Consider the following 43,017-nt stretch of genomic DNA (forward strand, 5'->3'; position numbering starts at 1 on the left):
CGCTGCCTGCGGATTGGTCACCCGGAACGCAGCACCGCCCAGCGATTCGATGAAATCGACCTCGCTGCCGCGCACCAGATCGAGACTGACCGAGTCGACCACCAGCGTCACGCCATCGGTTTCGGCGACGCTGTCATCGGCTTCCACCGTATCGGCCAATCCGAAGCGATACTGGAAGCCCGAACAGCCACCTCCTTCGACCGAGAGACGAAGGATGGCGGGCTTGGCCTGCTTGGCTGCGATCGCCGCGACGCGGTGGGCGGCGGTGGCGGACAGGGAAATATCGGTGCTGATCGTCATCCCGTTCAGATAAGCCCGGCGCGGTCGATCGGCAACGGGTCAGTCGGCGACCGGGCCACCCATCGCCACCCGCTGACGCTGTGCACGGTCCGCCGCCATCGCCAGTTCGCCCGCCTGCAGATAGGGGGCCGGATTGACCGCGGAACCGTCGATACGGACTTCGTAGTGCAGGTGGCTGCCGGTCGAACGGCCGGTCGACCCCATTAGTCCGATCAACTGGCCGCGCCGTACGCGCTGGCTGTCATGGACGATGATCTTCGACAAATGGCCATAGCGGGTCGCGATGCCCTTGCCATGGTTCACTTCAATCAGATTGCCATAGCCGCCGGCGCGTTCGGCGCGGGCGATGATGCCGTCGGCGGTGGCATAGACCGGGGTCCCGATCGGGCCGGGGATATCGACCCCGGCATGCATCGCGGCGGTGCCACGGAACGGGTCGGAACGGACGCCGAAATTGCTGGTGAAGGACAGCCGCTCGACCGGCTGATAGGACGGGATCGAGATCGCCGCCTGCTCCAGCGTATCCAGCTTCTTCCAGCTGAGGAACAAGGCGCGGAACTGGGCGTCGGCCTGTGCATCAGCGGTGGCGGAAGCGGCAGTCGCCGCAGCGGCGGTCGCGGCATCGACCGGCTCATACGGGCCACCCATCGCCGGCAATACGCGGCGCGGGTTCAGACCCAGCTTGCGGATGGTCCGGGTGGCATCGGTATAGCGTGCGTCAGCGATCGCCTTGGCCTGCGACGCCATCGTTGCCTGCTGACGGGCGACGCGTTCGAACGGGCGGGTGACGAAGTTCGCACCGGTGGCGGGTTCCTGATCGAGCGCGGCCAACGCCAGCGCGTCGGCATCCTCGTCACCGGTCAGCACCGCGGCCAATGCCGCCTGCCGCTTGTCGAGCCGCGCGGCGTGAGCACGGGCATCGGCGTGAAGGCGGGCAACGTCGGCGCGCATCGCGTCAACCTGCTGCTGCATCGCCATAACCTTTTCGTCCGACGTCGCCACCGCGCCGGTCGCCGCCTGGCTCATGCCGAATGCCGAGAAGGCGATCGTGACGGCGGCAAGGCCAGCGGCCGCAACCTGGTTACGGCCGGTGATGGTGTGGCGACGAAGCTGGCCACCGTCATGGACCAGAAATTGCCGCGTGCGGAAAATGGAACGGAACCCTGCGAACGGAGCGTCGTTATTTTTGAATACCGAAGTAATCGACATTATGTCCCGCTACCCGAGCAATATGCGCATGCCGGAAGCGCCGACACGAACGATGAACTCCCATGTCCCGACGGTTTTGCCCCACCGCGCGTCGACGGAATGAGGAAGTGCCGGATAGCAGTACCATTGTGCAAGCGTCCGGCCCCGAGCACGCGGTAAAGCGTCGTACTGGCGCGGTCAGCCGTTTAACCATCTGATCGGACCAGCCGCGTTCAGGGTGGACGGTGCGTTTGGTACCCATGCAATCGATTCGCCGGGATTACGATCGAACGGCGGAAAGGACGTCCGCGGCGTGGCCGGCGACCTTCACCTTCCGCCATTCGCGGATCAGGCGACCGTCCGCGTCGAACAGGAATGTCGTCCGCTCGATGCCCATATAGGTCCGGCCGTACATCTGCTTTTCGCCCCATACCCCGAACGCTTCGCAAACGCTGCCGTCCTCGTCGCTGGCGAGGGTCAGCGTCAGACCATGTTTCTCGGCAAAACGTGTCAGCTTGGCCGGCGTATCGCGCGAGATGGCCACGACACCCGCTCCAGCCTGTTCGAATTCGTCGGCAAGTGCCGAGAAATCCTGCGCTTCGCGCGTACAGCCGGTCGTGTCCGCTTTCGGGTAGAAGTACACGATTAAGGGACGTCCGAGCCGTTCCCGCAACGACAGCGACGTGCCATCCGCCAGCGTCAGCTTTCCGTCGGGCAGCGTTTCACCGATCGCCAGTGCCATTCACAATCTCCTGCCAGGTCTGATGGACCACCTGCCGTGCGGCATCGAGTCTGACAAGCAGCGCGGGCCAGTCGCTGCAGCCCAGTGCTGCTGCCAGAATAGGCTGCGTCGTTTCGGGCGGGACCTGCGCGTCGGGCGCGACCAGCCGCATCGTGACGATCAGGCGGGTGAGAAAATCATGGGCGTCGTGCAGCCCGGCGGGCAACCGCCCGATCGCGACCAGTGCATCGATCGCCTCGCCGAGACGCGGCGACAGCCCCTGCCCGCTCAGCAACTGGGTGACATGCACCGCAAATTCGAGATCGACCAGACCGCCGGGCGACAGCTTGGCATCGAGCGGCCCCGCCGGCGGCTTGTGTCGTGCCATGTCGGCACGCATCGCGACCGCTTCCGCCACGATGTCGCGATCGGGCCGGTCGCCGGCGAGCACGCGGGCGATAATCGCCGCCGCCGCCGCGCGTCCATCAGGTGATCCCATGATCGGTCGCGCGCGGGCGAGCGCCATATGCTCCCATGTCCACGCATCCTCACGCTGATAGCGTTCGAAGCCGGCGAGCGAGACGACCAGCGGCCCCTGTGCCCCCGATGGCCGCAACCGCGTATCGACTTCGTACAATGGTCCCGACGCGGTCTGTACCGACAGGGCTGCGGTCAGACGCTGCGCCAGCCGGTTGTAGTAGAGCACCGCCCCCAATGGCTTCGTGCCATCCGATTCGGCCGAGAAATCGCCGGTGAAGCAATAGACCAGATCGAGGTCGGAGGCGTGGGTCAGCGCCCCGCCGCCCAGCCGCCCCAGGGCCAGCACGATCAATTCGCTGCCAGGCACCCGGCCATGCCGTTGCGCGAATTCGTCGACCGTCGCCGCCGCCAGCACCTGTACCGCCGCCTCCGCCACCCGCGCATAGCCGTCGGCCACCGCCAGCGGATCGCCGGTCCCGGCCACCACCTGCACCCCCAGCATGAACCGCTTTTCATTGACGACGTCACGAACGTGGTCGAGCAGCCGTTCATAGCCTTCCTGCCGGGCCGACATCTCGGCGGCCAGTTCGGCGACCGATCCGACCGGCTCGAGTGCGCGGGCGTCGATCAGCCCGTCGAGCAGCGTCGCCCGGCGCGCCAAGGCCTCCGCCAGGGTCGGCGCATGGCACAGGATCGTACTGAGCAACCGCGCGAGGGCGGGCTGCGCCTCCAGAAGGCGGAACAGATTGATCGCACTCGGCAGCCGCGCCAGCATCGCGTCGAGCCGAAGCAACGCCGCATGCGAATCCGATGCGGTCGCCAGCCCGGCAATCAGGCCGGGCAGGCTGTCTTCCAGCGCCGCGCGCGCCGCCGGGCTGCGCAGTGCCGGATAGGCCCCGCTGCGCCAGTCGGCGATCCGCCGCGCCACCTGCTCGCCCGATGCGAAACCAAGCGTTTCGAGCCGGTCCGCAAGCGTATGTGGATCGACAGGCAGGCCAGGTGTCGATGCGCCATCCAGCCGATCGTAGACAGCCCCTACCGCGGTGACGTGCGGCGCCATCAGGTCCAGCAATACCTGCCCGTCGTCCATCCCATGCAGCCGCGCGACCCGGTCGAGTGCGTCGATCTGGTCGGGCAGGCCGTGGGTCTGTCGATCGTCGACCATCTGCAATCGGTGCTCGATCGTGCGGAACAGCGTGTAGCCACCGACCATTACCTGCGCCTCATACCCGGAAATCCGCCCTCCGGCCGCCAGCGCGGACAAGGCGTCGAGCGTCGCCGGCGCCCGCAGCGCCGGATCGCGCCCGCCATGCACGAGCTGATGAACCTGCGCGAAAAATTCCGCCTCCCGGATGCCGCCGCGCCCGCGCTTCAGGTCATAGCCGGGTCCGAATGCCTGACCCTGCGCATAATGATCGCGGATACGGCGCGTGATGTCGCGGATCTCCCCGATCGCACCGTAGTCGAGCGCACGCCGCCAGACGAACGGCCGGATCGCGTCGAGAAAGCGATTGCCGAGCACAGCATCGCCCGCCACCGCCCGTGCACGGATGAACGCCGCGCGTTCCCATGGCAGTGCCGACGATTCGTAATAGGAGACCGCCGCATCGATCGGCAGTGCGATCGGCGTCGCTTCGGGCGAGGGCCGCAACCGCAGATCGACGCGCAGGACATATCCGTCGCCGTCGCGCGCCTGCAGCAGTTCGACGACACGCTTGCCGATCCGCACCGCCGCTTCGACCGGATCGTCGCGCTCGCGCCGCGGCAAGATCGCCGGGTCGTAGAGCAGGATCGGATCGATATCGGACGAATAGTTCAGTTCATGGCTGCCCTGTTTGCCCAGCCCGATCGCGGCGAACCCGACCGGCTCGGCCCCCGGGGTTCGCTCCTCGATCGCCGCCACGATCGCCCGGTGCAACGCGCTGTCGGCAAAGTCGCTCAGCGTCCGCGTCACGCGCCGCAGATCATAGGCACCGGACAGGTCGCCCAGCGCCACCAGCAGCGCGATCCGCCGCCGTTCGATCCGCAAGCGTTGCGCCAGCGGGATATCGGAATCGGCGGTGACCACCGTCAGCGCATCGACCTCGAACCCCGGCAACCGATCGAGAAACGCCGCTTCGCGATCGAGCAGGACCGACAGAAAAGGTGAACCGTAGCGGATGCGATCGGTCAGGTCGGATGGCAGGTGCATCGCTGGATCGTGCTCCACGGACGGGAAAACTTAACCCAAGCTATCGCCGCACGCTTTGAAACGAAACACGTATGCGCACGTTGGAAACATTATGGCAACACGACCGACCCCTGGCGCTTCAGCATCCGATGCCGGGCAGGTCGTGCGCGGTCCGTTTCCCACGGATGGCATCGGACGCGCATTGCGGCAGGTGTTCGACCGCGATAGCCAACTGCCGGCGCGGTGGGTCGAGTGTCTCCGGCGTCTGGAATAGGCAAGCCGTTAAGGAAACTGGACTGGCCGGCGTCAGGAAGTCGCACGCATCCTTATCGCCGCGCGATTTGGTATTGGGGTACCAGAAACTACCGCCTTACTTTCGAACATATCGATAATCTGTTGATCGCTGTCGAAACGCTGGCGAGAATATACAGGTGATGTCGGCACCGATCGATATTCAATGACGGCGATACAGAAATTGGCCGGTATCATCTCGATGAAGCAACGCATGCCGCTGCGCTCAGATGCAACCGTAGGCAAGCATCTTCAGCGATCGCGACTCAAATCGTCGACCTCACCCATGATCGTATCCAGCACCGTCTGCCCACCATTGTCCGGCTGTTCAGCGCGTGACGGCAGCTTGCCCTCGGTCATCAGGGCTTCAAGCGCAACGCGACCACGCGCCACCCGGCTCTTGATCGTGCCGACAGCGACATTGCAGATTTCGGCTGCCTCTTCATAGGCGAACCCACCTGCGCCAACGAGGATCAACGCCTCCCGCTGCGGCTGCGGCAGATGGAGCAACGCCCGCTGCATATCCGCCAGCTCGACATGGCGATCCTGACTAGCCGGCGCGGCAAGAATGCGGTCGGCAACCAGATCGTCCCACTCGCCCTTGAAGCGTGCGCGACGCATTTGCGACAAATACAGGTTGCGCAGGATGATGAAGGTCCAGGCGCGCATGTTGGTGCCAGCCTGGAACCGCTGCCGTGCCGCCCACGCCTTCAACAGCGTTTCCTGCACCAGATCATCGGCCAGATCGCGGCTGCCCGATAGCGAACGGCCGAACGCCCGCAGATGCGGAATTACCTGTGCCAGTTGCTTCTTGAACTCGGGATCGGAAAGGGCGACGTGCTCCTGCACCTCGCCTGCCGCGTCCTCGGTCATGTCGGATTCAGTCATTCTTATCCGTTCGATACGCAGTCGGCCCGATGTCGGGCGAAGCCGAACATAGGAAGCGCGTGAGACGATTGCCAGCGGAACCGGGACGAACCGTTTCGCCCCGGACCGCGCGAGCGGCATCAGGCCAGCAGGATATACGCCATGACCGCGATCACGGCGACCAGCGATACGCCCAAAACGTAGCGGGTGACGCCGGGCGTCGAACCGGCTCGCGCGTCGGTTGCGCTGACATGGATGCGTTCTTGATCGTCTGCCATCGCGTATCAATCCCCGAAAAACGTTTTGGGTCCGTACCGTTATTCCGCTGCTTCCGGCACGGTCGCTTCATCGAAGAACAGCGCTTGGCTGATCGCCGCCTTCACCGTCGACCGCTGGAACGGCTTTGTGATCAGGAAGGTTGGCTCGGGGCGTTCGCCGGTCAGCAGACGCTCGGGGAATGCCGTGATGAAGATCACGGGCACGTTGAATTCGGACAGGATATCCTTGACCGCATCGATGCCCGAGCTGTCGTCGGCCAGCTGAATGTCGGCAAGGACAAGGCCCGGCCGATCCTGCATCGCGAGCGCAACCGCTTCGTCACGCGTAACCGCGACGCCGGTGACTTCATGCCCCAGATCGCGAACGATCTGTTCGAGGTCCATGGCGATCAACGGCTCATCCTCGATGATCATCACGCGCGACCGGGTCTGTTGCTCGATCTCGCGCAATGCCTCGGCGACCAGTTCCTCGACTTCGTCCGGCGTCGCTTCGATCAGATAGGCGGCATCTTCCGTCGTAAAGCCTTCCATCGCCGTCAACAACAACGCCTGCCGCGACAGCGGGGCGATACGGGAAAGCCGCGCCTGCGCGATCGCCTCTATCTCGGTACCCGATGCGCTGGCGGCGCCAAATGCTTCGGGCTGCGACGACGCCCAGATCGCTTGGAAAGTGCGATAGAGGCCGAGACGAGGATCGACGTCCCGCGGAAATTCTTCCGGTGCCGCTACGATCGCTTCCAGCGTGGCGCGAACATATTGATCGCCCTCGCTCTGGCTACCCGTGAGTGCTCGGCCATAGCGCCGGAGGAAAGGAAGATGCGGCGCAAGCTGCTGTCCGAGCGACATGGTCAGATAGGTCTCCTTCATCACGATCCGGCAGGAAAGCCGGTTCGCGCACTGCGTTCTAGAACGATACGGCGCGGGAAAGACGGCTCCCCCGAGTTCGCGTCGTGGCATGGAACCAACGAGCACGTCTTTTGTTTCCTGTCCGCCCGACATGTTGAATCAAGCCAGTCTTGATGCCGGTCGGCAATCAGATTTTCGTGCCGGCGTATGTCCGGGCGTCGGGGGAAGGCACAGGTTCGTGAAGGATGGCGAAAAGTCGGTTCAGCGGTCGGCCGCAAAATCCGCGGTGACGACGCAACCGGACAAGAAGGACACGTCCAGCCTGGGGAACGCGTTGCGTGCCGTATATCAGGATGCGGCCGGTGAATCGGTTCCCGACGAGATGCTCGATCTGCTGAACAAGTTAAAATAGCCTCCGCAGTGTGAACACCCCCGTACCAGTCAAGCGGAAGTCGCCCAGCGCGGCGGCCGCGCTTCGTCGAGTTCCGACGGGAGCGAAGCTGATGCTTGTCCTCAGCGCAGCGCTGCTCCCGCTCGCGCTGATAGCGCTCTTCGCTACCTTGCAGACGTCGCGGATCGCAGATGTCGACTTGCGCGCAAGGCTTCGGGTAGCGGCGACCGAGGCGTCGCGTGGCATCGCCATCGAACTTGGCGGTGACATGACCGCATTGCGCGTTGCAATGACGGCACTGTCATCCGATCCCGCCAATTCGCCCAGTTGCGCCCGGGTCGAGGGGGTGTTCGCAGAACAGGCTTCCGCCGGTGCGCGCTTCGGCATCTATTCCAGAGACGGTCGGCTGGTTTGCGGGATCGCTATTCCGATCCGGATGGTCGGTGCGCCAGACGCCGGTGGTGTGCGCGCCCAGGTTGTGCCCGACACGGGGGTCGTCCTAGACATCCGTGGCACCAATGAGTCGCGCGCCGTCGCGTTCTTCCCGGTTGCACTCCTGCGCGACAAATCACAGCCGAGCGGCTTCGCCTTGCCGTTCGAAAGCGGCGTCGCGCACGGCAGCGAAGCCGAACTCAGTCTGTCGGCACTGCCGCCCGAGACGGGGATAGACCGGCTGGAGCAGGTCCGTATTCCGCTCAGCATCGACGACCTTGCCTTCACGATGGCCGTGCGTCGCGCACCGATTACATCGTCCATCATTGTCGCGATGCTACTGCCGTTGGTGATGTGGTTCGCGGCGACCGGCATTGGCTGGTTCGTGGTCGATCGGCTGCTGATCCGGCCGCTACGGCAGCTGCGCGACGATATCGAGCGGTATCGTCCGGGCCATCCGATGGCCGACGTCAACCTGGGCGCGATTCCGGCGCAGGAGATCGCGGAGCTTGGCGAGACGTTTCAGGAGCTTACCCACACCGTCGAACGCCACGAGCAATCGATGGCCGACGGCCTGGTACGCCAGACCAAATTGACGCGTGAGGTGCATCACCGCGTTAAGAACAACCTGCAAGTCATTGCCAGCCTCATCAATTTCCATGCCCGCAGTGCGCACGGTGCGGCCGCGTCCGATGCCTATGCCACCATCCAGCGACGGGTCGATGCGCTCGCCGTCGTCCATCGGCATCATTATGCCGAGATGGAGGAAAATCGCGGGCTGGAACTGAAATCGGTCATCGGCGAGCTAGCGTCGAACATCCGCGCAACCTCCTCGACCGACGCGGCCAAGATCGGCATCACGCTGAACGTCGAGCAGGTGCTGGTGACGCAGGATGTGGCGGTCGCGGTATCGTTCCTGCTGACCGAGCTGATCGAGTTGGCGGCGTCGGTGAACCCGCAGGCGCAGATCGGCATCTCGCTGCGTCCGGTCGGCGGAAGCGACACCGCGGTGCTGCGTGCCAGTTCGCCGGCGCTGGTCGAGGGCGAGCAACTCGATGCGCTGGTCGCCACCCGCTATGGGCGGATCATCCTCGGTCTATCACGACAGTTGCGCGCACCATTGCACCACGATCCGCTGATCGGCGCTTACGAAATTACGATCGCGGCAAAGGCGGCGTAAAACGGTCCCCCATCGCTGGCCCGGATCGAAACCGAAGCGGCGATCGGTTCAGCGCAATCCCAATAGCTTGTGGGTTTGCAGCGACAGTCGCCAGCGCGGGCGAGCCATGGCAAAGGCGACGGCTTCGTCGCGGTTGAAGGCTTCCTGTCCGATCGCGTCCATCGGCTGGACGAGATGATGGGTGAAATCCCACTGCTCGATCGCATCGACATCGATACCGGCTTGCGGCCAGACCAGCTTCAGTTCGTCGCCGTTACACTGCACGACGTCGCTGCCCGCCTTCGGACTGATACAGACCCAGTCGATGCCGGGATGGGTGACGATCGTGCCGTTGCTCTCGATCGCAATCTCGAAACCCTCGGCATGCAGGGCGTCGACCAGCGCATCGTCGATCTGCAACATCGGCTCGCCACCGGTCAGCACCACGAAACGCCGCGCCGGCTCCGGTCCCCAATGACTGGCGACTGCTGCCGCCAATGCCATTGCACCGGGAAACTTTCCGCCGCCAACCCCGTCGGTGCCGACGAAATCGGTATCGCAGAACCGGCAGATCGCACTGTGCCGATCGACCTCCCGACCCGTCCACAGATTGCAACCGGCAAAGCGGACGAACACCGCGCGTCTCCCGGCATGCACCCCCTCCCCCTGCAAGGTGAGGAACATTTCCTTCACCGAATAGGTCATCGGCTGGTGTCGGGGGTTTCCGCGTAGCGGGTGGGATCGGGCAAACCTGCCTCGACAAAGCCACGCGCGCGCAGGCGGCAGCTGTCGCAGCGGCCGCAATGCAGATCGCCGACCGGATCGTAGCAGGTCCAGCTCATCGCGGCGTCGAGACCCAGTCGATCCGCTTCGCGCGCGATGTCGGCCTTGGTCATGTGTTGCAGCGGAGCATGGATACGGAAGCGGGCACCGTCGCTGCCGGCGCGGGTCGCCAGCTCGGCCAGCGCCTCGAACCCAGCAATGAAGTCGGGGCGGCAATCGGGATAGCCCGAATAATCGAGCGCATTGACCCCGATCCACAAATCGCGCGCGCCCGCCGCTTCCGCCCATCCGAGCGCGAGGCTGAGGAAGATGGTGTTGCGCGCCGGGACGTACGTGACCGGAATATCGTTACCCACGCCGTCCTTGGGCACGTCGATCGACAGGTCGGTCAGCGCCGATCCACCGAATGCCGACAGGTCGAGCGGCAGGATGACATGGCGTTCGACCCCCAGCGACTCGGCGATGCGCTTGGCCGCGGCCAGTTCGATCTGATGGCGCTGGTTGTAATCGATCGATAGGGCCAGCAGCCGGTGACCCGCCTCGCGTGCCAGCGCCGCCGACACCATCGAGTCGAGTCCGCCCGACACCAGCACCACGCTGAAGGGAGAATTCGTCATGCTGCGCTCGCTAAGACTTTCGGGAGGTCAGGGCAACCGCCCGAAAAAGAGCGGGCCGCGATGACGCGGCCCGGAGGGTTCCATGCTTTAGGGGAAACATGCGTGCCCAACCGGACACGTAATTCGTATAACGCGCTTGGCCTAAACATAGGGTTAACGCGAACGGCGGGCGCAACTGCCGACCCGCCGCGCTTCATAGGCATCCGCAAACGGCATGCCGTCGGCGATGCCCTCGCTCTCGATCCGTAGCGAGCGCGGCGTATCGACATGGACCGTCGTGCGGATGTGGCCGATGCCGGGGCAGGTATAATGGACGGTCGATACGCGGGCCGTATCCTCGATCACGAACCGGCTGCATTGCGCACTGCGCAACCGCAGCCGCAGGAAAGCCGCCGGATCGGCAAAGCAACTTGTCCGTGCAACCTCGGGCGATCCGGCCTCGCGCAGCGACCAGTCGCCCGGCGCGACCGCGCGCATCGCCGCCAGCGTCGGTGCGGCGGCAGGCTGCGCCATCGCCGCACCCGATGCCAACACCAGCGCCGCCACGACCCGGTATATCGACCTACTCGCCATCACGTCCCCCTTACCGCTCGCGTCAGGATGCGATGTCGGCCACCGCCAGCGGAAATTTCGTCGCGCAGAAGGCGCAGTCGACGGTGATGATGCCGTTCTCATCCGCCATCGCCGCGCGTTCCTCTTCGGGAAAGCGCGAGATGACTCCCGCGATATAGTCGCGGTCGCAGCGACACCCGCGCGACAGGTCGGTGGTCGCAAGGATGCGGACCTCGCGTTCTTCATTGAACAGCCGCCAGACCAGCGTTTCCAACGGCACCATCGGATCGGCGAGTTCGTCAGGTCCCATCGTCGAACCCAGCGCCTCGACATGATGCCATTCGGGATGGTCGAGGCGAACGTGCAGCCGTTCGCGACCTTCCTCACCCTCAGGCAGATGTTGCAGGAAGATACCGCCCGCAATGCGCTGCCCGTTATCGTCAACGCCGATGCCGAGGCGAACCAGCGACGGAATCTGTTCGGATTGCAGGAAATAGCTTTCCGCCGCCGCCGCGATCGAGTCACCGTCGAGGGGAACGATACCCTGATAGCGCTCACCCGACGTCACCTGGTCGAACGTGATCGCCAGATAGCCCTGACCGAACATGGCGAACAGTGACGGGTCTTCGCCCAACTCCGCCAGCCGATCTGCATCGAAATCGACATAGCCGCGCAGTTCGCCATGCTTGTAGTCGCAGACCATCAGGCGGATGATCCCGCCCTGCGTCTGCGCCTGGAGCGTCAACTGCCCCTCGGCCTCCTTCAACGTCGTGCCGAGCAACGCCGTCAGCGCCAGCGTTTCGGCCAGCAACTTTTCGATCGGCGCGGGATAGGCGTGCGCGGCGAGGATCGACTGCGCCACCGGCCCCAGCCGCACGACGCGACCGCGCGCGTGATGATCGGGCAGCGTGAACCCGATCGCACGATCGAGGTCAGGCAGACGGACGGTATCGGACAAAATCAAGCTCCCCATGGCCCGACATTCGGGCAAACTGTGATCGATCACTCACATGGTAGCCCGTCGGCGATTCCGCAAGCGCTTTGCGCTATGTTGCGACTGCGAAATAAACAGGTTGGGACGCTTCGATTTGTGCCCTGATAGCTGACCGCACCGCCCTGCCGCTGGTGAGCGGACACGACGGGATTCTCGGCTGCTGCGGCGGACGTGAATAGTGGCTTCCGCCCGAAGCCGGACGAATTACCGAATAGAGTTCTATCACAAACCGCGCTGGCGGTCGGCTTAGCCTACCAGACCGAAACACCAGCGCAGGATCGCCTTCTGGGCATGCAGCCGGTTCTCGGCCTCCGGCCAGATCAACGACTGCCGCCCGTCGATGACGTCGGGCGCAACCTCCTCGCCACGATGCGCGGGAAGGCAGTGGAGGAACACCGCATCGGCCTTGGCATGCGCCATCAGTGCCGCGTCGACCTGATACGGGGCCATTGCCGCCAGCTTCTGCTCGGCGTGCGCCTGTCCCATCGATATCCAGGTGTCGGTAACGACGACATCCGCGTCCCGCACCGCCGCGACGGGGTCGCGGGTGACGGTCGCGCGACCGCCTGCCGACGACACGACGTCCGCCGAGGGATCATAGCCTTCGGGACAGGCGGCGACGACATCGAACCCCATCAGTGCGCCGGCCTCGACGATCGAATGCAGCACGTTGTTGCCGTCGCCCAACCATGCCCATTTGGTGCCCGGCAATGCCTTCCCGTCTTCGATTACCGTCAACAGGTCGGCGACGATCTGGCACGGATGCGAATGGTCGGTCAGGCCGTTGATGACCGGTACCGAGGCATAGCGAACCATCTCGTCCAGCTTGGCGGGATCGTCGGTGCGAACCATGATCGCGTCGCAATATCCCGACAGCACGCGCGCGGTGTCGGCGATGGTCTCGCCGCGGCCCAATTGGGTGGTGCCGGCGTCAAGCACCAGCGCCGACCCGCCCAGTTGCCGCATCGCCATGTCGAACGACACGCGGGTACGGGTGGACGATTTTTCGAACACGCAGGCGAGCGTATGCCCGGCGAGCGACGCATAGGCATCGGCGCGGCCCTTCGGCCAGCCCTTGCGCGCGGCCTTCGCATCGAGCGCGTCGTTGAGAATGGCGGCGATGCCATCGGCTCCGGCCGAGGCGAGATCGAGGAAATGGCGCATCGTGGGTAAATCCTCCCCGGCACAGGGAGGAGGACCGTCCGCAGGACGGTGAAGGGGGTGCTCCACCAACGCTGCGCTTCGGGGCGGTCCCCCTCCACCATGCTTCGCATGGTCCCCCTCCCCGTGCCGGGGAGGAGGGTTCAATCAATCGTCGGCGACGGGCACATAGACCCGGGCGGCGGCGGACAGCTTTTCGACGGCTTCCGCGATATGGCGCTCTTCGATCACCAGCGGCGGCAGGACGCGCACGACATTGTCGCCGGCCGCGACGGTCAACAACTGGTGCTGATCGCGCAGATGGGCGACGAAGCGGCGGCTGTCGGACTTCAGCTTGATGCCGAGCATCAGCCCCTTGCCGCGAATCTCCTGAAACAGGTGATCGTGGTTCGGGATCATCTGTTCGAGACTGGCGCGCAACCGGTCACCCATCGCCTTCACATGATCGAAGAAGCCGGGTTCGAGCATGACGTCGAGCACCGCCTGCCCCGCCGCCATCGCCAGCGGATTGCCGCCATAGGTCGAGCCGTGCGTGCCGAACACCATGCCCTTGGCCGCTTCCTCGGTCGCAAGACACGCGCCGAACGGAAAGCCGCCCCCGATCCCTTTGGCCGACGAAACGATGTCCGGCGTCACACCATATTGTTCGTGCGCAAACAACGTACCGGTCCGGCCATAGCCGCACTGAACCTCATCCAGCACCAGCAACAGGCCGTGGTCGTCGCACGCCTTGCGCAGACCCGCAAGGAACTCGGGCGTCGCGGTACGCAGGCCGCCCTCGCCCTGAATCGGCTCGACGAGGAACCCTGCCGTGTTGTCGTCGATCAGCGCCAGCGCGCCTTCGAGATCGTTGAACTCGGCATAGTTGAAACCCGGCAGCAGCGGTTCGAACCCGTCGCGCATCTTCGCCTGATTGGTCGCCGAGATGGTGCCGAGCGTCCGGCCGTGAAACGCCTGATTGAAGGTGATCAGCGTGTGCCGCTGCGGATTTCCGTTGGCAAAGTGGAAACGGCGCGCGGTCTTGATCGCGCACTCGACCGCCTCGGCTCCCGAATTGGTGAAGAACACCGTGTCGGCAAAGCTGTTGTCGACGATCCGCTGCGCCAGTGCCTCGCCCTGCGGGCTGCCGTACAGGTTGCTGACATGGATCAGCGTCGCGGCCTGTTCCTGGATCGCCTTGGTCAGGTGCGGATGGCCATGGCCGAGCGCGTTGACGGCGATGCCGGCGGCGAAATCGAGATACTCGGTGCCGTCCTCGCCGTACAGGTAGCAGCCCTCGCCTCGGACCGGACGCACGCCGCACCGTGGATAGACGGGCATCAGTGCGGGGGTCGTCATCGAACTGCTCCTTTGAGAAATATCGGCGCTTAAAACGCAAAAAGGGCGGTCAACCGGACCGCCCGGAGCGGCGCTGTACCGCCCTCAAGGGGCTTTCGTCAATTCTTGAGCTTCCACCCCGACCGCAGCAGCGCATAGCAACCGATCGCCATCGCGATATCGACCGCCAGGATCACCGCACCGCCCAGCAGCACCGGCGAATCGGCGCGCTCCAGAAAGCCGTAGCGGAAGCCCGAGATGATATAGAAGAACGGGTTCAGGTGGCTGATCGTCCGGAAATGCGGCGCCAGCGCCCCGACCGAATAGAAAGTGCCCGACAACAGGGTCAGCGGCCCAATCACGAAATTGGTGATCGCCGCCGCATGGTCGAACTTCTCCGCCCAGATCGAGGTCATCACCCCGGCGAGCGCGAGGAAGGTCGATCCGAACAGCCCGAACCACAGCACTGCGCCGGGATGCCGCGGCATGACATGCACGCCCGGATAGAGCAACATCGCGAACCACAGCACGATCCCGACGAGGAACGCGCGCGTCACCGCGCCGCCGACCAGCGCCGCCAGCAATTCACCGGTGGACAGGGGCGGCATCAAATAATCGACCACCGTTCCCTGAATCTTGCCGACCAGCAGCGCGAAGCTCGAATTGGCGAAGGCGTTGTTGAGCATCGCCATGGCGATCAGCCCCGGCGCGACGAAATCCGGGAACGGCACACCCAAAACCGACCGCCCGGCCCCACCCATCGCCACCGAAAAGATGACGAGGAACAACAGCGTCGTGACCGCCGGTGCCCAGATGGTCTGAAGCTGCACCTTGAAGAAGCGGCGCACCTCCTTGATATAGAGCGTGCGCAGGCCGCCCCAGTTGACGTTCCGGATGACCGGCACGCCGGGGTCGGCAAGGACGATTTTTGCGCGCAACGGGGATTGTTCCTGCATGGCTGTGTCGCCTAATCGCTGGCGAGGGCGGCGGCAAGGATCAAGGTCGTCCGGGCGCCACTGGAATATGAAGGACAAGGACGGGCATGAGCTGGACCGAAGAACGCATCGCGACACTGGCCAAGATGTGGAAATCGGGGATGACCGCCAGCCAGATCGCCGAGGAGCTCGGCGGGATCAGCCGGAACGCGGTGATCGGCAAGGCGCATCGTCTCGGGCTGCAATCACGCCCGTCGCCGGTGCGGTCGAACGACGCGTCGAAGGCCGCCGCCGCTGCGCCCAAGCCCGCCCCGGTCGAGCCGGCTCCGGTGGTCGAGGCTGCCCCGCCCCCGCCCAAGCCCGCACCGGAGCCAAAACCCGCGCCCGAACCCAAGCCCGCGCCGGTGGTTGCTGCCGAACCGGTTGCGCCCAAGCCGGTCGCCCCGAAACCTCCGGTCGAGGACGATCCGTTCACGCCCCTTCCTGTTAGCGCCGATGACGCGGACGAGGAGGATGAGGAAGAAGCGGAAGACGACGCCCCCGCTGCCCCGAAGCAGCGCGACATGCCGGTCATGCGCTCGGTCGGTCCCGGCGGCTTCCTGCGGCAGAATCCGGGTGAGCAGACCGCGCCGCTGACCCCTGCCCCACCGCGCCGTCTGGTTCCCGCCCGTCCGAGCGACGCGATCGCGGGCAAGACGACGTTGCTCGATCTGAACGACCGGATCTGCAAATGGCCGATCGGCCATCCGGGCGAACCCGATTTCCATTTCTGCGGTGACAAGGTCAATCCGGGCTTCCCGTACTGCGTCGCGCATTGCGGCCACGCCTATCAGGCGCAGCTGCCCCGCCGCGACCGCCGCCCGCCGCCGCCGCTGCCGTACGGTGGGCCACGGGTTCGCTGATGCCGAGCGCTCAAGTCCGGGCTTGAGCCCGGACGCGCACCGGCGCTCGGCCGGCGGGCGTGGCCAAAGCCGCGACCGACGGCATGGGCTTCGCCCATGCCCGCCCGAACTCCCGACGCCACCCCCGCTTTGCGGATGACCCCGTTTCGTTCTATACGTCGCACATGGCCGAAAATCTGTTCGAAGCGAACGTCCCCTCCCAGCCCGCCTATGACGCGTCGTCGATCGAGGTGCTGGAGGGGCTGGAGCCGGTCCGCCGTCGGCCGGGCATGTATATCGGCGGCACCGACGAACGCGCGCTGCATCATCTGGCCGCCGAAGTCCTCGACAACGCGATGGACGAAGCGGTCGCCGGCCATGCCAACCGGATCGAAGTGCAGCTGGATGTCGGCAACCGGCTGACGATCATCGACAATGGCCGCGGCATCCCGGTCGATCCGCACCCGAAATTCCCCGACAAATCGGCGCTCGAAGTCATTCTGTCGACGCTGCACTCGGGCGGCAAGTTCGCCGGCAAGGCGTATGCGACGTCGGGCGGCCTGCACGGCGTCGGCATCTCGGTCGTCAACGCGCTGTCGATCGATACGGTGGTCGAGGTCGCGCGCGACCGGCAGCTGTATCGCCAGCGTTTCTCGCAGGGGCAGACGCTCGGCGCGCTCGAACATGTCGGTGCGGCCCCCAACCGGCGCGGCACGCTGGTCGCGTTCACGCCCGATGCCGAAATCTTCGCCGATCTGCAGTTCAAGCCCGCACGGCTACACAAGCTGGTACGGTCCAAGGCCTATCTGTTCGCCGGCGTCGAAATCCGCTGGAAATGTGCGCCCGAGCTGGTCGCCGGCACGGACGTACCCGCCGAAGCCGTCTTCCAGTTCCCCGGCGGCCTTGCCGACCATCTGCGCGAACAGATTGGCGGCCGCGAATGTGCGACCGCCGATTTCTTCACCGGTCGACAGGATTTTCCGGGCGAACAGGGCCGGGTCGAATGGGCAGTCGCATGGCCGCTATGGAGCGACGGCAGCTATAGCTATTATTGCAACACCATTCCGACGCCCGATGGCGGCACCCATGAACAGGGGTTGCGGCAGGCGCTGGTCCGGGGCCTGCGCGGGTTCGCCGATCTGGTGGGGAACAAGCGCGCCAAGGACATGACCGCCGACGACGTGACGGTCGGCTGCGAACTGATGCTGTCGGTGTTCATTCGCGAACCGCAGTTCCAGAGCCAGACCAAGGACCGCCTGACCAGTGTCGAGGCGGCAAGCCTCGTCGAAAAGGCGGTGCGCGACCATTTCGACCATTTCCTCAGCCACAATATGGACCGTGGCAAGGCGCTGCTCGGCCTCGTGCTCGACCGGATGGACGAACGCCTGCGCCGCAAGGCCGAACGCGAGGTCAAGCGCAAGACCGCGACGTCGTCGCGCAAGCTGCGCCTGCCCGGCAAGCTGACCGATTGTGCTTCCGACGATCCCGCCGGCACCGAGTTGTTCATCGTCGAGGGTGATTCGGCGGGAGGTTCGGCCAAGCAGGCGCGCGACCGCAAGACGCAGGCGATCCTGCCGATCCGCGGCAAGATCCTGAACGTCGCTTCGGCGACCAGTGCCAAGATTCTCGCCAATCAGGAAATTGCTGATCTGGTCCTCGCCATGGGGTGCGGCACGCGCAAGGACTGTCAGCCCGATGCGCTGCGCTACGAACGCATCGTCATCATGACCGATGCCGACGTCGACGGCGCGCATATCGCGACGCTGTTGATGACCTTTTTTTTCCAGGAAATGCCGGAGGTCGTGCGGCGGGGGCATCTCTATCTGGCGCAGCCGCCGCTGTATCGGCTGACGGTGGGCGCCAAGTCGCTCTATGCCCGCGACGATGCGCACCGCGCCGAACTGGAACGCACCGCGTTTCGCGGCAAGAAGGTCGAGGTCGGCCGGTTCAAGGGGCTGGGCGAGATGAACCCCGGCCAGCTTCGCGAAACGACGATGGACCCGAAGACCCGCAGCATGATCCGCATTACCCTGCCGCAGGAATATGAGGAGCGTGCGGCGGTAAAGGATCTGGTCGACCGGTTGATGGGCACCAATCCCGCGCACCGCTTCGCCTTTATTCAGGAAAATGCCGCTCGGCTCGACGACGAGGTGATCGACGCCTGAGGCTTGGTTGACGGCCCCGACCGCATCCGCCACCCTTCAACGACGAGGGATGAGGGGGAAACCGGATGCTGGCGGCAGCAACGTTCTTGATGGCAGCGGCAGCACAGACGGCACCCGCGCCGACACCGGCTGCAAATGCCGAGGTCGAGCGCCGGGCGCGCGACGTCGTGTCGATCCTGTCGGGCCAGGGCGACTATGATGCGATCTTCGCGCCGTCCTTCCGCACCGCCGTGCCGCGCGCGCAATTCGATGCGATCGGCGCGCAATTGTCGCAGGCACTCGGCAAACCGACCGGTGTCGAGGCCGTGCAGCCGACCGGGCCATGGTCGGCGCGCATCCGCATCGGCTATGATCGCGGCATCCTGAACGCCGACCTTGCGATCGACCCGAACGGGGCGCACCCGATCACCGGCCTGCTGACGCGCGGCGTCGATGCGCGCGGGCCCGTCGCCGCCACGACCGATGCGGTCGTCGAACAGGTCGCAGCCCTGCCCGGCCATAGCGGCCTCGCGCTGGCAAAACTCGGCAGCGGCGCGCCGCAACTGGTCAAAAGTCATGACGCATCGACCCCGTTGGCGATCGGTTCGGCCTTCAAGCTGGTAGTCCTCGCCGAACTGGTCCGGTCGATCGAAGCAGGGGAACGCAAATGGAGCGATGTCGTGACGCTCGACGGTTCCGCCCTGCCCGGCGGCGGCTATGCGCAGCAGCCAAAGGGAACGCGCGTTCCGTTCCGCGAACTGGCCGAACGCATGATCTCGGTCAGCGACAACAGCGCGACCGATATCCTGCTGTTCCATCTCGGCCGGCAGAAGGTCGAGGCGATGCTGCCGGTCGTCGGGATGACCGATGCGGCTCCACGCAACGTCCCGTTCCTCGGCACCCTCGAAATGTTCAAGCTGAAGGGCGTCGAGGGCGGCGCGCTGGGGTCGAAGTATCTGGCGCTGCCGATCGCGCAACGTCGCGCGTTTCTCGACGGACCGGTGCGTGACACGACGATCGCGGCAATTCCCAAGACCTTGTTCCAGGACGGCAAGCCGTTGCGCGTCGAGCAGATCGAATGGTTTGCCAGTCCGAACGATCTGGTCCGCACGATGGACTGGCTGCGACGCCATTTCGATGGGCCGGCGGGGGCGGACCTGCGCGCGGTCCTGTCGAAAAACCCCGGTCTGCCCGAACCTGCCACCAACTGGCGCTATGTCGGGTACAAGGGCGGGTCGGAGCCCGGCGTACTGACCATGACGTTCCTGCTCCAGGGCAAGGACGGCAACTGGTACGTACTGTCGAGTGGCGTCAACGATCCGACAAAGGATGTCGATACGCTGCGCTTCACCGGTTTGATGGGTCGCGCGCTGGAACTTGCCGCGCCGCGTTAAAGGTGGGAGCCGGACGACCCGCTGCGAAATCGTTGCGGCTGCTTCCTTCCGGACCTGACCGGGTTGGCGACGGCATCGTCCGCCCGACTCCCGCGCGCCATATGGGCGAAGCGCCGCGCCAACGCAAGAGCGTCAGTTCGCCTTGCGCGGCAGCCGCGAATAGGGAACGAAATCGTTGAGCGACAGCGATCCGCTGAACATCTGCGAATTGCGGTCGACCAGTGTAACGATATCGATCCGGCACAATCGCGTCCCGATCGTCCGGGTGACCAGAATGTCGTCGCGGTCGGCGATCGTGCCGCCCTCCGGTCGATTGACCATCAATGTGCCGTTGTTCATCCGATACACGACACCGACATCCGGCACGATCTCGGTCGACCGAATGTCGCGCAGGTTGATGCAATCAACCGGCTTGCCCATGGTCCGCCCCTCGACGATCCGCGCCAACGCTGCCTCTCCGGCAGCGACGCGATCCTGCGCGACGACAGGGGTGGCGATCAGGGCGGAAGCGAGCATCAGGATCGGCAGGCGCATGGCGAAAATCCCGGATAGAGTGATGGACACGTTCATTAGCCATCGGCAGCTGAACGCGCGCTGACGAACGGTCAACGCAGTCGACCATCCATCCGCTCCATCCGCCCCTTACAGCGCGGCGGCGGCTTCGATGATCGGCACGAACTTCGCCGCGGTCAGGCTGGCACCACCGACCAGCGCCCCGTCAACGTCCTCGATCGACAGGATCGATCCGGCATTGGCGCCGGTGACCGAACCGCCATAGAGGATGCGGATGCCGTCGGCGGCATCGCCGACCATCTGGCGCAGCTTGGCACGGGCGATCGCATGGACCTGCGCGATTTCGTCCGCCGACGGCGTGCGGCCGGTGCCGATCGCCCAGCGCGGTTCGTAGGCGAGCGTGAACCAGTCGCCGCTGGCACCTTCGGGGACCGACTTTTCGATTTGCGCCTGCACCACACGTTCGGCGCGGCCGGCGTCGCGTTCCGCTTCGGTCTCGCCGCAGCACAGGATTACGGCCAGCCCCTGCCGCCGGGCGGCGGCGGCCTTCGCCCATGCGTCGTGGCTGGTTTCGTTCTGATCGGTACGGCGCTCGCTATGGCCGACGATCACGACCTGTGCCCCGACCTCCCGCAACATCTCGGCCGACAGACAACCGGTATGCGCGCCGCGTTCATTGGCATGCACGTCCTGTCCGCCGATCTGTACCGACTTGGCGATCTCGGCCGCGTGGTGGACCAGCGTGGCCGGCACGCACAGCGCGACATCGACGCCCGGCGCGGCGGCGGCGGCGGCATCGATCGCCTCGATCTCGGCCAGCTGAGCCCGCAGCCCGTGCATCTTCCAGTTCCCCGCGACCAGCTTGCGACGACTCATCGTTCCGGCTCCCAGCCCGTTTTACATGTTCTACAGCCGATAGCGTGTCTGGCGGTCCGCGCAACCTTGAAGCGGCGGCGGCCCGTCTCTAAAGCAGCCTCCTTTCATTCCTCGCGATCGGTTGTACGGATGCTCGGTTTCTTCAGGCGCATGACCAAGTCGAAGGTCGGCATCTTCATCGGCCTGCTGCTGCTGGTGACCATCGCCATCGGGTTCGCGATGGCGGATATCCAGAGCCTGCGCCCCGCATCGATGGGCGGTGGCGGTGCGGCAGTGGCGAAGGTCGGCGATCAGGAAATCGGCGACGTCGCACTGCGCGAGCGGATCCAGAACGACGTCCAGAACGCGGCGCAGCGTCAGCCCGGACTGACTGCCGCGCAGTATATCGCGGCCGGCGGGTTCGAAGGATCGCTGGAGCGGGCGATTTCGGATTCGGCGCTGATGCAGTTCGCCAAGGATCACGGACTCGCCGTCAGCGACCGCTATATCGACGGACAGATCGCCAGCCTGCCGGCGTTTCAGGGCCTGGACGGCAAGTTCAGCCAACAGGCGTTCGATCAGGCGCTGGCCCGCGCCCGGATCACCCCGCAACAGTTGCGCGACGATTTCCGCCGGACGGTGCTGACCCGGCTGATGCTGGCCCGCACGGTCGAGAACAGCTTCATGCCGCAGCAGCTGGCGCTGCCCTATGCCTCGCTGTCGAAGGAATCGCGTACCGGACAGGTGGCGATCGTGCCAACCGCGGCGCTGCCCGCACCGGCCGCGCCGACCGAACAGCAGTTGCAGGCGTATTACAACGCCAATCGCGGCCGCTACACGATCCCGGAACGGCGGGTGATCCGCTATGCGATCGTCAGCCCGGCGAGCGTCGCGGCGCAGTCCGCACCGACCGATGCCGAGGTGCAGAACGCGTATCGCACCAACGCCGCACGATTCGCACCGTCGCAGACCCGCGCCATATCGCAGGTGGTCATCGCCGATCAGGCGGCGGCGAACCGCGTCGCGCAGGCGGTTCGCAGCGGCCAGAGCGTGTCGGCCGCCGCCGCGCCGCTCGGGCTGGAAGCGACCACGCTGACCGGCCAGACCCAGGGTCAGTTCGCCGCGCGGACCTCTGCCGAGATCGCCGCCGCTGCCTTCGCCGCGCAACAGGGTGCGGTGGTCGGCCCGGTCCGCTCGCCGCTGGGCTTCGTGGTGCTGAAGGTCGATACGATCACGCAGGTGCCCGGCAAAACGATCGAGCAGGCCCGCCCCGAACTCGTTGCCGAACTCACAAAGACCAAGAGCGCGACGGCGCTGGGCGCCGTGCAGGAGAAGATTGACGGCGGCATCACCGATGGCGCGACCTTTGACGAGATCGTTGCCGATGCCAAGCTGACCGCACAGGCAACCGCGCCGGTCACCGCGCAGGGTATCGACCCGATGAAGCCCGGCCAGCCCGACCCGGCACTGGCCCCGATCATCGAAGCCGGCTTCGCGGCCGAGGCCGGTGACGCGCCGCAGATCGTGCAGACCCAGGCCGACGGCACCTTTGCGCTGGTCGCGACCGGCGACGTGACCCGTGCCGCACCGCGGCCGCTGGCCGACATCCACGCGCAGGTCGTCGGCCAGTATCTGAAGGATCAGGCGATGAAGGCGGCGCGGATGATCGCGCAGCAGATCCTGACCAAGGTGAATGGTGGCGTGCCGCTGAACACCGCCGTGGCGCAATCGGGGGCGCGCCTGCCCGCTCCGCGTCCGGTGACCGCGTCCCGCCTGCAATTGTCGCAGCTGGGGGCGCAGGTGCCGCCGGCGCTTTCGCTGATGTTCTCGATGGCGCCGAAAAAGGCCCGGCTGACCGCCGCGCCCGATGGCGAGGGCTGGATCATCGTCTATCTCGATTCGATCGCCCGCGGCGATGCGAGCGGCGACAAGGCGGCGATCACCGGCGTCGGTCGTGAGCTGGGGCGGATCAGCGGCAATGAATATGCCGAACAATTCGTCGAGGCCGTGCGCCGGCAGGTCGGTGTGACCAAAAATGCTGCCGCGATCGGTCGTTTGCGGGGCGAACTGGCCGGAACGGCCGCCCCCACCGCGCAATGAGCGCGGTTTCGGGGGTAGCGGCGGCGCAGGTCGCACTGACGGCCGGCCGTCCGGCGCTGGTGTGGACGACCCGCGTCGCCGATACTGAAACGCCGGTCGCCGCCGCGCTGAAACTGATCCAGCCGGGACGCGGTGACTTCCTGCTCGAATCGGTCGAGGGCGGATCGGTGCGGGGCCGGTACAGCCTGCTCGGCCTCGCCCCCGATCTGGTGTTCCGGGCGCAGGGGCATGATGCGGCGATCAATCCGCACTGGCTGAGCGACCGCGACGCGTTCGTGCCCTGCACCGAGCCGACGCTGAGCGCACTGCGCACGCTGGTCGGGGAATGCCGGATGGACGTGCCGGCCGCGCTGCCACCGGCGCTGGCGTGTCTGGTCGGCTATTTTGGATATGAGACGGTCGGGCTGGTCGAGCAGTTGCCGCAGGCCGCCGAGGATGCGCTGGGCCTGCCCGACATGATGTTCGTCCGGCCGACGGTGCTGCTGGTGTTCGACCGCCTGTCCGACACGCTGTTCGTCGTCGCGCCCGTCTGGCCGGGGGCGTCGGTCGAGCGCGCGGTCGAGCGGATCGAGGAGACTGGCGCCGCGCTCGACGCCGCCGCCCTGCCTGCGCCCGCGCGGCTGGCGGAAGCGCCGGAAATGGCGCTGACGCCGACGCTGCCCGCGGGTCGCTATGGCGAGATGGTCGCCGCGGCGAAGGAGTATATCGCGGCGGGCGATATTTTTCAGGTCGTGCTGGCGCAACGCTTCACCAGCCCGTTCCCGCTCGAGCCGTTCGAATTGTATCGGGCGCTCCGGCGGATCAACCCGTCGCCGTTCCTCTACCATCTCGACCTGCCGGGCTTTGCGCTGACCGGATCGAGCCCTGAAATTCTCGTCCGGCTGCGCGACGGCGAGGTCACGATCCGGCCGATCGCCGGTACGCGACCGCGCGGTGCGACGGCGGCGGAGGACGAAGCGAACCGGACCAGCCTGCTCGCCGATCCCAAGGAGCGGGCCGAACATCTGATGCTGCTCGACCTTGGCCGCAACGATGTCGGGCGGGTCGCATCGACTGGCAGCGTGCGGGTCACCGACAGCTATACCGTCGAATTCTACAGTCATGTCATGCACATCGTGTCGAACGTCGTGGGCAAGCTGCGCGACGACGCCGATGCGCTCGATGCGCTGTTCGCCGGCTTCCCCGCCGGTACCGTATCGGGCGCGCCCAAGGTGCGGGCGTGCCAGATCATCGCCGAACTGGAACGCGAACGTCGCGGTGCCTATGCCGGCGGGGTCGGCTATTTCAGTCCCGACGGGTCCATGGATTCGTGCATCGTGCTGCGCACCGCCGTGGTCAAGGACGGGGTGATGCACGTCCAGTCGGGGGCGGGCATCGTCGCCGACAGCGTGCCGGAATACGAACAGCGCGAGTGCGAGGCAAAGGCCGGCGCGCTGCTCGCGGCGGCGCGCGAGGCAGTGGCACAGGCGACCAAGGCGCGTTTCGGACAATAGTCGCGGAAGTTGGCGAAGTTTGCGCTACGTTAAGGTTGCACGGCGTAGTCGTGTGGCCGGGGGTTTCGGTTAAATCGTTGATACTAAACGATTCCCTGTAGCAAACGTGATTCGGCATGTGCGCGGAAGTTGACACCGACGCGCGGTCAGCGAGGAAAGCCATGGGTACGATCCGGCGTGCGACGTTGCAGGATATCGATCGCATCGTACCGTTGTTCGACGCGTATCGGCAGTTCTACGAGCAGGAAAGCGATGTCGATGGCGCGCGCGCTTTCCTGATCGAGCGGATCGAGCGGGCGCAATCGGTGATTTTGCTCGCCGACGACGATTCCGGCTTCGCGCAACTATATCCGAGTTTCTCGTCGGTGCGGCTGCGGCCGACCATGATCCTGAACGACCTGTTCGTCCGGCCCGAATTGCGCAGCCACGGGATCGGGGCGGCGTTGTTGCATGGTGCCTGCGAGGTCGCGCGCGAGTCCGGCGCGGCGCGGATATCGCTGGCGACCGCCGTCGACAACAGCGCGGCACATGCGCTGTATGTGCGGGCAGGATGGGCGCGCGACGCGCAGTTCCATACCTATGCGATTGCGATCGGGTGAGTTGACGGTCGAAAGAGCGGGGATCGGGGTAACGCAGGGTCGGGTTTGTAGGACAGCCGCTTCGATGTTGCTCTCGTCATGGCCTGTCACCGCCGCAACGCGATCCAGCCGAGCCACAGCCAGCCGATCATCATCGCCAACCCGCCCAGCGGCGTGATCGGTCCCAGCACCCCGCGCGGGCCGCCCAGCGCCATCGCGTAGAGCGAACCGCCGAACAAAAGCCCGCCTGCGACGAAAAGCCAGCCCGGCCCGCGCGCGCCGAGGTTCAGCGCGACAAGCGCGGCGATGGCGTGAGCGAGTTGATACTGGCCTCCGGTCTTCAACCAGTCGACTGCCGGCCCCGACGCGCTATGGGCACCGAACGCACCGGCCGCGACGGCCATCGCGCCCGACAGGGCGGCGGCGAGGAGAAGAAGGTTCATGGGCGGCTCCGGGCGGTAATGATCGTTGGCTACCTTGGCGGAATAGCCATCGGGAGCCGGAAGTTGTTCCCTGCATCACGCCATTACTCGCAACGCCGCCAATCCGTACACCCGGCAGCAACCGCAGGAACAGGCTCGGCGCGGCGACGGACGGCAAGCGAGGCAGTTTGCCGAAGCTTTGCCGTTGCAGCGTTCATGGCATGAGGGGATGGTGGAAGGTCGTCGACGCGCGCACGACAGGCACGTCGCCCAATACCCCCTACCCGCGCACGATCCGCAGATAGGCGTCCAGTACCGCCTGATTGGCGCGGTCCCATTCATATTCCTTGGCGTCCTCATGGCCCGCCAGTCCCATGTGCCAGCGCATATTGGCGTCCTCGCACAGCCGGGCGATCGCATCGGCATAGGCCGGGACGTCGCGCGGCGGCACGAGGAAGCCGGTGCGCCGGTCGTCGACCAGCCCGACCGCACCCGACGCACGCGCGGCAACGACGGGAACCCCGGCGGCCATCGCTTCCAGCGTGACGTTGCCGAACGTTTCGGTGATCGAGGGGTTGAAGAACACGTCCATCGACGCGACGGCACGGCCAAGATCGTCGCCCGCCTGAAACCCGGCGAACACGGCATGCGGCACGCGTTCGGCGAACCAGTCGCGCGCGGGGCCTTCGCCGATTACGAGAATGCGATGCTTGACGCCGCGTCGTTGCAATTCGGTGGCGACGTCCGAAAAGACATCGAGCCCTTTTTCCAGAACCAGCCGCCCGAGGAAGCTGACCGCGACCTCGTCGTCGCCGATGCCGATCGAGCGCCGCCAGTCGACATCGCGCATCGCCGGATTGAAGCGGTGATGATCCACCCCGCGCGACCAGATACCGACCGGGCGGGTCACGCCCCATTCGTGCAACAGCTCCGCCATGCCGCGACCGGGCACCATCACCTGGTCGGCGCGGTTGTAGAAGCGTTTCGACACGCCGCGCGCAACGGGTTCGAGAAAGCCGATGCCATAATATTGCGGGTAGGTTTCGAAGCGGGTGTGGAGCGAGGCGAGCGTCGCGACCCCCTGCTTCCGGGCCCAGCTGAGCGCACGGTGACCGAGAATGTCGGGGGCCGAAACATGGACGATATTGGGCCGGAACCCTTCAAGGTCGGCGCGGGTCTTCGTGGTCAGCCCGCGGGCCAGCTTATATTCACCGCGCCCGCCGGGCATGCCATAGGCGGGCACGCTGACCAGATCGCCGGTCGGCGGGAATGCCGGATTGGCGACGGTCGGCGAATAGACGCGAAGCGTGACGTCGCGGTCGAGCAGATGCCGGGCGAGCCGGTTCAGCGCCTGGTTCGCGCCGTCGCGGACATAATTATAGTTTCCGCTGAACATCGCCACGCGGAGTTGGGAAGCCTTCATCCGTGGCCCATAGCGCGCACGCGCGCATCACGCCACCGGAACGCATTGCGCCTATGGACGGTTGACCGGGCCGACGACAGGAGTGGCCAGATGAGCGACAGTTACAAGACGGGTGCCAAGGTATCATGGTCGTGGGGCAACGGCACCGCCGAGGGCAAGGTCGAGGAACGGTTCGAACGGCGGGTGCAGCGGACGATCAAGGGCACGAAGATCACGAAGAACGGGACCAAGGAGAACCCCGCCTATCTGATCGAACAGGAAGACGGGGCCAAGGTGCTCAAGCGCGGCAGCGAACTGGACTAGGACCAATCGACATTCAGCGATAACCACCGAATTTCGTCATTCCCGCGAAGGCGGGAACCCATAGACGCCGACGGTTTGACCGGATTCGCGACGCTGGCGTATATGGATTCCCGCCTGCGCGGGAGTGACGAACGGGATGGAACGCTATTCCTGCGCCCAGCGAACTGAATGTCGATCCCGCCTAAGTCCGTCCCCCGGCGGGAGCGGTGCTGCGCGGCGATTCCCCTCCTCGTGCGGAAGAGGTCTCTTGCGATATTCCCCGTTCGTTCCGCTTCTGTTAGGGCGCTGCCATGGCAAAACCCCAGAAGCGCTATGTCTGTCAGCAATGCGGATCGGTTTCGTCCAAATGGGCGGGGCAATGTGCCGATTGCGGCGACTGGAACACGCTGGTCGAGGATGCCGGGGCGGTCGTTACCCCGTTTTCGGCGCGACATAACCTGCAAAGCGGCGGCAGGCCGATCCTGTTGTCCGGCCTCGATACCGACATCGCGCTACCCGATCGGCTGACGACCGGGATCGCCGAACTCGATCGCGCGCTCGGCGGCGGCTTCGTCGAGGGGTCGGCGACGCTGATCGGCGGCGATCCGGGTATCGGCAAGTCGACGCTGTTGTTGCAGGCGGCGGCGAAGCTGGCGCTGGCGGGCAAGGGCGTGGCCTATGTCTCGGGCGAGGAAGCGTCCGATCAGGTACGGTTGCGCGCGCGGCGGCTGGGGTTGGGCAATGCGCCGGTGCAACTGGCGGCGGCGACATCGGTGCGCGACATCCTGACGACGTTCGGCGGGGCGGCGGCACCCGATCTGCTCATCATCGATTCGATCCAGACGATGCACAGCGACCTGATCGAAGGCGCACCGGGCACGGTCAGCCAGGTGCGGGCATCGTCGGGCGAACTGATCCGGTTCGCCAAGGAACGCGGCACGGCGGTGGTGCTGGTCGGTCATGTCACCAAGGACGGGTCGATCGCCGGTCCGCGTGTGCTCGAACACATGGTCGACACGGTGCTGGCGTTCGAGGGCGAGCGCAGCCACCAGTACCGCATCCTGCGCGCGGTCAAGAACCGCTTCGGCGGCACCGACGAAATCGGCGTTTTCGCGATGGAAAGCGAGGGATTGTCCGAAATCTCTAACCCTTCGTCGCTGTTCCTGACCAGCCGTGACGAGAATGTCACCGGCACCGTGGTGTTCCCGGCGCTGGAGGGCACGCGGCCGGTACTGGTCGAGGTGCAGGCGCTGACGGTGCGACTGGCGTCGGGGGCCACGCCGAGGCGCGCAGTGGTCGGGTGGGATTCGGGCCGGCTGGCGATGATCCTCGCCGTGCTGGAGGCGCGGTGCGGCTTGGCGTTCGCGACCGCCGAAGTCTATCTCAACATCGCCGGCGGGTATCGGGTGACCGACCCGGCGGCCGATCTGGCGGTGGCGGCGGCGCTGGTCTCGGCACTGTCCGAACGGCCGGTGCCGTCGGATGCGATCGTGTTCGGCGAAATCGCGCTGTCGGGCGAGGTGCGGCCGGTGGCGCATGGCGCGCTGCGGTTGAAGGAGGCCGGAAAGCTCGGTTTCGGCCGGGCGCTGGTGCCGTCGTCACAGAGCGCCGAAGGGGGTGCGGTGAAGCTGTCGGGGTTCAAGGACCTGCCGCGCTTCGTGGATCATATGCTGGGACGGTAAGCGGGTTCCCGCGCGGATTATGCACGCAGCCGTAGCGTAGACCCGACCCAAATGAAAACGGCCCGGACAGTCGCCTGTCCGGGCCGAATTGCGCAACGTAAGCGATGCGATCAGTTGTTGCCGACGACCGGGGTCGAGGCGACGATGCGCGGCTGGTCGACGAACAGCGTCCAGAAGGTCGCGATTTCGCCGCGCGGGCCGGCGGTGACCTTGGCGAACGACGCCTTGGCTTCGGCGGCGTTGCCCGAACGGGCCTGCGCGATACCGATGCGCGTGTTCACTTCATCGGCATCGACGCCGCCCTTTTGCAGCGCCAGCTGGTACAGCTCGATCGCCTTGGCATTATTGCCGGTCGCCAGATAGACATTGCCGGCAGCGGCCGCCGCGCGGCCATTGGCACCCGCCTTGGCACGGGTTTCGAGCACGGTGACCGAACCATCGGCCTTGATCTGGGTCTGCGCGGTCGTCTTGATACCGTTGAACACCGCTGCCGATGCCGGGATCTTGCCCAGCGCGCGACCTTCGTCGATCAGCGTGACGGTTTCATAGGGCAGACCGATGTCCTGCGTGACCTGCGTATATTCGCGATAGTCGTTCTGATCGGCCAGCGACTTGGTATCGCGCATCAGGCGCAGCACGTCGACGCGCGCCTGATTGCCGAGCGTCGCACCGTTATTGTCGGCGCGGTCGCGGAAGAGGATCAGCACCTTGCGCCAATTCGCCTGCGTCGGATATTCGGTCAGCTGACGACGCGCCCACTGGCCGGCTTCGGCCGAACGCTTCGACTTGTACAGCTGCGAGATCATATAGTCGTACCACTGCGACGGCACCGGCTGACCGGCGGCCTTCTTCGCGGCGATGACCTTTTCCATGTTCTGGACGCCGGCATCGATATTGCCGCCCTGAATCTCGATCTGGGCAAGGCGCAGGTCGAGATCGGGGTCCTTATAGCCCGCCTGCTGCGCGCGCTGGAAGAACTGCTTGGCAACGTCGCCCTGCTTGGCGTCGAGCGCGAGGATGCCGCGGTTGAAATACAGGCCACCGCGATCTTCCGGCTTCAGCTTCGGGCTGGCCAGCAATTCATCGATCGCAGCGGCGAGCGCCGGACGATCATTCTTGCCCTGCGCGGCCTGTACCTTGGTCTGGGCGAGGAAATAGGCCTCGTCCTGATTGCCGGCGGTCATCGCGGCCTGCGCGGCGGCGAGCTGCGTGTCGGCCGTGGCGAAGTCCTTCGCCTTGATCGCCGCATCGGCCGCCAGTACCGCGACGCGAAATGCCTCGCCGACCTGGATCTGGGGTGCGGCCGGCGCTTCTTCCTTCTTGCGCTTCTGGGCATCGGCCGGCGGGGCGACGACCAGGGTTGCACCCAAGCCGAGCATGGCGGCGAGGGCAGCCTTGGAAACGAACGTCATGCCGTGATCTCTCCCGAAAACTGGTGCCGGAACAACGCCCGGCAGGCGCCGCTCCTCTAGGTCCTACGGCGCATCCGCACAAGCGGGCGCGCGCGTCGTCCGATGCCGGACACCGCGTGAACGCGCGTTGAACGGTTCGGCTCCCTGCCGCCCTTTGACGGCGGCTTTGCAGGCGGATAGGCGGCGGCGATGATCGCGATCCTCTCCCCCGCCAAGACGCTCGATTACGACAGCCCCCTGCCCGCCTTGCCGCAGCACAGCATGCCGCGCCTGCCCGATCAGACCGGACAGATCGCGCGGGGCGCGGCCCGGCTGGGGGCCGCGAGGCTGGCGACGCTGATGAAGATTTCGCCCAAGCTGGCCGAATTGAACGCCGGCCGCTATCGCGCCTTCGCCGATGCGCCCGAACGACCGGCGATGCTGGCCTTTGCCGGCGACGTCTATACCGGCTTCGACGCCAAGTCGCTGGAAGAACCGGGGTTCGCGTTCGCGCAGGACCATGTGCGGATCCTGTCGGGACTGTACGGACTGTTGCGGCCGCTCGACGTGATCCGGCCCTATCGGCTGGAAATGGGCACGCGCTGGGCACCGGGAAGGGCGAGCGACCTCTACGGGTTCTGGGGCACGCGGATCGCGGCGCTGCTGGCCGACGATGTGGCGGCAAGCGGGGATGCGGTGGTGCTGAACCTCGCCAGCCAGGAATATTGGCATGCGGTCGCGGGGAAGCTGCCGGACGGGGTTCGCGTGATCGACGTCGACTTCCGCGAGAACGGTCCGGACGGGCCGCGCTTCGTCAGTTTCCACGCCAAGAAAGCGCGGGGGATGATGGCGCGGTGGATGTGCGAGCACCGCGTGACCGATGTCGATGCGATGCAAGGGTTCGACAGCGACGGCTATCGCTTTGCCGATGCCGGGGGCGATCGCTGGACGTTCGTGCGCGGTTAGGTGAACAGCGACATAATCGCGAGGACGACCGACGACCCGGCAAGCGGGCCGATGAACATCACCAGCAGGAAGACCGCGATCGTGCCAATCATCACCCGTTCCTGCGGCGGGCTGAGCCGTGCGGGCGGCCGGGGCGGTTCGTAGCCGTCGGGCGGTGGTGGCCACGCGTTGGAGTCGTAGAACATCGCCCCTCCCCCTCAACGGCGCGCCGCGACGACGATCGCAGCACTCGACAACAGGATCGCCGATACCAGCGCCCCGATCGACAGCAAACCCATCGGCGTGACCGAAACCTCGGCCTTCAACCGCAGCTTGCGGCCGGCGCGCAGCGTCAGGGCGGCGTGATTCGGCTGGGTCATCCGCCTCACAACGCTGAAGTCGCGATTGTTATCCCCGGGGACGGCGAGCGTTGGGGAGAAACCGCGCCTACTTCCCGCGCATTCGGGGAAGACGTGCGGCCGTTACGGCTGCGGATCCCCGCCGATGCGGGGACGACGTCGATGTGGAAAAGGCGCCCCCGCTACGTGGCGGGGGCGCTCCCTCTCCTACCTCTTACGCGAGTTCGCGTGCCTTCGGTGCGGCATCGCGAACGCCGGCGTCGACCGCGTCGGCGAACTGCGCGAAATTGTGGTTGAACAGGTCGACCAGCCTGGCAGCCGTGCGGTCATAGGCATCGCCATCGGCCCAGGTCGAGCGCGGGTCGAGGATCGCGGCGTCGACGCCCGGCACCGAAACCGGCACCTCGAACCCGAAATTGGGATCGGTGCGGAATTCGCCATCGGCCAGCGACCCGTCGAGCGCGGCGTTGAGCAGCGCACGCGTCGCCTTGATCGGCATGCGGCGGCCTTCGCCATATTGGCCGCCGGTCCAGCCGGTGTTGACCAGCCAGCATGCGACATTGCCCTTGGCGATGCGCTCCTTCAGCAGATTGCCATAGACCGACGGGTGGCGCGGCATGAACGGCGCCCCGAAACAGGTCGAGAAGACCGGTTCCGGTTCGGTCACGCCGATTTCGGTGCCCGCTACCTTGGACGTGTAGCCCGAGAGGAAATGATACATCGCCTGATCGGGGGTCAACCGTGCGATCGGCGGCAGGATGCCAAAGGCGTCGGCGGTCAGCATCACCACGTTGCGCGGCGTCGGCCCCATATTGTCGGCCGACGCATTCGGAATGCAGTCGATCGGATAGGCCGCGCGCGAGTTTTCGGCGATGCTCGGATCGTCGAGGTCGAGCGTGCGGGTGTCCGGGTCCATCACCACGTTCTCAAGGACGGTGCCGAAGCGCTTTGTCGTCGCGAAGATTTCCGGTTCGGCCTCTGCCGACAGGCGGATCATCTTGGCATAGCAGCCGCCTTCGAAATTGAAGACCGCGGTGTCCGACCAGCCATGTTCGTCGTCGCCGATCAGCGTGCGGCTGGCATCGGCCGACAACGTCGTCTTGCCGGTGCCCGACAGGCCGAAGAACACCGCCGTGTCGCCGTTCGGACCGATATTGGCGGAACAGTGCATCGGCATCGTGCCGGTTTCGGGCAGCAGGAAGTTGAGCAGGCCGAACACCGACTTCTTCATTTCGCCGGCATATTGCGTGCCGCCGATCAGGATCAGCTTCTCCGTCATGCTGACCGCGATCACCGTCTCGCTGCGGCAACCGTGACGCTCGGGATCGGCGCGGAAGGTCGGCAGGTCGATGATCGTGAAGTCGGGCACGAACCCGGCGAGGTCGGCGACGTCGGGACGCACCAGCATCGTGCGGATGAACAGGTTATGCCACGCCAGCGTGTTGATGACGCGAACCTTCACCCGGTGTTCGGGCTGCGATCCGCCATACAGGTCCTGCACGAACAGCGTCGGTTCGGTGGTCAGCTGTTCGACGAAGTCCGCCTTCAGCGCCGCGAAATGTTCGGGCTGCATCGCGCGGTTGGTCTTGCCCCACCACACCGTTTCCTCGGTGATGGCGTCGCGGACCATGAACTTGTCCTGTGGGCTGCGGCCAGTATGCCGGCCGGTCGTCACGACCAGCGGACCGTCCTTTGCCAGCCGCCCCTCGCCACGGGCCACCGCCTGTTCGACGAGCTGCGGGGTCTGCAGATTCCAGTGCACATCGGCCCCGGTCTCGATCTCCATCGCAGCCAGTCCGTATTCCGGCGTCACGATCGCCATGCTGCCATTCTCCCTGTCGAATCACCGGCGGCGAACGCCCTGTCCATCGCCTCGCTATGTGTTCGCTATGCTTCCCCTATGCTTGCGATCGCCGTTCGTCAAACGCGTTAAACATCATTTTCGACGTAACGTTGATTACCGCCGATCGAACCGGGACGGTTGCTGTTCTTTGTCAATTATATGACTATTTGAGATGGACGGGGGCATTGAGCCGAACGCCCCTTTCCCGTAACCCTGCCGATGATGCAGACGGACCCGATGCAATGACCGCGACGATCGCCCTGGTCGATGACGACCGCAACATTCTGACCTCCGTCTCGATCGCGTTGCAGACCGAGGGGTTCGTCACGCGCGTCTATTCGGACGGCGAGGTGGCGTTGAAGGCGTTCGCCGAGAACCCGCCCGATCTTGCGGTGCTCGACATCAAGATGCCGCGGATGGACGGCCTCGAACTGCTCCGCCGGTTGCGCGAGCGCAGCCGGCTGCCGGTCATCTTCCTGACCAGCAAGGACGACGAGCTGGACGAGGCGCTGGGTCTCGCCATGGGTGCCGACGATTACATCGCGAAGCCATTTTCGCAGCGGCTGCTGATCGCGCGCATTCGCGCCATCCTGCGCCGTGCCGAACCGGCCCAGCCGGGGGAGGCGGGCAGTGCCGAGGGGACGCAACCGGTGCTGGAGCGCGGACGGCTGGCGATGGACCCGGCGCGGCACAAGGTGACGTGGCACGGCGAGAACGTGACACTGACCGTCACCGAATTCCTGATCCTCGAAACGCTTGCCAGCCGTCCGGGTATCGTCAAGACCCGCAACCAGTTGATGGACGCCGCCTATCAGGACGACATCTATGTCGACGACCGCACCATCGACAGCCACATCAAACGGTTGCGCCGCAAGTTTCGGCAGGTCGACAAGGAATTCGACGCGATCGAGACGTTATATGGCGCAGGATACCGGTTCGCCGACGATTAGGACGGGGAGCACAGGCGCGCCGCGCCAGCCCAGCCACTCCGCCGCACCCCCGCGCAGGCGGGGGTCCAGAGCCAGGCGGAACAACGGTCGGCGGGTGAAACGCTGGACCCCCGCCTGCGCGGGGGTACGGCTGCGGCATGTAGGAATGCCGAATGCCCGACGCTGACCCCATCGACCGTCCGCCCAACGAAGGCGCCCTGTCGCTGCGCTGGTCGGGGCGGGTGTCGCTCACCCCGCGCATCCTGTTCGTCAACATCTTCGCGCTCGCGCTGCTGGCGGGCGGGTTCTTCTATCTCGACAGCTATCGTGCGCGCATCGTCGACGGCCGGGTGGCGCAGGCCGAACGCGAAGTGCGGTTGATCGCCGAGGCGCTGACATTGTTGTCGCCCGACGAGCGCACCGACGAAATGGTCAATTTCGCGCGCAAATCAGGGCTGCGGCTCCGCATTTACGACCGGCGGGGGCGGCTGGTCGCCGACAGCCGGCAACTGGGCGTGCGCAATTTCCAGCTGCGCGATCCCGACAAGGATGGCTGGCAGCAGGATGCGGCGCGCGCGCTCGACGCGGTGATCGATACCGTGGTCCGCAACGATCGCGACCCGCTGTACCGCGAACGCGCGCCGGGTCGCGGCCTGCGCTGGCCCGATGTGGTGACGGTCCGCACCACCGGCGGCACCGCCGCGACGGTGTGGCGCGCGCCCGACCGGACGCCGGTCGTCACCGCCGCCGCGCCCCTGCCCGAGGACCGGGTACTGATGGCGACGGTCAATGCCCGCGACATCACCCAGACGGTGCGGACCGAACGCGCGCGGCTGAGCATGGTTCTCGCGGTCGCGGTGCTGCTGTCGGTGCTGCTGTCGCTGTTCCTCGCGCGCACCATCGTCCGCCCGATGCGGATGCTGGCGCGCGCCGCGATCCGGGTGCGGCTGGGCCGAGACCGGGAGGTCGTGGTGCCGCGCCTGCCCAGCCGCCGCGACGAGATCGGCATGCTCGCCCGCTCGCTGTCCGACATGACCGCCGCGTTGCGCAGCCGGATCGATGCGACCGAAGCCTTTGCCGCCGACGTCACCCATGAGCTGAAGAATCCGCTCGCCTCGCTGCGGTCGGCGGTCGACGGGCTGGCGACGGTCAGGGATCCTGATCTGCGCGACCAGTTGCTGGCGATCGTGCAGGACGACGTCCACCGGCTCGACCGCCTCATCACCGATATCTCCGATGCCTCGCGGCTCGATGCGCAATTGGCGCGGGCGAAGTTCGAGGATGTCGATCTGGCGGCGCTGATCGCGGCGCTGGTCGCGTACCGTGTCGATCGCGGGATCGACCGCGACGTGACGCTCCACTTCGATCGTGGCGACGTCGGTCCGCTGGTTGTGCACGGCGAGGGTGCCCGACTGGAACGGGTGTTCGCCAATCTGATCGACAACGCCATTTCCTTCTCCCCGCCCGGAGGCGCGGTGCGGATCGGCGGCGGAAACGACGGCGATCTGGTCGAGATCGAGATCGTCGACGACGGTCCCGGCGTGCCGCCCGAACAGCGCGAGGCGGTGTTCCGCCGGTTCCATTCGGTCCGCCCCGGCGGCGAGGCGTTCGGCCAGCATTCCGGCCTCGGCCTTGCCATCGCCCGAACCATCGTCGAAGGGCATGGCGGTATGATCGCCGCCGAATCACGCCGGGACAGCCGCGAAGGCGCGCGCTTCGTCGTACATCTGCCGATCGCCGGCGAATGACCGAACCGCCGATCCACGCCGGCTGCGTCGCGATCCGCGGCGTCGGCGTGCTGATCGCCGGCCCGTCGGGATCAGGCAAATCGGACCTCGCGCTCCGGCTGATCGAGCGCGGCGGGGTACTGGTCAGCGACGATTACACCCTGCTCCATGTCGAAGCCGGCACGCTCCATGCGACCGCGCCCGCCACCATCGCCGGCCGTATCGAGGTGCGTGGGCTGGGCATCGTCGATCGCCCGACCATCGCCAGCATCCCCGTCGCGCTGTTCGTCGAGGCCGGCACCCCCGATCGCCTGCCCGAACCCATGACGCGGACACTCGCCGGCATCGCCATCCCCGCCTACAGACTGGCGTTGCTCGAAGCCTCGGCACCCGCCAAGATCGACCTAATGCTTGACAGGATTCTCCGATGATGCGCCATGCCGATATCCTGCTCGTCACCGGCATGTCGGGTGCGGGCAAATCGACGGTGCTCAAGACGCTGGAGGACAGCGGCTGGGATATCGTCGACAATCTGCCGTTGCGCCTGCTCGGCAACCTGATCGCTGCCAGCCCCGCCGATGCCGAACGGCCGCTGGCGATCGGCATCGGCACCCGGACGCGGGGCTTCGACGCGCAACAGATCGTCGACCGCATTCGCGACCGCCCCAATCTGGGCGTCAGCGTGTTGTTCCTCGACAGCAGCCAGGCCGAGTTGGAGCGCCGCTACAACGAAACGCGCCGCCGCCATCCCCTTGCCACCGATCGCACCGCCGCCGACGGGATCGAGTCCGAGCGCGCGGTGCTCGAACCGCTGCGCGCCTTTGCGAACCGGCTGCTCGACACCACCCATTTCTCGCGCAACGCGCTGGCGGAATGGGTGCGCGAGACGTTCGCCGCGCCGGGCAGTGCCGATCCGGTGTTGTCGGTATATTCGTTCGGCTTTGCCCGCGGTGCGCCACGCAACGCCGATATCGTGCTCGACATGCGCTTCCTGCGCAACCCGCACTGGGACCCGGTGCTGCGGCCCGGCACCGGCCTCGACGCCGATGTTGCCGCCTATGTGCAGGCCGATCCCGCCTATGACGCCGCCATCGCTTCGTTCGAAACGATGCTGGCGACGCTGCTGCCGCGCTACAAGGCGGAGGGCAAATCCTATGTCACCATCGCCTTTGGCTGTACCGGCGGGAGACACCGGTCGGTCCATGTCGCCGAACGCATGGGGGCATGGTTGCGCGATCAGGGTTTTTCGCCCACGATAGAACATCGCGATCTCGGCACCGCGCCGCAGGACTCGCTGGAAGGCGCACGGCGCGCGCCATGACGGATGTAGGAACGACGACGAACATGATCGGGTTGGTTTTGGTGACGCATGGTCGTCTTGCCCAGGAGTTCGTCGTTGCGATGGAGCATGTCGTCGGCCCGCAGGAGCGGATCGAGACGGTGTGTATCGGTCCCGACGACGATATGGAGGAACGCCGCGCCGACATCGCGACCGCGATCGCCGCGGTCGATGCCGGGCAGGGCGTGATCGTGCTGACCGACCTGTTCGGTGGTACGCCCAGCAACCTTGCGATCTCGCTGATGGAAACCGGCCGGATCGAGGTGATCGCCGGCATCAACCTGCCGATGCTGATCCGGTTGGGGGGCGCGCGCAAGGCGATGAAGGTCGCCGAAGCGGTCGCCGCCGCGCGCGAAGCCGGCCGCAAATATATTTCGGTCGCCAGCGAGGTTCTGGGGGAAGCAGCGGCATGACCACCTCGCGCACCGTGCAGATCACCAACCGTCGCGGCCTCCACGCCCGCGCCTCCGCCAAATTCGTGACGATGGCCGCCGCGCAACCGATCGAGGTCAGCGTCGAAAAGGACGGATCGAGCGTCACCGGCACCTCGATCATGGGCCTGATGATGCTCGGCGCCGCCAAGGGCGACCATATCACGATCAGCGCGAGCGGCGACGGTGCTGAGGCGGTGGTTGGACAACTCGCGCAACTGGTCGAGGATCGCTTCGGCGAGGATTGAGCCGCGCCGCTTTCCCTTCGTCGTTACCCCGGACTTGATCCGCGGCCACGACGTATTTGGGACCACCGTCCTGCTTCCCAAATTTTTAGGGGTGGTCCCACCCCTGCCCCGGCCATAGGTCCCGCCGCATGACAATGCCGGACCATCCGGGCCTCACCGCCCTGACCGACAAGGAAAAGCAGACGCTGCGCCTGATCGTGCGCGGCCATGATGCGAAGTCGGTCGCGGTGACGCTCGGCCTGTCGGTCCACACCATCAACGAACGGCTGCGCGACGCCCGGCGCAAGCTGGCGGTGTCGAGCAGTCGCGAGGCGGCGCGGATGCTGTTCGAGGCCGAGGGCGCGACCCCCGAAAATCTGGGGGACATGAGAAACGGGGACGACGCGAGCCGCCGCACCACCGATGTGGCTTCCACGCCGGACGACGGCGCGGGGCCGGCACGTCGCCTGCCCCGGTTTCTGATCGGAGCGATCGTCATGACCCTTGCCCTCGGCCTGCTGGCCTTCACCCTGTTGCCCGCGACGTTGCAGGTGCCGGCACCGCCGCCCGCGACCGCACCGGCGACGCCCGCGCCCGATGCGGCGCGCACCTTCCTCGAACTGGTCGATCAGGGGCGCTGGACCGACACCTACCGCCGGTTCGGCGTTGCCTTCCGCAAGCTGAATACGGAGCAGGTCTGGACCAATGTCTCGGAAAAGGTTCGTACTCCGCTCGGCCCGGTCGTGTCGCGGACGCTGATCGGACAGGAATATGTTCCTGCCCCGCCCTATGGCTACCAATCGGTCAAATTCCGCACCCGCTTCGCCAGGGGCGGTGAGCAGGTGGAGACAGTGATGCTCGATCAGGAAGATACCGAATGGAAGGTCGTCGGCATCACCCTCGGCTAGAGACACGCCGCCCCGGACCCGATCCGGGGCAGAGCACAACTTAGCCCCGCAACCGCCGCTCTTCCTCCACCATATAATCGCGGGTCAGCGGCAGCGCCCAGCGGTCACGGGTCAGCTGCACCTGATAATTGACCATGCCGCCATGGCGGAACGCCGCCGCCGCGCCGGCGAGGTAGAAGGTCCACATGCGGTAGAATTTCTCGTCGTACAGGTCGACGATCGCATCCTTCGCCGCGACCGTGCGCGCATACCAGTGATCGATGGTCAGCGCATAATGGACGCGCAGCACCTCGATATCGCTCGCGATCAGCTTGGTGCCCTCATAACCGCGCACGATCTCCGACAGCGCGGGGTTATAGCCGCCGGGGAAGATGTATTTGGTCGTGAAGGTGTCGGTGACGCCCGGCACGCCCATCCGGCCGATGGTATGGACCAGCATCACGCCGTCGTCGGTCAACAATTCGCGGCACTTGCGGAAGAAGGTGCCATATTGCGGCGGGCCGACATGTTCGAACATGCCGACCGACACGATCCGGTCGAACCGGCCGGTCACGTCGCGATAATCGATCAGCTCGAACTTCACCTTGTCGGCGACGCCGGCGGCTTCGGCGCGACGGCGGGCGACCTTGATCTGCTCTTCGGACAAGGTGACGCCCAGCACCTCGGCCCCGGTCTTTTCGTGCAGATACAGCGCCATCCCGCCCCAGCCGCAGCCGATGTCGAGCACGCGCATCCCCGGCCTTATCGCCAGTTTCGCGGCGATATGCGCCTTCTTGTCGGCCTGCGCCTGTTCGAGGCCATGGTCGGCATCGGTGAAATAGGCACAGCTATATTGCAGGTCGGTGTCGAGGAAGAGCGCGTAGAGCCGATCCGACAGGTCGTAATGATGCGCGACGTTTCGTTTCGACCGCCGCGCCATGTTCACCCGGTCGATCCGGTGCCGGACGGCATCGAACAGGCGGATCGGCAGCGACGGCCGCAACCCGCCGCCCCGGCCCCATGGCGTGTTGCCGGTCAGCAATTCGACCAGATCGCGAATGTCGCCGCGATCGATGACCAGTTCGCCGTCCGTGAACGCCTCTGCCGCGCCCAATGCCGGATGGCGGACGATGCGGCCGGCGACGCCCGGCCTGGTGAAGCGGATCGCAACATCGGGAAAGGCCGGATCGGGGGTACCGAAATGGACGATACGGCCATCGGCGTGGGTCAGGGAAAGCGTGCCGCGACGAACCGTGCGGGCGAGAAACGTGTCGATCAGTGCCATGAACGGCCCGTTAGGGACCGAATGTGGCAAGTCATGGGCGAACCGTGACAATCGTCCCCGCTCCGGGGAGGATATCGGTACTGGACTGCGCCTTCACCGATTCCGGGAGGATTTGCTTGGGGCGGACGTTCCGCTACACGCCCGCCATGCTTTCCCGCCTGCGCGATCGCCCATGGACCACCGCGCTGCTGATCGGCGTGGCGGCGCAATTGCTGTTCGCCTGGGCGCTGGGCCGGCCGGGCAAGCTGTCGTTCGACGAAGTCCATTACGTCCCTGCCGCGCGAACGCTGCTGACGCTCGCCTATCCCGCCAATCCCGAACATCCGCTGGTGGCCAAGGAACTGATCGCGGCGGGCATCCTGCTGCTCGGCGACAATCCGTGGGGCTGGCGGATCATGGGGACGCTGGCGGGCACGGCGACGGTGCTCGGCGTCTTCGCCATCCTGCAACTGCTGTTCCGGCGGACGCATGTTGCCGCGTTCGGCGCGGCGCTGGCGATGCTCGACCAGACGCTGCTGGTCGAGGCGCGGACGGCGATGCTGGAGGTGTATCTCGGCGCGTTCGTCACGCTCGCCATCGCCGCGCTCCTCTGGTCGATGCGCGGGCAGCCGGCGCTGCGGCTGACGCTGGCGGCGTTGCTGTTCGGGCTGGCGGTCGGGGTGAAGTGGGCGGCGGTGCCCTATGTCGCGGGGGCCGGCCTGCTGCTGATCTGGGGCAAGACCGGCAAGCGCGATTACTGGCCGGGCCTGCCGCTGATCGCGGCGCTGGCGATCCTCGGCGCGGTCAGCATCGCCACCTATTTCGCGACCTTCGCCCCGGCCTTCTTCTACGCGTCCGAGCCGCTGACCCTTGCTCGGCTGCTGCCGTTCCAATGGGATATGTACGAACGCCAGACCCAGATCCTGGCGGCGCATCCCTATCAATCGAGCTGGTGGACCTGGCCGCTGCTGGCCCGGCCGATCTGGTATTTCTACGAACCCGATGCGGGCGTGCAGCGCGGCGTGCTGCTGCTCGGCAATCCGGCGATCATGTGGGGCGGGTTGCTGGCCGTCGCGGTGTGCCTGCGGACCGGATGGAAGCGGCGGGCACCGGCCTTGTTCGGCATCGGGCTGCTGTGGGTCGGATCGCTGGCGGTATGGGCGGTAATCCCCAAATCGCTCGGCTTCTATTATTACTACCACCTGTCGAGCATCTGGCTCTGCCTCGCGCTTGCCGCCGCCTTCCACGCCCATGCCAGGGGTCGCCTCGCCCGCGCCGACGAATGGTTCGCGCTGCCGGCGATCATGCTGTTCGTCTATTTCTATCCCATCCTTTCCGCCGCTCCGCTGTCGGGACCGCAGGCGTTCAACCGCTGGATGTGGTTCGACAGCTGGCGCTAGGTGTTTAGTCCCGGCATCTGGTGGATCGGGTTGACGATGAACCGGTCTGGCTCTGACGTCCAGATCTTGGCGATGTATTCGTAGGGCGTGAGGGTGTTTAGTCCCGGCATCTGGTGGATCGGGTTGACGATGAACCGGTCTGGCTCTGACGTCCAGATCTTGGCGATGTATTCGTAGGGCGTGAGGCCGCTGAGTGTCTTGAGCCGGCGGGCGAAGTTGTAGGCGGCCATGAAGTCGGAGAGGTGCGTCCGGAGCTGGTTGTGGCTCTCGTAGTGAAAGCGTTTGACGGTCGCCTCCTTGATGGTGCGGTTCATCCGCTCGACCTGACCGTTCGTCCACGGGTGGTTGGGTTTCGTGAGGCGGTGTTCGATGTCGTTGGCCTCGCAGATCATGTCGAAGCGCATCTGACGCGACCAGGCGGTGTTTCGGTTGCGCGGCTGTTCGGCAAACTGGATGCCATTATCAGTCAGGATGGTGTGGATCCGATAGGGCACGGCTTTCAGCAGGTGCTCAAGGAACTCCCACGCCGTTCGCCTGTCAGCCTTGTCTACCAGCTGGGTGACCGCGAACTTGCTGGTGCGATCGATGCCAACGAACAGGTACAGCTTCCCCTCGGCGGTCTGCACCTCCGCGATGTCCATATGGAAGAAGCCGATGGGGTAGCGCTTGAAGCGCTGCCGCTTCGGCTTGTCGCCCTCGATATCCGGTAACCGTGAGATGCCGTGCCGCTGCAGGCACCGATGCAGCGCTGAGCGTGTCAGGTGCGGGATCGATGGCTGCAGGGCGTAGAGGCAGTCGTCGAGCGGCAGCAGCGTGTGGCGCCGGAACGCCACAACCATCGCCTCCTCGGCTTCAGTCAGGGTGGTCGAATGAGGGGCCTTCGGCCCGGTCTTCAGATCCTCGACCGTTGCTCTCTTGCGCCACTTCGCGACCGTCTTGGGGTTGATCCCCAACTCGCGGCTCAGCGTCGCGAGCGAAGCTTGCGATCGCTGTATTGCTGCTCGGACGGCGTGCGTGGTCGTGGCG

Annotated in this window: 42 protein-coding genes, 1 other RNA gene and 1 pseudogene (1 of these 44 cut by a window edge); 19 read left to right on the forward strand and 25 right to left on the reverse strand. The window is 65.8% G+C overall.

Features of this window, described 5'->3' with window-relative positions:
- The 7 genes from ASE90_RS10785 to ASE90_RS10815 all read right to left on the reverse strand — a co-directional run.
- Nucleotides 1–300: the 5' portion of a HesB/IscA family protein gene (locus ASE90_RS10785; RefSeq protein WP_055999969.1), read on the reverse strand. Its footprint begins 36 nt before the window's first position; 300 of the gene's 336 nt are visible here — the first part of the coding sequence; its start codon is at nt 298–300; the stop codon falls past the left edge of the window.
- Between the two features lie 39 nt (nt 301–339).
- Nucleotides 340–1,509, reverse strand: a complete 1,170-nt coding sequence (locus tag ASE90_RS10790) for a M23 family metallopeptidase (RefSeq protein ID WP_055999972.1) — start codon at nt 1,507–1,509, stop codon at nt 340–342.
- Nucleotides 1,510–1,768: 259 nt separating this feature from the next.
- Nucleotides 1,769–2,230, reverse strand: coding sequence for a peroxiredoxin (locus tag ASE90_RS10795; protein ID WP_055999978.1), 462 nt, complete (start codon nt 2,228–2,230; stop codon nt 1,769–1,771).
- Complete coding sequence (locus ASE90_RS10800) at nt 2,211–4,880, reverse strand: bifunctional [glutamine synthetase] adenylyltransferase/[glutamine synthetase]-adenylyl-L-tyrosine phosphorylase (RefSeq protein ID WP_055999981.1); 2,670 nt, start codon at nt 4,878–4,880, stop codon at nt 2,211–2,213. The genes ASE90_RS10795 and ASE90_RS10800 overlap by 20 nt, the downstream gene beginning before the upstream one ends.
- A 522-nt stretch (nt 4,881–5,402) precedes the next feature.
- The gene (locus tag ASE90_RS10805) at nt 5,403–6,038 is read right to left on the reverse strand and encodes a sigma-70 family RNA polymerase sigma factor (RefSeq protein ID WP_055999985.1); all 636 of its coding nucleotides are present in this window, start codon (nt 6,036–6,038) and stop codon (nt 5,403–5,405) included.
- A gap of 119 nt (nt 6,039–6,157) precedes the next feature.
- Nucleotides 6,158–6,295, reverse strand: coding sequence for a hypothetical protein (locus ASE90_RS20290; protein WP_055999989.1), 138 nt, complete (start codon nt 6,293–6,295; stop codon nt 6,158–6,160).
- A gap of 39 nt (nt 6,296–6,334) precedes the next feature.
- Nucleotides 6,335–7,141 (reverse strand): response regulator, encoded by an 807-nt coding sequence (locus ASE90_RS10815; protein WP_056000230.1) that lies wholly within the window; start codon nt 7,139–7,141, stop codon nt 6,335–6,337.
- A 151-nt stretch (nt 7,142–7,292) separates the two neighbouring features.
- Between ASE90_RS10815 and ASE90_RS19715 the strand changes: the two genes are divergently transcribed.
- The gene (locus tag ASE90_RS19715) at nt 7,293–7,553 is read left to right on the forward strand and encodes a NepR family anti-sigma factor (protein WP_162235081.1); all 261 of its coding nucleotides are present in this window, start codon (nt 7,293–7,295) and stop codon (nt 7,551–7,553) included.
- A 91-nt stretch (nt 7,554–7,644) separates the two neighbouring features.
- Nucleotides 7,645–9,144, forward strand: a complete 1,500-nt coding sequence (locus ASE90_RS10820; RefSeq protein WP_082449725.1) for a sensor histidine kinase — start codon at nt 7,645–7,647, stop codon at nt 9,142–9,144.
- Nucleotides 9,145–9,192: 48 nt separating this feature from the next.
- Here the strand turns inward: ASE90_RS10820 and queE are convergent, their stop codons facing one another.
- The 7 genes and pseudogenes from queE to ASE90_RS10855 form a co-directional block, all read right to left on the reverse strand.
- The gene (gene queE, locus ASE90_RS10825; protein WP_055999995.1) at nt 9,193–9,828 is read right to left on the reverse strand and encodes a 7-carboxy-7-deazaguanine synthase; all 636 of its coding nucleotides are present in this window, start codon (nt 9,826–9,828) and stop codon (nt 9,193–9,195) included.
- Nucleotides 9,825–10,529, reverse strand: a pseudogene (gene queC, locus ASE90_RS10830) (7-cyano-7-deazaguanine synthase QueC); the annotation flags it as partial. The gene queE and the pseudogene queC, both read right to left, overlap by 4 nt.
- A gap of 147 nt (nt 10,530–10,676) precedes the next feature.
- A complete protein-coding gene (locus ASE90_RS10835; protein WP_156361534.1) occupies nt 10,677–11,096 on the reverse strand; it encodes a hypothetical protein in 420 nt (139 codons plus the stop codon).
- A 22-nt stretch (nt 11,097–11,118) separates the two neighbouring features.
- The gene (locus tag ASE90_RS10840; RefSeq protein WP_056000003.1) at nt 11,119–12,048 is read right to left on the reverse strand and encodes an Hsp33 family molecular chaperone HslO; all 930 of its coding nucleotides are present in this window, start codon (nt 12,046–12,048) and stop codon (nt 11,119–11,121) included.
- 267 nt (nt 12,049–12,315) lie between these two features.
- Nucleotides 12,316–13,233 carry an ornithine carbamoyltransferase gene (gene argF, locus ASE90_RS10845; protein WP_056000005.1) on the reverse strand — a complete coding sequence of 306 codons (918 nt, stop codon included), beginning with the start codon at nt 13,231–13,233 and terminating at the stop codon, nt 12,316–12,318.
- Nucleotides 13,234–13,377: 144 nt separating this feature from the next.
- Nucleotides 13,378–14,568: an aspartate aminotransferase family protein gene (locus tag ASE90_RS10850; RefSeq protein ID WP_056000008.1), complete on the reverse strand. Its 1,191-nt coding sequence runs from the start codon at nt 14,566–14,568 to the stop codon at nt 13,378–13,380.
- Between the two features lie 98 nt (nt 14,569–14,666).
- Nucleotides 14,667–15,503 (reverse strand): ABC transporter permease, encoded by an 837-nt coding sequence (locus ASE90_RS10855; RefSeq protein ID WP_056000011.1) that lies wholly within the window; start codon nt 15,501–15,503, stop codon nt 14,667–14,669.
- A gap of 86 nt (nt 15,504–15,589) precedes the next feature.
- On the opposite strand from ASE90_RS10855, the gene ASE90_RS10860 reads away from it, so the two are divergent.
- From ASE90_RS10860 to ASE90_RS10870, 3 genes are all read left to right on the forward strand, one after another.
- Complete coding sequence (locus ASE90_RS10860; RefSeq protein WP_056000014.1) at nt 15,590–16,384, forward strand: GcrA family cell cycle regulator; 795 nt, start codon at nt 15,590–15,592, stop codon at nt 16,382–16,384.
- A gap of 164 nt (nt 16,385–16,548) precedes the next feature.
- Nucleotides 16,549–18,528: a DNA topoisomerase IV subunit B gene (parE, locus tag ASE90_RS10865; protein ID WP_056000017.1), complete on the forward strand. Its 1,980-nt coding sequence runs from the start codon at nt 16,549–16,551 to the stop codon at nt 18,526–18,528.
- 89 nt (nt 18,529–18,617) lie between these two features.
- Nucleotides 18,618–19,901: a serine hydrolase gene (locus ASE90_RS10870; protein ID WP_235531755.1), complete on the forward strand. Its 1,284-nt coding sequence runs from the start codon at nt 18,618–18,620 to the stop codon at nt 19,899–19,901.
- Here the strand turns inward: ASE90_RS10870 and ffs are convergent.
- From ffs to tpiA, 3 genes are all read right to left on the reverse strand, one after another.
- Nucleotides 19,900–19,996: signal recognition particle sRNA small type (gene ffs / locus ASE90_RS19135), an RNA gene on the reverse strand. The two genes, ASE90_RS10870 and ffs, sit on opposite strands and share 2 nt — an antisense overlap.
- A gap of 37 nt (nt 19,997–20,033) precedes the next feature.
- A complete protein-coding gene (locus ASE90_RS10875; protein ID WP_056000024.1) occupies nt 20,034–20,435 on the reverse strand; it encodes a hypothetical protein in 402 nt (133 codons plus the stop codon).
- A gap of 108 nt (nt 20,436–20,543) precedes the next feature.
- Nucleotides 20,544–21,290, reverse strand: a complete 747-nt coding sequence (tpiA, locus tag ASE90_RS10880) for a triose-phosphate isomerase (protein WP_056000027.1) — start codon at nt 21,288–21,290, stop codon at nt 20,544–20,546.
- A 129-nt stretch (nt 21,291–21,419) separates the two neighbouring features.
- On the opposite strand from tpiA, the gene ASE90_RS10885 reads away from it, so the two are divergent.
- The 3 genes from ASE90_RS10885 (at nt 21,420) to ASE90_RS10895 (ending at nt 25,461) form a co-directional block, all read left to right on the forward strand.
- Nucleotides 21,420–23,369 carry a peptidylprolyl isomerase gene (locus ASE90_RS10885; protein WP_056000030.1) on the forward strand — a complete coding sequence of 650 codons (1,950 nt, stop codon included), beginning with the start codon at nt 21,420–21,422 and terminating at the stop codon, nt 23,367–23,369.
- Complete coding sequence (trpE, locus tag ASE90_RS10890; RefSeq protein ID WP_056000033.1) at nt 23,366–24,862, forward strand: anthranilate synthase component I; 1,497 nt, start codon at nt 23,366–23,368, stop codon at nt 24,860–24,862. Before ASE90_RS10885 ends, trpE begins: the two co-directional genes overlap by 4 nt.
- Nucleotides 24,863–25,023: 161 nt before the next feature.
- Nucleotides 25,024–25,461 carry a GNAT family N-acetyltransferase gene (locus tag ASE90_RS10895; RefSeq protein ID WP_056000036.1) on the forward strand — a complete coding sequence of 146 codons (438 nt, stop codon included), beginning with the start codon at nt 25,024–25,026 and terminating at the stop codon, nt 25,459–25,461.
- Between the two features lie 86 nt (nt 25,462–25,547).
- Here ASE90_RS10895 and ASE90_RS10900 read toward each other — a convergent pair whose 3' ends face one another.
- Both ASE90_RS10900 and ASE90_RS10905 read right to left on the reverse strand, forming a co-directional pair.
- The gene (locus ASE90_RS10900; RefSeq protein ID WP_056000038.1) at nt 25,548–25,883 is read right to left on the reverse strand and encodes a DUF423 domain-containing protein; all 336 of its coding nucleotides are present in this window, start codon (nt 25,881–25,883) and stop codon (nt 25,548–25,550) included.
- A gap of 259 nt (nt 25,884–26,142) precedes the next feature.
- Entirely contained in the window at nt 26,143–27,285 is a 1,143-nt protein-coding gene (locus tag ASE90_RS10905; RefSeq protein WP_056000041.1) for a glycosyltransferase family 4 protein, read from the reverse strand.
- Nucleotides 27,286–27,375: 90 nt separating this feature from the next.
- On the opposite strand from ASE90_RS10905, the gene ASE90_RS10910 reads away from it, so the two are divergent.
- Nucleotides 27,376–27,588 carry a DUF2945 domain-containing protein gene (locus tag ASE90_RS10910; RefSeq protein WP_056000044.1) on the forward strand — a complete coding sequence of 71 codons (213 nt, stop codon included), beginning with the start codon at nt 27,376–27,378 and terminating at the stop codon, nt 27,586–27,588.
- Nucleotides 27,589–27,878: 290 nt separating this feature from the next.
- Complete coding sequence (gene radA / locus ASE90_RS10915; RefSeq protein WP_056000047.1) at nt 27,879–29,249, forward strand: DNA repair protein RadA; 1,371 nt, start codon at nt 27,879–27,881, stop codon at nt 29,247–29,249.
- Between the two features lie 110 nt (nt 29,250–29,359).
- On the opposite strand, the gene ASE90_RS10920 is transcribed toward radA, so the two are convergent.
- A complete protein-coding gene (locus ASE90_RS10920; RefSeq protein WP_056000050.1) occupies nt 29,360–30,661 on the reverse strand; it encodes a hypothetical protein in 1,302 nt (433 codons plus the stop codon).
- A 189-nt stretch (nt 30,662–30,850) separates the two neighbouring features.
- Between ASE90_RS10920 and yaaA the strand changes: the two genes are divergently transcribed.
- Nucleotides 30,851–31,606 carry a peroxide stress protein YaaA gene (yaaA, locus tag ASE90_RS10925; protein WP_056000053.1) on the forward strand — a complete coding sequence of 252 codons (756 nt, stop codon included), beginning with the start codon at nt 30,851–30,853 and terminating at the stop codon, nt 31,604–31,606.
- On the opposite strand, the gene ASE90_RS10930 is transcribed toward yaaA, so the two are convergent.
- The 3 genes from ASE90_RS10930 to ASE90_RS10935 all read right to left on the reverse strand — a co-directional run bounded on the left by ASE90_RS10930 (nt 31,603) and on the right by ASE90_RS10935 (nt 33,766).
- A complete protein-coding gene (locus ASE90_RS10930; RefSeq protein ID WP_056000056.1) occupies nt 31,603–31,791 on the reverse strand; it encodes a hypothetical protein in 189 nt (62 codons plus the stop codon). The genes yaaA and ASE90_RS10930 overlap by 4 nt on opposite strands.
- A 12-nt stretch (nt 31,792–31,803) precedes the next feature.
- Nucleotides 31,804–31,965: a hypothetical protein gene (locus ASE90_RS19720; protein WP_156361535.1), complete on the reverse strand. Its 162-nt coding sequence runs from the start codon at nt 31,963–31,965 to the stop codon at nt 31,804–31,806.
- Between the two features lie 193 nt (nt 31,966–32,158).
- Complete coding sequence (locus ASE90_RS10935) at nt 32,159–33,766, reverse strand: phosphoenolpyruvate carboxykinase (protein ID WP_056000059.1); 1,608 nt, start codon at nt 33,764–33,766, stop codon at nt 32,159–32,161.
- 263 nt (nt 33,767–34,029) lie between these two features.
- On the opposite strand from ASE90_RS10935, the gene ASE90_RS10940 reads away from it, so the two are divergent.
- The 7 genes from ASE90_RS10940 to ASE90_RS10970 all read left to right on the forward strand — a co-directional run bounded on the left by ASE90_RS10940 (nt 34,030) and on the right by ASE90_RS10970 (nt 39,348).
- Entirely contained in the window at nt 34,030–34,737 is a 708-nt protein-coding gene (locus ASE90_RS10940; protein ID WP_056000064.1) for a response regulator transcription factor, read from the forward strand.
- A 152-nt stretch (nt 34,738–34,889) separates the two neighbouring features.
- Nucleotides 34,890–36,464 carry a sensor histidine kinase gene (locus tag ASE90_RS10945; protein WP_056000067.1) on the forward strand — a complete coding sequence of 525 codons (1,575 nt, stop codon included), beginning with the start codon at nt 34,890–34,892 and terminating at the stop codon, nt 36,462–36,464.
- The gene (locus ASE90_RS10950) at nt 36,461–36,874 is read left to right on the forward strand and encodes an HPr kinase/phosphorylase (protein WP_056000070.1); all 414 of its coding nucleotides are present in this window, start codon (nt 36,461–36,463) and stop codon (nt 36,872–36,874) included. Before ASE90_RS10945 ends, ASE90_RS10950 begins: the two co-directional genes overlap by 4 nt.
- A complete protein-coding gene (rapZ, locus tag ASE90_RS10955) occupies nt 36,871–37,764 on the forward strand; it encodes an RNase adapter RapZ (RefSeq protein WP_056000074.1) in 894 nt (297 codons plus the stop codon). The genes ASE90_RS10950 and rapZ overlap by 4 nt, the downstream gene beginning before the upstream one ends.
- Nucleotides 37,765–37,787: 23 nt before the next feature.
- On the forward strand, nt 37,788–38,195 hold the full coding sequence (locus ASE90_RS10960; RefSeq protein WP_056000233.1) for a PTS sugar transporter subunit IIA: 408 nt from the start codon (nt 37,788–37,790) through the stop codon (nt 38,193–38,195).
- Complete coding sequence (locus ASE90_RS10965) at nt 38,192–38,461, forward strand: HPr family phosphocarrier protein (RefSeq protein WP_056000078.1); 270 nt, start codon at nt 38,192–38,194, stop codon at nt 38,459–38,461. The genes ASE90_RS10960 and ASE90_RS10965 overlap by 4 nt, the downstream gene beginning before the upstream one ends.
- A gap of 128 nt (nt 38,462–38,589) precedes the next feature.
- A complete protein-coding gene (locus ASE90_RS10970; protein ID WP_056000081.1) occupies nt 38,590–39,348 on the forward strand; it encodes a helix-turn-helix domain-containing protein in 759 nt (252 codons plus the stop codon).
- Nucleotides 39,349–39,388: 40 nt separating this feature from the next.
- On the opposite strand, the gene ASE90_RS10975 is transcribed toward ASE90_RS10970, so the two are convergent.
- A complete protein-coding gene (locus tag ASE90_RS10975) occupies nt 39,389–40,612 on the reverse strand; it encodes an SAM-dependent methyltransferase (protein WP_056000084.1) in 1,224 nt (407 codons plus the stop codon).
- Between the two features lie 146 nt (nt 40,613–40,758).
- On the opposite strand from ASE90_RS10975, the gene ASE90_RS10980 reads away from it, so the two are divergent.
- Nucleotides 40,759–41,991 (forward strand): phospholipid carrier-dependent glycosyltransferase, encoded by a 1,233-nt coding sequence (locus tag ASE90_RS10980; protein WP_056000087.1) that lies wholly within the window; start codon nt 40,759–40,761, stop codon nt 41,989–41,991.
- On the opposite strand, the gene ASE90_RS10985 is transcribed toward ASE90_RS10980, so the two are convergent.
- A partial coding sequence (locus ASE90_RS10985; protein ID WP_235531756.1) for an IS481 family transposase occupies nt 41,988–43,017 on the reverse strand: 1,030 nt, incomplete at its 5' end. The two genes, ASE90_RS10980 and ASE90_RS10985, sit on opposite strands and share 4 nt — an antisense overlap.

The organism is Sphingomonas sp. Leaf67 (assembly GCF_001421965.1).
Lineage (GTDB): Bacteria > Pseudomonadota > Alphaproteobacteria > Sphingomonadales > Sphingomonadaceae > Sphingomonas.

Excerpts from the sequence above, each read along its gene's own strand:
- ASE90_RS10980 (WP_056000087.1), top strand. The coding sequence starts at position 40,759 with ATGCTTTCCCGCCTGCGCGATCGCCCATGGACCACCGCGCTGCTGATC.
- tpiA (WP_056000027.1), bottom strand. The coding sequence starts at position 21,290 with ATGAGTCGTCGCAAGCTGGTCGCGGGGAACTGGAAGATGCACGGGCTG.
- ASE90_RS10910 (WP_056000044.1), top strand. The coding sequence starts at position 27,376 with ATGAGCGACAGTTACAAGACGGGTGCCAAGGTATCATGGTCGTGGGGC.
- yaaA (WP_056000053.1), top strand. The coding sequence starts at position 30,851 with ATGATCGCGATCCTCTCCCCCGCCAAGACGCTCGATTACGACAGCCCC.
- ASE90_RS19720 (WP_156361535.1), bottom strand. The coding sequence starts at position 31,965 with ATGACCCAGCCGAATCACGCCGCCCTGACGCTGCGCGCCGGCCGCAAG.
- rapZ (WP_056000074.1), top strand. The coding sequence starts at position 36,871 with ATGATGCGCCATGCCGATATCCTGCTCGTCACCGGCATGTCGGGTGCG.
- parE (WP_056000017.1), top strand. The coding sequence starts at position 16,549 with ATGGCCGAAAATCTGTTCGAAGCGAACGTCCCCTCCCAGCCCGCCTAT.
- argF (WP_056000005.1), bottom strand. The coding sequence starts at position 13,233 with ATGCGCCATTTCCTCGATCTCGCCTCGGCCGGAGCCGATGGCATCGCC.
- ASE90_RS10905 (WP_056000041.1), bottom strand. The coding sequence starts at position 27,285 with ATGAAGGCTTCCCAACTCCGCGTGGCGATGTTCAGCGGAAACTATAAT.
- ASE90_RS10965 (WP_056000078.1), top strand. The coding sequence starts at position 38,192 with ATGACCACCTCGCGCACCGTGCAGATCACCAACCGTCGCGGCCTCCAC.
- ASE90_RS10860 (WP_056000014.1), top strand. The coding sequence starts at position 15,590 with ATGAGCTGGACCGAAGAACGCATCGCGACACTGGCCAAGATGTGGAAA.
- ASE90_RS10930 (WP_056000056.1), bottom strand. The coding sequence starts at position 31,791 with ATGTTCTACGACTCCAACGCGTGGCCACCACCGCCCGACGGCTACGAA.
- ASE90_RS10805 (WP_055999985.1), bottom strand. The coding sequence starts at position 6,038 with ATGACTGAATCCGACATGACCGAGGACGCGGCAGGCGAGGTGCAGGAG.
- ASE90_RS10855 (WP_056000011.1), bottom strand. The coding sequence starts at position 15,503 with ATGCAGGAACAATCCCCGTTGCGCGCAAAAATCGTCCTTGCCGACCCC.
- ASE90_RS10975 (WP_056000084.1), bottom strand. The coding sequence starts at position 40,612 with ATGGCACTGATCGACACGTTTCTCGCCCGCACGGTTCGTCGCGGCACG.
- ASE90_RS10840 (WP_056000003.1), bottom strand. The coding sequence starts at position 12,048 with ATGGGGAGCTTGATTTTGTCCGATACCGTCCGTCTGCCTGACCTCGAT.
- ASE90_RS10895 (WP_056000036.1), top strand. The coding sequence starts at position 25,024 with ATGGGTACGATCCGGCGTGCGACGTTGCAGGATATCGATCGCATCGTA.
- ASE90_RS10795 (WP_055999978.1), bottom strand. The coding sequence starts at position 2,230 with ATGGCACTGGCGATCGGTGAAACGCTGCCCGACGGAAAGCTGACGCTG.
- ASE90_RS10815 (WP_056000230.1), bottom strand. The coding sequence starts at position 7,141 with ATGTCGCTCGGACAGCAGCTTGCGCCGCATCTTCCTTTCCTCCGGCGC.
- ASE90_RS10940 (WP_056000064.1), top strand. The coding sequence starts at position 34,030 with ATGACCGCGACGATCGCCCTGGTCGATGACGACCGCAACATTCTGACC.
- queE (WP_055999995.1), bottom strand. The coding sequence starts at position 9,828 with ATGACCTATTCGGTGAAGGAAATGTTCCTCACCTTGCAGGGGGAGGGG.
- ASE90_RS10820 (WP_082449725.1), top strand. The coding sequence starts at position 7,645 with ATGCTTGTCCTCAGCGCAGCGCTGCTCCCGCTCGCGCTGATAGCGCTC.
- ASE90_RS10960 (WP_056000233.1), top strand. The coding sequence starts at position 37,788 with ATGATCGGGTTGGTTTTGGTGACGCATGGTCGTCTTGCCCAGGAGTTC.
- ASE90_RS10875 (WP_056000024.1), bottom strand. The coding sequence starts at position 20,435 with ATGCGCCTGCCGATCCTGATGCTCGCTTCCGCCCTGATCGCCACCCCT.
- ASE90_RS10800 (WP_055999981.1), bottom strand. The coding sequence starts at position 4,880 with ATGCACCTGCCATCCGACCTGACCGATCGCATCCGCTACGGTTCACCT.
- ASE90_RS10950 (WP_056000070.1), top strand. The coding sequence starts at position 36,461 with ATGACCGAACCGCCGATCCACGCCGGCTGCGTCGCGATCCGCGGCGTC.
- ASE90_RS10870 (WP_235531755.1), top strand. The coding sequence starts at position 18,618 with ATGGCAGCGGCAGCACAGACGGCACCCGCGCCGACACCGGCTGCAAAT.
- ASE90_RS10900 (WP_056000038.1), bottom strand. The coding sequence starts at position 25,883 with ATGAACCTTCTTCTCCTCGCCGCCGCCCTGTCGGGCGCGATGGCCGTC.
- ASE90_RS10835 (WP_156361534.1), bottom strand. The coding sequence starts at position 11,096 with ATGGCGAGTAGGTCGATATACCGGGTCGTGGCGGCGCTGGTGTTGGCA.
- ASE90_RS10920 (WP_056000050.1), bottom strand. The coding sequence starts at position 30,661 with ATGACGTTCGTTTCCAAGGCTGCCCTCGCCGCCATGCTCGGCTTGGGT.
- ASE90_RS20290 (WP_055999989.1), bottom strand. The coding sequence starts at position 6,295 with ATGGCAGACGATCAAGAACGCATCCATGTCAGCGCAACCGACGCGCGA.
- ASE90_RS10850 (WP_056000008.1), bottom strand. The coding sequence starts at position 14,568 with ATGACGACCCCCGCACTGATGCCCGTCTATCCACGGTGCGGCGTGCGT.
- ASE90_RS19715 (WP_162235081.1), top strand. The coding sequence starts at position 7,293 with ATGTTGAATCAAGCCAGTCTTGATGCCGGTCGGCAATCAGATTTTCGT.
- ASE90_RS10935 (WP_056000059.1), bottom strand. The coding sequence starts at position 33,766 with ATGGCGATCGTGACGCCGGAATACGGACTGGCTGCGATGGAGATCGAG.
- trpE (WP_056000033.1), top strand. The coding sequence starts at position 23,366 with ATGAGCGCGGTTTCGGGGGTAGCGGCGGCGCAGGTCGCACTGACGGCC.
- ASE90_RS10885 (WP_056000030.1), top strand. The coding sequence starts at position 21,420 with ATGCTCGGTTTCTTCAGGCGCATGACCAAGTCGAAGGTCGGCATCTTC.
- ASE90_RS10945 (WP_056000067.1), top strand. The coding sequence starts at position 34,890 with ATGCCCGACGCTGACCCCATCGACCGTCCGCCCAACGAAGGCGCCCTG.
- radA (WP_056000047.1), top strand. The coding sequence starts at position 27,879 with ATGGCAAAACCCCAGAAGCGCTATGTCTGTCAGCAATGCGGATCGGTT.
- ASE90_RS10790 (WP_055999972.1), bottom strand. The coding sequence starts at position 1,509 with ATGTCGATTACTTCGGTATTCAAAAATAACGACGCTCCGTTCGCAGGG.
- ASE90_RS10970 (WP_056000081.1), top strand. The coding sequence starts at position 38,590 with ATGACAATGCCGGACCATCCGGGCCTCACCGCCCTGACCGACAAGGAA.